This window comes from Liquorilactobacillus sicerae (assembly GCF_029916425.1).
GTDB lineage: Bacteria > Bacillota > Bacilli > Lactobacillales > Lactobacillaceae > Liquorilactobacillus > Liquorilactobacillus sicerae.
The window spans coordinates 115344-173014 of sequence record NZ_JAHAVQ010000001.1 but is presented as its reverse complement, the minus strand read 5'-3'; the positions used below and the strand labels follow the sequence as shown (position 1 = coordinate 173014).

Below are 57671 nucleotides of genomic sequence, written 5' to 3'. Positions count from 1 at the left end.
TTACTAATGTTTGGCATTAACCGCTTGATTTCTTTTAACTGTTGGTTAACGATCTTAACGACTGCTGTTAGATGTTCATCACTGCTATTACCAACGATTACATAGCTTTTACCATTGATTTGGGCCTTAAAGCGCTTTTTGCCCTCTGACATAAAACCTCCCCTTCCATTCAAAACAATTTTAGCATACCCTTTTGAATATTAGTCAATATCTGAAAACGTCTTAATAAAAATAAAAGACCGCAACAAAACTTTCGCCTTGCTACGGTCCCAAAATTTAAAACGACTATCAAAAGCTACTGCAGTTTATCATCATTTAAAAATGTGTCTAAAACCCCTTCAACCATATTCCACTCTTCATCGCTCTCAATTTCTTGCAATTCACTATTGGCATCAGCTGGATCATACGAAAATGCCAACACATCAACTTGTTCTTCTGGTTGAGCATCTGCTGGAATCAACAGGACATATGACTTTCCATAATCATCTGAATCAAAAGTAAATAAGATTTGATATAAAACCTCATTCCCCTGATCATCAACCAATGTGATCAATTCATCTTGATTTTCATTCATTTGATCAAACTCCATTCCTCAATCTTTGACAAGCGATCCGCGACGATCTAAATAACTTTGTAAGATCAAACCTGCAGCAACCTTATCAATCACCTTTTTTCTCTTTCGGCGAGAAGTATCAGCCTGCTCAATCAACATTCTTTGAGCCTCAACCGTTGTCAAACGCTCATCTTGAAAATCAATTGGCAAACCAAATTCCTTTTTTAACAATTTACTATAATTTTTAGCAGCTGCAACGCGAGGCCCTTCAGTATTGTTCATATTTTTCGGTAAACCAATGACAAAACCGCCAATTTGATATTTTTTTGCCAAAGTTTTAATTCGTTCTAAGCCAAATTGTTGATTATCTTCATCAATTGGTACAATTTCAACGCCTTGTGCCGTCCAGCCTAATAGATCACTAACTGCAACACCAACTGTTTTAGAGCCAACATCTAATCCCATTAACCGCTGGATCATTTAGTTTCACCTTTATCAAGATAATATCTAACTAATTCCTCGATGATCTCATCACGTTCATGCTTCCGAATTAAATTTCGGGCATCATTTAACCGCGGAATATATGCTGGATCACCTGATAACAAATAACCGACAATCTGATTGATCGGATTGTAGCCTTTTTCCTCCAATGCCTGGTATACCGTTTTCAAAGTATCCCGAACATCTTTTCGGTCTCCATCCGCAAAATCAAAGAACATAGTTTTATCCAATGAACTCATTACAAGCACCTCCGCCGCCTATCAGGCTTCTGCTTTTATTCTACTAAAGATAAATGCTTGTCACAATCAAAACATTGCCTTGTAACTATACCGTAACAGAAATGTTAAGTCGAATTAATTTGAAATAAAAATCATTTAATCTTTCTAAAAAAGAGGAGTGTGAAGACAAAAGTTGATCTTAAATATTCACACTCCCAAAATTATTTAGTTATTTTCTAAACATTTAGCTGCGGCTGCTAAAGCTGATTGAATTCCAGCAGCATTTTTACCACCAGCCTGAGCAAAGTCTGGCCGACCACCACCGCCACCGCCAACTAATGGGGCAATTTGTTTAATAACATCACCTGCTTTGATGCCATTTGTAATTGCTTTCTGGTTAGCTGCAACAATTAAATTAACCTTACCATCAGCCGTGGTCGTGGCTAATACCAGAACATCAGAAAACTTTTTGGCTTTCCACTGATCAGCCAGTTGCCGCAACTGCTGCATACCGTTAACTTTGACTTGACTGGCAATTAGTGTATGTTGTCCAACACTTTGTGGATGCTCGAAGATTCCACTTGTTTGTTGCTGAGCTAATTTGCCTGCCAGCTTAGCCGTCTGTTGCTTTAATTGGCGAATTTGTTCTTCCAGTTGCGACAGCCGATGCGGCAATTCTTTTAACTGGGTGATTTTAAGCTGCTGAGCTGTTTTTTGTAAAAGTTGGTTGCGCTTTTCTAAAAAGCTGAAAGCTTCTTTGGAAGTTACCGCTTCGATCCGTCGAACACCTGCACCGACGCCGGATTCGGAAACAATCTTAAACAATCCCAATTCACTTGTATTTTCAACATGATTTCCACCACAAAACTCAGTCGAATAATCACCGATTTTTACGACCCGGACTACTTTGCCATATTTTTCAGCAAATAATGCAATTGCACCCATTTTCTTGGCACTTTCAATGTCAGTCACAACCGTTTGAACTGGTAAAGCTTGCCAAATTTTTTCATTAACAATTTTTTCAACTCGCGCTAATTCTTGTGCAGTAACCGAACCCAAATTAGTAAAGTCAAACCGCAGATATGTTGGTTCAACTAAGGAACCAGCTTGATGCGTGTGGTTGCCTAAAACGTCCCGCAAAGCCTGATCCAGCAAATGAGTAGCCGTATGATTTTTACGAACCTTAGCATGAAAATCTTGATCAACTTCTAAAGAAAAGCTTTCATTGACCTTCATTGGCTGTAAAACCTTGATTGTGTGCAAGTTTTGCCCATTAGGTGCATGCTGGACATCGGTGACTTCAGCGACGACTTGGTCATCATTATTTTTGATCACGCCTTGATCAGCCACTTGACCACCCATTTCAGCATAAAATGGAGTTTGATCAAAAATCACCTTGGCGACTCCTTGGCTGACTTGATCAACTTGTTTTTCAGCAATTACAATATTTTTTAAGACGCCAATTGCTTGCAACCGCTCATAACCAAGATATTTACTAGGAGTTTTAAGATCAGTTAATAAACTCTTCTGAACTCCCATTGACTTAGCATTGCTCCGAGCTGCCCGTGCCCGTTGTTTTTGCTGTTGCATTTCTTGATCAAAACCTGCCTGGTCAACTGTCATCTTTTCTTCAGCTGCAATTTCTTTGGTCAATTCAAGTGGGAAGCCATAAGTATCGTAGAGTTTAAAAACCGCCTTGCCAGCTAATTGACGCTGTTGAGCCTTTTTTGTTTGCTCAATTGTTTCATTTAATAACTGCAAACCATCCTTCAAGGTTTCATTAAAACGGTCCTCCTCCAAATGAACAACTTTCGCAATATAGTCTGCTTGTTCCAAAATTTCTGGATAATAAGCTTTCATAATTTCACCAACGATTGGAACCAACTGATATAAGAAAGCCCGTTTAATGCCAAGCTTTTGTCCATACATCACGGCGCGGCGAATCAAGCGGCGGATTACATACCCCCGACCATCATTTGAAGGTAAAGCACCATCACCAATCGCAAAAGTCACGGCACGAATATGATCAGCAATTACTTTAAATGCAACATCTTTTTCTTCATTTTCACCATAATGATTAACTTGACTAATTTCTTCAGTTTTTTCAATAATTGGTAAAAATAAATCAGTTTCGAAGTTTGTTTTTGCGTGTTGGAAAACTGAAACGACCCGTTCCAAGCCCATGCCGGTATCAATATTTTTATGTGGCAATGGTTCATAGGTACCATCTGGTTTATGATTGAATTCAGAAAAGACGATATTCCAGATTTCCAAATAACGTTCATTTTCACCACCAGGATAGCTTTCGGGATCATCTGCTGGTAAATTATTAAACTCCTGACCACGGTCATAAAAAATTTCTGAGTCTGGGCCACTAGGACCCTCACCAATATCCCAAAAATTATCTTCAACTTCAAAAATATGCTTTTCTGGTACACCGGCTTCTTCATGCCAAATTCGTTTGGCTTCAGTATCTTTAGGATAAACTGTCACATATAACCGATCTGGATCCATACTAAACCATTTAGGACTTGTTAATAGTTCCCAAGCCCAATTGATTGCTTCTTCTTTGAAATAGTCACCAACAGAAAAATTACCAAGCATCTCAAATAATGTATGATGCCGAGCGGTATGACCCACATTTTCAATATCATTCGTCCGAATACTTTTTTGTGAACTAGTGATTCGCGGATTTTTTGGAACAACCGTGCCATCAAAATATTTTTTCATCGTCGCTACACCCGAATTAATCCACAACAAGGTTGGATCATCCTGCGGAATCAACGATGCACTGCGCATAATTTCATGACCCTTGCTCTTAAAAAAGTCCAAATACATTTGCCGAACCTGGCTACTTGTAAGTTTTTTCATTAAGCTTTCCTCTCCTTTGAAAAATAGCAACAAAAACACCGTTGCCAGCCAAGGACGCAATTCTGCGCGGTACCACCTTGCTTGCAACGATGTTTCTCGTTTACCTCTTAAAATCCCGATAATGCTGGGGGGCATTTTCATTCCAGGGAGCATCTGTCAAACACTGGGGAGCCATTTCCACCAATCAAGCCTCTCTTTACCCTCAATTATCTATCAGATATATCCTGGTGCATTTATTATTATAATTATTTCAACCGACGCTTAGTATATCACAGAATTGTCTAACAAGCCATCTTTGTCGTGTCAAGTGTATATGTCAAGTGTCAAGATTTTCTCCGCCGATCAATTTTTCGCTGACGTTGCTGTTCAGTCTTGATTGCTTGCTTGATCTTCTTCCGATACCCTGGCTTTTTCTTTTGCCGTTCCTTTTTGACCAAACCAATCATTTTAGGTGCTAGTTGTTGTTGTTTCAAACGATGATGTTTTCGACGATTTCGCTGATAAGTTGTTTTTAGCTCACCATTTTGCAATACCTTAGGAATAAATTTAATACCCAGCTTTTCAAGTTCTGTAACTTTGGTATCATCATCTGGGCCATATAAGGTAATTGCTGTTCCAGGCAAGCCATTGCGACCTGTTCTTCCAACACGATGGATAAAAAACTCCAATTCCTTTGGTAACTCATCATTGATCACTAAAGAAACACCCTGAATATCAATTCCCCTTGCTGCTAAATCAGTTGCAACAACATACTGATATTCCAAGTTTTGAATGGCCTTCATAGTCTGCTTGCGCTTGCGGGGTGGCAAATTCCCATGAACCTTGGCAACTCTTAACCCCTGTGATCGCAAATAATCAGTCAATTCATCAACACGTTCTTTGGTGTTTGCAAAAACTAAAGCCAAATAAGGTTCGCCTAAAGTCAATAATTTGTAGATCAACTGATTTCTTGTTTTGCCTTTAGTTGAAAGTAAAAAGTTATCAATCGTTGGACTAATCAGCGTGGGCTCTGTTAATTTAACCATTTCTGGAGTTGCCAAATACTTTTTTAAAAATGGTTGAAGCTTGACCGGGATAGTGGCTGAAAAAACCATCATTTGCAAATCGGTAGGCATCGCTGAAGCAATTGCATCGACATCGGCTAAAAATCCCATATCAAGTGTCATATCAGCTTCATCGATCACTAACGAGCTAACTAAGTGAATATCTAAAGCTTGTTCTTTGATCAAATCTAAAATTCTACCTGGGGTTCCAATAACTAATTGTGGCTGACGATGATTTAATTTTTCAATCTGCCGCAATTTATCTGTTCCACCAACATAGTTATGCACAACTAATTCCGGTTTAAAAGCCAAAATTTGCCGTGCAGCCTCATAAATTTGATATGCCAGTTCACGACTGGGCGTGGTAATCACAGCCTGAACTGTTTGTTGGTCAGCTCTTAGCTGATTGATGATTGGCAATAAAAAAGCATGTGTTTTCCCACTACCAGTTTCCGATTGACCGACAACACTTTTTTGAGCCATGATCAACGGAATAATTTTTTGCTGGATCGGTGTTGGCCGCTGAAAGTTGATTTCTTTTAAAGCTTGTAAAATAAACGACTGCAACCCAAATTGTTCAAATGTCTTACTCATCAATTTCTCCCACATAATTTTTGGCGATTTCGTCAAGTTCTTGGATATAAGTTGGAATTTGACTTTCTTGTTCAATTACTGCTCCGCTCGCTAAGGGGTGACCACCACCCTGATATTTTTTTGCTAATTCATTGATGACTGGTCCCTTAGAGCGAATCCGCAGCCGAAAAGTGCCATCTTTTTGCTGAACAATGATCGTCCAGCATTTAACACCAATGATTTTGCCTGGTAAAGGAACAATTGGCGAAGTTCCAGCATCTTTTAAGGCAAATTTTTCTAAGGCCTGCCGTGTTAAAACAATATACGCTGCCTGGTGATCCGTAATCTGCAAATTTTCGTAAACATAGGCTGAAAGGCGGGCAACTGGTAAAGAAATGTCATCTAATTTACGATTAACTGCCGTCTGATCAAAATCGTACTCCATCAACTGCGCCGCGATCCGCATCGTCCGTGGTGTCGTTGCATCATACATAAAACGACCGGTATCACCAATAATTCCAGCGTATAACATCCGAGCTGCATCAGCTGTTAATTGCAGCTGTGGAATTTGATTGACCAAATCAACGACCATTTCTGAACAACTTGAAGCATTAACATCGACCCAACACACATCGCCATAAGGATCCTCATTAGGATGATGGTCAATCTTAATTAACAACTTGCCTTTTTTATACCGCTGATCATCAATGCGTGGCTGATTAGCCGTATCAGTCACAATTACTAACGCATTTTGATAAGCTTCATCTGATATTTGTTGCTCTTGAGCAATCCAAGCTAAGCCATGAACGTTTTCACCAACTTGATAAACATGCTTAGTTGGAAAAGCACATCGAATAACAGCGGCTAAACCACACTGCGAACCGAAAGCATCAGGATCCGGTCGTTGATGGCGATGAATAATGATCGTCTCAGCCTTTTTAATTTGATTAAAAATATCTTCTGCCACTGACATTTTGCTACTCCTTAATTTCTATAAATTGATTTCTTCCCCTGGTTTGACTTTCAAACCAACCTGAGCTGGTAAGTCAGCTAAAAACTGATCAACATCCTGTTCGATAGCCGCAAAAGTATTATAGTGAATCGGCAAAACTTGTCTAGCCTTGACAAATTTAGCAGCAATAATTGCATCTTCAGGCCCCATCGTAAAATGATCACCAATTGGCAAGCAAGCTAAATCAACGCCTTGTCCGTGATTAATCAATTTCATATCGGAAAACAAACAAGTATCACCAGCATCGTAAATTATTTTGTCATCAACTCGCAATTCAAAGCCAGCTGCATTCCCCAATGGCAGTGAAGACCCATCAGCTTGTGGCAAACTAGAAGTATGCCAAGCCGGCACCAATTTAAAACTGCCAAAGTCAGTCCGATATTGTCCACCATAATTCAAGCCAATGGTTTTCAAACCTAACTTAGCAAAATAATTAGCCAATTCAACAATTGCAATCACCGTTGCTTGACTTTTTCGTGCTAACTTCAATGTATCACCAACATGATCCGCATGTGCATGCGTCAGTAAAATATAATCTGGATGACAATCACTTAATTTTAAATCAGTTAACGGATTACCTGTAATAAATGGATCAATTAGAATGTCTTGTTGATTAGCAGCCACCACTTCTAAAGCCGCATGTCCGTGCCAAATTATTTTCATTATTTTCACCTGCTTTACAGTCTACTTATTTTCAGTATACCGATAAACCAAAAAAATTACAAAATTACTGAGCAAAAAAAAGCCCTAGTGAATTAAATTCACTATGACTCTCATTAAGCTCCTTCAATTAAAGATCCAATGACGTCCATCAGCTGATAAAAGCTGATCAGCTTGTTTTGGTCCCATTGACCCGCAAGAATAAGTCGCCAATGCTGCTCTTTGCTGATCCCAAGCATGACGAACAGCATCTACAAATTTCCAGGAATACGCGACTTCTTCCCAGTGAGTAAAATTAGTTGCATCACCCGATAATGCATCAGCCAATAATTTTTCATAGGCTTCCGGTATCAACTGAAGCTTATCAGCTGGGAAAAGATTCAATTGCTGCTGTTGCAGTTGATAGCCTTGCCCAACCTTTTTAGTATTGACTTGCAAGCTAATCTCGCCTTCTGGTTCAACTTTAATCGTCAAAATATTATCAGCTAATTGCTGCGTAGTAAAAATGTTACCAGGAACAGCTTTAAAAATAATATCAATTCGTGTGGCTTTAGTTTGCAGACGTTTACCCGTCCGAATATAAATCGGCACGTTGCTGAAATTTTCATTTTCAACAAAAATCTTTCCAGCAACAAATGTCTCAGTCTGCGATTTTGGATCGATTTGATCTTCCTGCCGATAACCCTTTAATCCATTTGCTGCAACATATTGTGCCCGAACAAAGTTTTGTTTGACCTCTTGCGGTTGATAAATTTTCAAGGCTTTTAACGCACAAATTTTTTCGCGCCGGATGTCAGTTTCACTATAAGAAGCCGGCATATTCATCGTTAATAAAGAAACAATTTGCAAAATATGATTCTGCACCATATCCCGCAAAGCTCCTGCCGTCTCATAATAACCGGCACGTTCTTCAACGCCCAAAGCCTCGCTTAAAGTAATTTGAATATTGTCAATATAACGACTGTTCCACAATGAGCGAAAGATGTTATTGCCGAATCGCAGTGCAAAAATATTTTGCACCATCTCTTTGCCTAGATAATGGTCAATCCGAAAGACATCCTTTTCGGCAAAGTATTGACCGATTGCCCGATTAAGCTCATTGGCACTTTTGAAATCGCGGCCGAAAGGTTTTTCAACGATCATGCGATTATAACCGTCAGCTGTCACGATTTTTTGTGATTTCAAATGCCCAGCAATCGTCCCAAAAAAGCGTGGCGACATCGCTAAATAGAACAACCGATTACCACCAATTTGAAATTTTTGATCCAAACGTTCAGCCAATTTTTTCAAAGTGACATAATGCTCTGTATCATTAACATTATGTGATTGATAATAAAAATGTTTTGAAAATTCGTTGGCTTGCTGCTGATCGTCAGCCGAAACAGAATTTTGCACAACAGTTTGATAATGTACATCACTCCATGGGCGTCTTGCAGTTCCAATTACAGCAAAATGCTCACTTAAAATACCTTTGCGATAAAGTTCAAATAAGGCTGGATAAAGTTTTCGTTTTGCTAAATCACCTGTCCCGCCAAAGATAATAAAGAGTGCCTGTTGTTTTGTCCTCATCTTTAGTTGCACCACTTTCAATTTGTTATCTTTACTTCTGACTCAAGTTTACTTGTCTTAGCAAAAATTAACAAGTTTTTGCAACACAATTCGCTAAATCAAATGAACGCCCTTGTCGACATAAACTATGTCACCTACTAAACCAGTTGCCAGATCACTCATTAAAAAGGCCGCAGCATTACCAATTTCTCGGATCGTCACCGATTTTCCATCAGCCGTTCTTTCTTCTGACATTTTCAGTAGTTGACCATGATCCTTGACTCCAGTAACAGCTAATGTTTTGACTGCACCAGCAGAAATTGCATTGACTCTTACTCCAAATTTAGCCATATCTCGGGCCAAATAGCGGACATTGGCTTCCAAAGCTGCCTTGGCAACTCCCATAACATTATAATTTGGAATTGCCCGTTCAGAACCAAAATAAGTTAAAGTGACAATGCTTGCGGGATTATTTAACAAGGGTTGTGCATACTTGGCAACTGCTAATAATGAATACGACGAGATATTCTGAGCCAAAGCATAGCCTTCACGAGAGGTGTTCATGATATCACCGGCTAGTTCATCTTTATTGGCAAAAGCAATTGCATGAATCAAGCCATCAATTTTATCATATCTTGCCTGAACAGTCGTAAAGGCTTGTTGCAATGACTGATCACTGGTAACATCGCATTCGATCAACCTTTGCTCATCACTGACAAGTTTACTAATGCTCTTTTTCATTCTGGGATTTTGATAAGTATAGATGACGGTTGCACCATTTGCTTCAAGTGCTTGCGCACATCCCCAAGCAATACTACGCTTATTGGCAACTCCCATAACTAAAATCTTTTTACCTGCTAATAAATCCCCCATTGATATTCCTCCATTTGCTTTAAAACTTACGATAACGCATTCTTCTTTTTTCTAACAATTCATCAACCGTCAATCGCTGCAACTGTTCTATTTCCTGTAGCAAAACTTTTTTGATTGCTTTAACTAAACGATATTTAGAATGACTTTCAGGAATAACTCCTTCAATTATCTGTTGCCGTAGTAACTTTTCAGGTGTCAACTGCAGGATCTCAGCTGCTTGATCAGCCTTTGAACTATCTTTCCATAAAATAGCTGCAAAACCTTCCGGCGATAAAACTGAATAAGTGCTATTTTCCAGCATCCAAACCCGATCGCCACACGCTAAGGCCAAAGCCCCACCACTGCCGCCTTCGCCATAGATAATTGACACAATTGGGATTGGTAATTTGCTAAATTCGTATAGATCTTTAGCAATTGCTTCTCCTTGACCATTTTCTTCAGCTGAACGGCCAGGATAGGCCCCAGCCGTGTTAACCAAAAAAATAACCGGCCGTTTAAATTTGGCTGCTTGTTGGGCTAAACGCAATGCTTTGCGATAGCCAGCAGGTTCTGGGCAACCAAAATGAGCCGCTAGTTTTTCTTCGGTCGTCTGACCTTTATTAGTTGAAATCACCGTTACCGGCTGCTGATTCAAATAAGCTAGTCCACCAATAATTGCTGGGTCATCACCATAAACCCGATCACCATGAAACTCGGTAAAATCTTGAAAGGTTTCTGTTAGTAAAAATTTAGCAGATACTTTATCATCAGACCGCGCTAATTTAACGATTTCCGCGGCAGTTCTTTTATGATCCAATAAACCTGCCATTAGCTGTCCCTCCTTTGATGAAATTCGAGCAGCCATCTCAGTTTATTCTTTAATTCAGCGCGCAAAACGATTTGATCAATAAAGCCATGCTTCAAAACTGCTTCAGCATCCTGTAAATCATTGGGTATCTTTTGTCCGGTCGTCTGTTCGATCACACGTTTTCCCGCAAAACCGATCAAAGAGCGTGGTTCCGCCAAAGTAATATCGGCCTGCATCGCAAAACTAGCAGTCACTCCACCCGTTGTCGGATCAGTCAAGATAACAATGTATAAGAGCCCCGCATCACTATGCTGTTTAACCGCCGCTGATATTTTTGCCATTTGCATCAATGAAAAAATTCCTTCTTGCATTCGAGCCCCACCAGAAGCCGTAAATAAGACTACCGGCAGTTGTTTTTGAGTAGCTTTTTCAAATAGTCGGGTCAATTTTTCACCAGTGGTCGTGCCCATCGAACCCATAATAAAGAATGGATCCATAATGCCTAAAGCAAATTTTTCATTTTGAATCTTGGCAAAGCCGGTCAAAACAGAATCATTGAGCTTAGTTAACTGTTGCGATTTTATTAACTTCTTTTGATAATCAGGAAAACTCAGTGGATCATCAGTCAGCAAATCAGCATCAATTTCTTCAAAGTTATCAACTAACCAATTTAAGCGTTGTCGAGCCGTAATTCGAAAACCATATTGGCAATTGGGGCAAACCTTATATTGACCCAAGTCCTTATGATAAAATGACTGATGACATTTGGGACAAGCAATCCAGATTCCCGAAGGTACTTTTTGACTGGCTTGTTTATTGACCTTTATATGTTTGGCACTTAAATTTTTCAGCTCATTAAACAGCTGCATTTAAGCTTCCTCCTTTTTCCACTTTGGCAAAAAAATTTTTTCCAAATACTCAGTCGTAAATTTACCACTAATAAAACCTGGATCATTTATCAAAGCTTGTTGAAAATCCTGATTAGTTTGAACCCCATTAATGATCATTTCTCCAAGCAACCGTTTGATTTTTCTCACCGCTGAAGTTCGATTCTCACCTAAGGCAATTACTTTAGCAATCATTGAATCATAATACGGCGAGATCTTGATTCCGGCATACAAAGCCGAATCAATCCGCATACCTAAATTGCCAACTGGAAAATACAAATAATTAACCGTACCAACTGCCGGCAAAAAATTTTGTTGCGGATTTTCAGCATTAATCCGACATTCAATCGCATGCCCGTGACAAACGACATCTGTTTGTTGACAATCTAAAGGTTCGCCAGCCGCAATTTTTACTTGCTCTTTAACAATATCGATCCCGGTAACCATTTCAGAGACCGTATGCTCGACTTGAATGCGTGTGTTCATTTCCATAAAGTAAAAATGATGCTGTTGATCCATCAAGAACTCTAAGGTACCAGTATTAACATAATCAATCGCCGCCGCCGCTTTTAAAGCAATTTTTCCTAAATATTTTCGTTGCTGGAGAGTAATGAATTCACAAGGACTCTCCTCAATCACTTTTTGTTTGCCACGTTGCAATGAACAATCACGTTCAGGAAAATAAATTGCCTGGCCACTTTGATCACGCAAGATCTGAACTTCGATATGTTTGACATTTTCCATGATTTTTTCCAAATACATTCGTCCGTCGCCAAAAGCGTTTTGAGCTTCTTGTCGTGCTTCATTAAAGGCCTTTTCAATTTCTTGCCGATCGTTAACGCGGCGAATGCCTTTGCCACCGCCGCCAGCTGCTGCTTTAAGCAAAATCGGATAGCCAACTTTGTCAGCAATTTGTCGCGCCATGATTGCATCAGTCACGAAGCCTTCGCTACCAGGGATCACTGGAACCCCACTAGCTTGCATTTGCTGACGAGCATGAGCTTTATTTCCCATTAGATCAATGGTTTTTGATTTTGGACCAATAAATTTGATCCCACAATCCTCGCACATCTCAACAAAGCGACTATTCTCAGATAAAAAACCGTATCCTGGATGAATTGCCTCAGCACCGGTCCCAACTGCTGCACTTAAAATATTTTGCATATTCAAATAAGAATCCTGTGCACGATTAGGACCAACGCAAACTGCTTCATCTGCTAATTGAACATGCAGACTTTCACGATCAGCTTCAGAATAAATTGCCACTGACTTAATGCCCAATTCTTTTAATGAGCGGATAATCCGCACTGCAATTTCACCACGATTGGCAACTAGGACTTTTTTGAACATTAGATCACTCCTCAACCAATCATAAATGTTAATTCAGCAGAACACGCCTTTTTACCATCAACCGTTGCGACAGCTTTGCCTAAACCGACATTATTTCTAATCTTTTCCAAAACAACTTCTAACTTCATCGTATCCCCGGGACGAACTACTTGACGAAATTTAGCGTTCTTAATTCCACCAAAATAAGCCGTTTTATGTTTAAACTCGGGCATTGACAACAGTGCAACCGCCCCAGTTTGCGCTAACGCCTCAATAATCAAGACTCCCGGCATGACTGGATTTCCCGGGAAATGCCCCATAAAAATTTCCTCATGGGCCGTGACATTCCGAATGCCAACCGCCTTTGCTCCTGGTTCTAATGAAATAATCTTATCAATTAAGAGCATTGGATAACGATGAGGAATGATTGCTTGAATTTGAGTAATATCAAGTTCCATTTTATAACTCCTCGATTTCAAATAAAGGTTGCCCATATTCAACAAGTTCCTCATTTTTGACTAAAACTTGCTTAATTTTTCCTTCGCGTTCACTTTTGATCTCTGTCATAACCTTCATTGCTTCAATTACGCAAACTACATCGCCTTGATGCACCAGATCACCAGCTTTTACATAGGCTGGTTTCGTTGGAGCAGGCTGTAAATAAACGCTACCAACCTGCGGTGCTTTGATGAAGGCCTTAGCTGTTTTTTTAACAGCTGGTGTCTTTGCAGTTACTAATTTATCTGCTGTAGATGGATTCGCTGGCGGTGTTGGCCGCAATAATTGTTTTAATAATTTTGTTGATAATTCATTTTTGCTAAGATGCAGCTGAAAATCTTTGGTTTTGATTTCCAATTCACGACAAGGCGATTGATTAAAATCACTGATCAGCCTTTGAATTTCTTTTAAATTCAAAACTCTTCACTCCATTTTTTAAATGCTAAGACGGCATTATGTCCACCAAAGCCTAACGAATTACTGATTGCATAACGCAATTCAGTGGCCGGTTCGCTTTGTTGCGGATTAACCAAATTCACCTGGCAAGCAGGATCCTGCTGAGTTAGACCAACATTGGGTGGCAACTGACCACGTTGCAAAGCCCCAACAGTTGCTACCGCTTCAATTGCTCCAGCTGCGCCCAGCAAATGGCCGGTCATGCTTTTAGTGCTGCTGACTTTTACTTGACTATCATTGCCAAATACCCGATTAATTGCTTTAGCTTCACCAACATCATTTGCCTGAGTTGCTGTGCCATGAGCATTGATATAACCAACCTCTGCTGGTTTAATGCCAGCTTCGGTGATTGCTTGCTCCATAGCCCGAGCAGCACCTTCACCTGTTGGATCTGGAGCAGTGATATGGTAAGCATCACATGTACTGCCATACCCAACAACTTCGGCTAAGACTTGGGCTCCCCGCTTTTTTGCGTGTTCTAAACTTTCTAAAACTAATGTTGCAGCACCTTCACCCATTACAAAACCATTCCGATTTTGATCAAATGGCAGCGAAGCCTTGGTTGGGTTAGTAGCTTTTGAAAGAGCCGTTAAAGCTGCAAAACCGGCAATTCCGATTTCGTTGACGGACGCTTCAGCACCACCAGTCAGCATCACTTGCGCACGACCCTCTTTAATCTGTCGATAGGCCTCGCCAATTGCATTAGTTGCTGAAGAGCAAGCCGTCACAATTGCTGTACAAATGTTTTTAGCCTTAAAACGCAAAGCTAAATTTCCAGCTGCCATATTAACAATCGAAGTCGGCACAAATAGGGGTGAAACACGTTGCGGACCTTTGGTGTACATTTTAATGACCTGATTTTGGATAGTTGTCAAACCACCAATTCCAGAACCATAAATTACGCCAAAATCATAAGCATCAGTGTTAGCTTCATTTATTCCTGCTTGATCAACAGCTGCAACTGCGCTGTCAACTGCATATTGAGAAAATAAGTCCATTCTTCTGGCAGCTTTTTTACCAACACGTTTTTGCGAATCAAAATTTTTAACTTCCGCTGCGACTGTAATTCCGGTTTCTTTAGCATCAAACTTGGTTATTAGATCAATTCCAAGTTTACCAGAAAAAATTCCATTTAAAAATTCATCTGCAGTATTCCCTAGTGGTGTAACAGCACCCATTCCGGTGATTACTACTCTACTCATAAAAAACCTCCTAAATCGTCATACCGCCATCAATTGTTAAAACTTCCCCAGTAATATAATCATTTTCCGCTAAAAAGACTGCTGCATCAGCAACCTCAGCAGGTTGACCAAAACGTCCTAAGGGAATTTCTTCCAGCATTTTTTGCTGAACCTTCTCACTTAAAACTTCAGTCATACTACTTTTGATCATACCTGGAGCAAGCGCATTACAACGAATATTTCGTAAAGCGCCCTCTTTGGCAATTGTCTTAGTTAGCCCAATCAATCCGGCTTTGCTAGCAGCGTAGTTTGCCTGTCCCAGATTGCCATGCAATCCAACCACACTGGCTAAATTAATGATGACACCACTTCTTTGCCGATACATTTTTTTTAAAACTTGGCGTGTTAAATCAAACGCTCCAATCAAGTTGGTCTTAAGAACCTGTTCAAAATCATCGGTTGACATACCAATGATTAACTTGTCTTTAGTAATACCTGCATTATTAACTAAAATATCAAGTTGCTGATTTGACTGATAGATTTCCGTCAAGATTCGTGCTACATCAGCTGATTTGGCAATATCTCCTAAGATTATTTGACATTTAACACCGGTCTTTTTTATTTGTTCAGTCAAATCCTCAGATATTTCATGACGCGCATTTAAAATGATGTCACTGCCATGTCGAGCAAAAGCTAAGGCAATCTGAGCACCAATCCCCCGCGAACTACCAGTTATAAAAACTGTTTTACCTGTTAAATCCATTTTTTGCCTCACTTTAGTGTTGTTAGAAACTTTTGATAGGTTTCCCATTTGCCAATCGCAACAACTGGAACATCAGGCAAAGTTCGTTTAGCAAATTTAGCTAATGTTTTCCCCGGACCAACCTCGATTAGTAAATCAGGTTGATAATCTTTCTGCATATTTTTTAAACAATCAACAAAATGGGTTGGAGAAATAACTTGCTTTGCTAATGTTGCTTTTAATTTATTTGGAACAAATTTCTCAGTTGTCGTATTGCTAATTACTGGAGTTTGCCAATCTTTAACTGGCACATTAGTTAAATAATCTGCTAGTTTCTGACTAGTATTTTTGAAAAGCAATGTATGGAAAGCACCACTGACTTTTAAGGGAATCACTTTTTTGATTCCTTGATTTTTCATTGCCTTGACGGCCTGCTGCACTGCCTCACTTTGGCCCCCAACAACAACTTGTTGCTCAGTATTATAATTAGCAATCCCAACAAAATGATTAGTCTCACTGGTTACTTGCTGGCAAATTTCGGCAACTTTTTGTACATCAGCTTTCAAAACAGCAACCATTGAACCATCCGCTTGCTCTGAGTCAGCTTGCATATAATTAGCCCTTGCTTGCAGCAAACGAATACCGGTTTTCTCATCAAAAGCACCTGCAGCCATTAACGCCGTGTATTCTCCCAAACTCAGGCCCAACATGGCTACTGTTTCAACTGCTGGTAAATCCTGTTGTAATTGATAAAAAACACCTAATCCAAAAGCCGTGATCGCCGTTTGAACATTTTGCGTCCGTGACAATTCGTTATTCTGATTTTTGCACAGGGTCAAGAGATCTTTTTGCAAATAATCGCTCAGTCTTCTTAATGTCTGCTGATAAACTTTGCTGTTTTGGTAGAAATCCAACCCCATGTTGCTAAACTGAGCTCCTTGTCCGCTAAACAAAACTCCAATTTTCATAGAATTATTCCTTCGCTGCTAATTGTTTTTTGACATACTCAACTACATCTTTGATGGTTTTAACATTTTCATCAGCTTCCAATTTAATATCAAGATCATCTTCCAATTCATTCATGATTTCAAAAACATCCAAACTATCTGCATCAAGATCATCCTTAATATCTGATTCTAATTTAATTTTGTCTTGATCAACATCTAATTGTTCAGCCACGATTTCTTTTACCTTGTTAAAAATTTCTTCTTCTGTCATAATTAATCCACTCCTGTGATTTTAATATTTAATAATCTGTGTTCCGACCGTTAAGCCACCGCCAAAACCAGTCAGTGCTAAAATTTGGCCACGTTTAATCTTCTTTTTATCAATTAGTTCATCTAATAAAATTGGCACACTGGCAGCTGAGGTGTTGCCATATGCTGCAATATTCATTGGAAACTTTTTCAATGGTTGCTGCAATCTTTTGGCAATCTGAGTGATAATTCTTGAATTGGCTTGATGAACAATAAACCAGTCAATTTGATCTAGCTGCAAATTGCTCTTTTTGGTTGCTGTAATAATTGATTCTGGAACTCGATGCGTTGCAAAAGTATAAACGTCGCGTCCCGCCATTTCAAAGGCTCCATAACTATGGGGACTATTAGCTGGAAAGCTTGCTAATGGCAATGTTTTACCTGCTTGCAAACTGGTCGCTAATTCACCAAAAGTTTGCAAATGATTGCCCAAAAAGCTTGAAGTGCTTGCCTGCTGATTTTCAAGCAACACTCCAGCGGCCCCATCGCCAAATAAAACAGCTGAGGTCCGGTCATGCCAGTTGATTACTTTAGATAAGACTTCACCACCAATTATCATTACGCGGTGATAATTCATATTACCCATAAACCCTTGAGCAACAACTAATGAATAAACGAATCCTGAACAAGCAGCACTAAGGTCAAAAGCAACTGCTCGTTTTGCATTAATTTTGCCTTGAACAATTGCAGCTGTTGCTGGTGTATAATAATCTGGCGACATTGTAGCAACAATGATCAAGTCAATTGATTCTGGCGACCAACCACTTTTTTTCAACAATTCAGCCGCAACTTCTGTACATAAATCAGAAGTATTTTCTCCTTCACTGATTCTTCTTTGCTCAATACCAGTTCGGGTTTTGATCCATTCGTCAGACGTATCCATCAAATGGCTCAAATCCTCATTTGATACTTGATGTTTTGGCAGATAATGACTGCTAGTAATAATTTTGATTGCTGCCAAATCAATTCTCCTTGTCTTATGAACGCTCGCGCAAGAAAAGTTCTAAATTTCGTAATGCCTTTTCAATTGTCTTAATTTCATCTTGATCTAGATCCTTCAAGAAATTTCGAACCATCATTCGATGAAAAGCAGCATGCGCACGAAACATCAAACGCCCTTTTTTGGTTAAACCTAAGCGAATTACACGACGATCATCATTACTTCGAATTCGCGTAACATAATTCTTTTTAGTTAACCGATCAATGGTTGCCGTCAAAGTTCCCGGCGTCAAATGTAATTCCTTAGCGACTTGTGAAACTGTTTTGTGCTCGTACATCGTAATTGCATTGATTGCATGCATTTCTTTAATAGATAGATCATTAAATTGACTTTTCTTAAGTTCTTTTTCCTCGATCCACAAAATGTCATTATAGATTCTGACTAATGAATCGTTGATTATTTTTGTCCGATTTTCCATTGCGTAACGTCCATCCCTTTTTCTAATATAATTTGATTATCAAAGTATTCACGAAAAAAAACAATCTTTTTGCTAGATTTTTTGATTACGTTCCGCAACAACAAACATCAATTCGGCTGCACAGGCTACTTTTTCATCAACCAATGCCTTGGCAGTAACGATTCCCATATTCTCTCTTTTTTTGGTTAGTTCGATTTTAAGCTTAAGCACATCGCCCGGACGGACAACCTGACGAAACTTAGCTCGGTGGATCGCTCCTAAATAAGCAGTTTTCCCTAAAAATTCGGGAGATTTTAAAATCAAAATCGACGCAGCTTGCGCTAAAGTTTCAATAATCAAAACTCCAGGCATAACTGGATTTCCTGGAAAGTGTCCCCGAAAAAATGATTCATTAATTGTTACATTTTTCGTTGCTGTGATGCTCTTGCCTGCTTCAATTTCATCAACATAGTCAATATAACAAATTGGAAAACGATTAGGGATCAAATTCATAATTTCCTGTGCGTCCATAATTGCCATGCTTGTCACCTCACTCAAATTTATTTCGAACATCAAAATATTCGATACTCAAATAATATTGCATTCAAAATAAAAAGTCAAATTAAACTTAAGAAACCTCCCATTTTTATAATCTCTTATTAAATAATTAAGACAAAAAAATAAAGATCAGCGCGTTGACTGATCTTTATCTGCAATTAAGCAAGTTGTTGAACTAAAAAGTTAATGAGAAGTAATTTAATTTTCCGAATCCTCTTGCTTTTTATCCTCTATTGCCTGTTGCTTAGTTTCTTTTGCTTGTTCATTCACTGACTTATCAGTTGCTTTCACTGTAGCTGAATTCTTGACTTGCATAATTGCTGAAGCCTCAAAGGTCAGATAAATTCCATCACAATCTAAAACTACTGTATGGTTTGCTGTATCAAGACTATCAATGGTACCATGCAAACGTCCTAGAGTTATTACTTCATCACCCTTTTTTAAACTTCCCAACATTTGCTGACGCTTCTGCTGCTGCTTTTTTTGCGGTCTGATCATCATAAAATACATCAGGGCAATCAAAGCGGCAAACATAATGATTGTTGATATTGTACTACTATTCATGATATTCACTCCTAATTATTTAATCAGTTTTAACTTTAACAGAGATTCGTGATGAGTGCTAGGCTTTTTATTGAATTTTGTGATTTTGTTAAAAATTACGATGATTTCTGCGATTAAAACCATATTCTTCAAAGAAACGTTCGCGAAATTCTAACAAATTATCCGCTAAAATTGCTTGGCGAATACTTTGCATCAAGTGTAATAAGAAATATAAATTATGATAACTTGCTAAACGCAAGCCAAGTGTTTCCCCAGCTTTGAATAAATGGCGCAGATAGGCTCGCGAATAATTTTGGCAGACATAACAATCACAACGATCATCTAGCGGACCAAAATCATGTGCATAACTGGCATTTTTGATTACAACACGGCCATGCGAAGTCATGCAGCTGCCATTACGGGCAATCCTAGTTGGCAACACACAATCAAACATATCGATACCGCGAATCACACCATCGATCAAAGAATCAGCTGAACCAACGCCCATCAAATAACGCGGTTTATTGGTTGGCAAAAACGGAGTCGTAAAGTCAAGGACATGATTCATCTCAGCCTTGCTTTCACCGACTGAAAGACCGCCGATCGAATAACCAGGGAAATCCATGGCTACTAAATCACGAGCACTTTGCTGCCGTAACGCCCGGTGACCACCGCCTTGAACAATCCCAAACAAAGCCTGTCGATCAGGATGCTGATGGGCTCTCAAACCCCGTTCAGCCCAGCGGCTAGTCCGTTCAACCGAATGTTTGATATACGAATAACTCTCAAAAAAAGGTGGGCATTCATCAAAACTCATGATAATATCTGCCCCTAAAGCATTTTGAATCTGGATTGATTTTTCTGGTGATAGAAAAAGTTTTTCACCACTTAAATGGCTACGAAAATGAACTCCTTCTTCGGTAATATCCCGAATTTTGGCCAAAGAAAAAACTTGAAAACCACCAGAATCTGTCAAGATACCTCGTGGCCAGTTCATGAACTGATGCAAACCACCAGCTTCTTGAACGATTTTTTCTCCCGGACGCAACCATAAATGATAAGTATTTGAAAGAATTACGCCGGCACCCATTGCTTTTAATTCTTCAGGCGTCAACGTTTTAACAGTTGCCTGAGTTCCAACTGGCATAAACATTGGTGTTGGAAACGTCCCATGTGGCGTAATTAATTCGCCCAATCTTGCACCAGTGTGTTTTTCTTCTTTGATCAGCCGATATTTTACAGCTGGTTGTGACATACAAATTCTCCTATCTTTGTTATTTAATAAACATTGCATCGCCAAAGCTGAAGAAGCGATATTTTTGTGAAACAGCATGTCGATAAGCATTCAAAATATTTTCTCTGCCAGTAAATGAAGCAACTAGCATAACCAACGTTGATTTTGGCAAATGGAAGTTGGTGATAAAGGCCTGAACAACCTGCCATTGATAGCCTGGATAAATAAAAATGTCTGTCCAACCACTATCAGCTTTGATTTCACCGTTAAATTTTGTACCAATTGTTTCCAAGGTCCGAATCACGGTTGTCCCTGTTGCAACGATCCGCCCACCATTTTTACGAACATCATTCAAAGTTTGGGCAGCGTCTTCACTCAAACGGTAAAATTCACTATGCATCTGATGATCCTCAATATTTTTTTCAGAAACCGGACGAAAAGTTCCTAGTCCCACATGCAAGGTTAGATAAACCAACTGAACTCCTTTATCAGCGATTTTTTGCAATAATTCTTTGGTAAAATGCAATCCAGCTGTTGGAGCAGCCGCTGAACCAATTTCCCGGGAATAAACTGTTTGATACATTTCTGGATCTTCAAGTTTTTGTTTAATATACGGCGGCAGTGGCATTTCACCTAAACGATCTAGGATTTCCATAAAAATACCGTCATATTCAAACCTAATCATTCTACCACCATGTTCAAGTTCTTTAGTGACAACTGCCCTGAGTTCACCATTGCCAAACGTGATCTTGGTTCCAATCTTTGCCCGACGCGCTGGCTTGATTAGCGTTTCCCAATTATCACCGTCAGTGTTATTCAACAATAAAACCTCTAAATGGCCACCAGTATCTGGCTTTTCACCATAAAGACGTGCCGGCATGACCCGTGAATCATTCATTACCAAGGCATCACCAGGATTTAATTGATCAATGACATTATAAAAAACATCATCCTGATACTTTCCGGTTTGACTGTCCAAAATCAATAAGCGGGAATGATCACGCTGTTTTAGCGGTGTTTGAGCGATCAATTCTTTTGGTAGCTCATAATCGAAATCTTCTGTTGTTAAATGTTCCTCTGTCAAAATTTCCATCCTCTTCTTTTAATCTTTTTTATGATATGGCAAATTTAAATGTTGATAAGCATTGAACGTGGCTACGCGACCGCGCGGAGTCCGTTTGATCAAACCTAATTGCAGTAAAAATGGCTCAACCATTTCAGTGAGCGTTTCAACTTCCTCGCCAATATTGGCTGCCAAGGTGTTAATGCCGACTGGACCACCATTATAAAATTGAATCATAACTTTTAATAATTGTCGATCGGTGTCATCCAAGCCTAATTTATCAACATGTAACATTTTTAAAGCTGCATCAGCTGTTGATTGGTCAATTACCTGATCATGCTGCACTTCAGCAAAGTCACGAACTCTTTTTAATAACCGATTAGCAATTCGTGGCGTCCCGCGAGAACGACCAGCAATCGTTTGAGCCCCAGAATCACTAATTTGGGTCTGCAACAACTTAGCAGTTCGTTTAACGATCTTGGTCAGTTCTATCTGATCATAAAACTTCATGTGAGCAACAATTCCAAACCGATCACGTAATGGCCCTGATAATAATCCAGCCCGCGTTGTGGCCCCAATTAAAGTAAACGGCGGTAAAGTGAAATGAACTGGATGTGCAGTTGGTCCTTGCCCAATCACAATATCAACATAAAAATCCTCCATTGCTGAATACAAAACTTCTTCAACCACTTTTGGCAACCGATGGATCTCATCAATAAATAAAACATCCCCCGCTTCGAGTTCATTCAAAAGCGCTACTAAATCACCCGGTCTTTCAATCGCTGGTCCGCTAGTTGTCCGTAAATTGACTTGCATCTCATTAGCAATGACAATTGCTAAGGTTGTCTTACCCAATCCAGGTGGTCCATATAATAGGACATGATCTAAGGCTTCTTGACGACTCCTAGCAGCTTGAATATAGACTTTCAATTCATGTTTGATCGCTGTTTGCCCAATATATTGATCAAAAGATCTGGGACGTAATGAAAAATCATTTGCTTCATCGCCAACTGGCTGATTAGATACCAGCCGGTCTTTATCTGACATTCAATCACCTCCTAGTTTTTCATTAAAAGCTTCAAACCTAAGCGCAAATATTCATCCGTTGTTTGTGCTGCAGCCTGCTCCAATTTAGGAGTAATTTTTTTAATCTCGTTTCTAGTATAGCCTAACGCTGCTAAAGCTGCTAAAGCCTCCTGCAATATGCCTGAATCAATTTCTGTTGCAGGAGTTAAGGTCGTCTGGACTGTGTTTGCTACTAGCTTCCCTTTCAAATCCAAAACAATCTGCTGAGCTGTCTTTTTACCAACACCAGGAAATTTTGTTAAATAAGAAATGTTATTGCTGCTAATAGCTGTTATTAAGCCATTAAGATCGTCAGTTGCCAAAATTGCTAAAGCACTCTTAGGACCAATCCCTGAAACATTCAGTAACTTAACAAATAACTTTTTTTCGGCTTGGGTCTGAAAGCCATAGAGTGAAATATCATTTTCTCTGACTGCCTGATAAACAAAAACTTTTTGTTCTTGACCAATTTTAAATTTAAAAGGATTAGCTGCATAAACCAGAAAGCCAATTCCACCTACCTCAATAACAATATACGCCGGATCGATCTTAGCTATCTTGCCAACTAGATAATCATACATTTTATTCCTCCGTTAATTATAGCTGATTTCTTTGACTTTGATGCGGATCTTGAATGCGTTTAAACATTTTTTCCAAAGCACTTTTGGAAAAATGGATCAGAACTGGACGGCCATGCGGACAGTTAAATGGATTCTCACACTCTGCCAACTGACTGAGCAATGCTCGGGCTTGCCGATCATCAAGATGGTGATGGGCCTTAATCGATAGCCGACAACTCATATTAATTGCTGTCTGTTCCCGAAAAGCCGCAATTGAGATCTTGCCATCACGCAAAAGGCAGTCGATCATTTCTCGGATCATTGTTTCTTCCTTACCATCTTCAAACCAAGTTGGATGTTGATGAATAATAAAACTATTTTGACCAAATTCTTCCAGTTGCACACCAACCTCAGCCAATTTAGCTATGTTTTTTTGAATGATCAAGGCATCACTGGTTGAATAATCGAGGACTAAGGGCACTAATAAAGATTGCTGATCTTTGGCAACTTCCCCCATCGCTACTCTAAAGTACTCATATTTGCAACGTTCCTGAGCGGCGTGCTGATCGATCAAATAAAAACCATCTTCTGCTTCTGCCAGAAGATACGTATCATGAATTTGTGCTAAATAACGCAAATCTGGAAATCTTTTTTTTATTGGTTCTGATTGTTCGCTAGCCGTAACCATTGTCGTCTTTGAATTAACAGCTACTTGAGGCTCTTCAAGTACTCGCTTGTTTTGATACTTTTGGTCCCAATTTTTAAGTTTCTCTGTCAAATCTTGACGTTTTTCAATAATTATTGCTTTTTTAGCTGCTGACATGCTGGCTGCTGTGACCGACGTCTTGGTTGCCATTTCTTTGGTTGGTTGTTGAGATTTCAAAGCCTGATTAGTCACAACTATCGGCTGATCTTGATGATGATACTGTTGTGAAGTCTCATTGAGCTTTGCATCTAAGTCTGCAAAATCCAGACTAGTTGGTGCAGATTTAAAATTATCCAAGGCATCTGGAATTAGATTTTCAGTAGCTAACCGCTGATAAATCGCGGTTTTAATCAATTCACACAGCTGTTTTTCTTTACTGATCCTAACTTCTTGCTTTGTCGGATGAACGTTAACATCAACAAGGACTGGATCTAATTTCAAAGCAACAACTGCCAATGGGTAACGGCCAACCATCAGTTTCGAACCATATCCCTTGATCACAGCATTAGCCAACTGATAGTTACGAATGTAACGGCCATTCAACAACAACGTAATATAATTTTTAGTTGCCCGCGTTAACTTTGGCAAAGATACAAAACCGTCAATTGTAAAGTCAAGATCATTGGCATGAACTGACAACATCTGTTGGGCATTTTTCACTCCATAAATTGCACTGATCGTCTGCTGAAGATTACTATTCCCAGCAGTTTGTAATAAAGCCCGTTCATTATTGTGCAAAGAAAAAGCAATTTCAGGGTGACCAAGTGCTAAACGGTCAACTATATCGCTAATCACTGCTAACTCCGTCTGTGGACTTTTTAAATATTTTAACCGCGCTGGCGTATTATAAAACAATGCCTTCACTATGACCTCAGTTCCTTGTGGCCGCGCAATTATCTTTTTATCCACTTGCTGACCACCGCGAATCTCAATTTCCATCCCTTGCCCGTCAGTCATTGCCGTTTTCAGAGTCACATCGGCAACTGAAGCGATACTCGGCAGCGCTTCACCACGAAAGCCTAAGGTTTTAATTTTAAATAAACCACTTTTGTCATGCAATTTACTGGTCGAATGCCGTCTGAACGCCAATTCAAGCTCATCAGCAGCTATTCCCTGTCCATTGTCAATAACTTTGATCAATGAAAGTCCAGAATCAGCGACATAAACATCAATTTGTGTACTTTGAGCATCAATTGCATTTTCAATTAGCTCTTTAACAACTGAAGCTGGTCGTTCAACTACTTCACCAGCAGCTATTTGATCAGCTAAAATTGCTGGCAACTCTTTGATCCTAGTCATCTAATTCCTCCAATCACTTTTGTTTTAATTCCTTTTGCCATTTGAATAATTGATTTAAAGCAGCTAGTGGAGTCATTGAAACTAAATCTGCTTGTTTGATCTCAGCAATTAGCTGTTGTTGTTGGCTGGAAAGTGGAACTTGCTCGGGGACAAATAATGAAAGCTGTTGATCCTTTGACTTTTTTGGGAAACTTGTAGAAAGTGAAGATTTAGTCCGTGAATCGCTTTGAGCCTGAGTTTCCAAGTCTGCAAGTAATTTGGCTGCCCGCCGCAATAATTTTTCCGGCATGCCAGCTAATTTGGCAACGTGAATTCCATAAGATTTATCTGCTGGGCCTGCTTCGACCCGATGTAAAAATGTTAACGTACCATTTTTTTCGACCGCACCAACGTGGACATTTGCTAACTGTTTCAAATTCTGATCTAGGAATGTTAATTCATGATAATGCGTTGAAAATAAAGTTTTAGCATGAATCACATTATGAACATATTCAATAATTGCTTGAGCCAAGGCCATTCCATCATAGGTTGCTGTCCCACGGCCAATCTCATCAAATAAAATCAAACTATTTTGGGTAGCATGTTCCAAAGCTTGATTAGCTTCCTGCATTTCGACCATAAACGTTGATTGACCGCCAATCAAATCATCAGCTGCACCAATGCGGGTAAAAATTTGATCAAAAATTGGTAATTTGGCTTTTTTGGCAGGTACAAAGCAACCAATTTGAGTCAAAACTACGGTCTGTGCCAGTTGCCGCATATAGGTGCTTTTACCAGACATATTTGGTCCAGTAATCAACAAAATATTTAAATTTTCAGGCATCCTAATGTCATTTGGCACGTAACTCTGCTGACCCATAACTTCCTGCACAACAGGATGCCAACCAGCTGAAATTGCAATTTCATGTTTTTTGGTCAACTGCGGTAGCACGAAATGCTGCTGTTCGCTGACAACTGCAAAACTTTGCAAAACATCCAGTGCCGCAACACTAGCTGCCAGCTGCTGAAGACGTTTAATATAATCTTTGATTTGTTCACGCAAATCAACAAATAAACGGTATTCCAAATCAACAGCTTTGTTCTCAGCTCCGAGAATCAAATCTTCTTTTTCTTTTAACTCTGGGGTAATAAAACGCTCGGCATTCGTTAAAGTCTGTTTTCGCTGGTAGCGATCCGGCGGGAGTTTATTCAAATTGGTTTTGGAAACTTCAATGTAATAACCAAAAATCCGATTAAAACCAATTTTTAGATTATTAATGCCAGTTGCCTGCCGTTCATCTGCTTCTAATTTAGCTAGCCAGCGTTTACCATTTTTCATCGCATCTTTATACTTATCAAGCTCTTGATCAAAACCTTCTTTGATCAAATTACCATCAGTAACTGACATTGGCGGATCATCAACGATTGCCCGATCGATCAAATCAACAACCTCGGCTACTGGGTCAATCTTGGTTAACAAGCCTTTAAAACTGCCATCATCAATTGTTGTCAGCAAATAGCGAATCTTTGGCACCTGCTGTAATGATTGCTTGAGCTGTAATAAATCACGCCCATTGACGGTTCCCAGAGCAACTTTACCAGCAAGTCTTTCCAAGTCATACACTCGGGTTAATTCATCGCGCAATTCGCTACGCTCAAAATAGTGATCAAGCAAGTTTTTGACACGTGTTTGCCGCAATTTTATTTTTTTAACTGACAGTAATGGCCGCTCTAACCACTGTTTAAGCATTCGACCACCCATCGCTGTTTTGGTTTGATCAAGCAGCCATAACAAAGTTCCTTGCTTCTTGCCAGTCCGATTATTTTGCAAGAGTTCCAGATTCCTGCTAGAAGCATGATCAATCTTTAAAAAATCTGAAGGTTCATAATGTACAGCTTTTTGTAAATGACTTAAACTGCGCTTTTGTGTCCGAACTAAATATGTTAATAAATGACTCAAAACAGTTTGTTCTAAACCATTTTGAATATCTTGCAAAGCATAACTAACTTCGGCACTAGTTTGTTCTTTGGCTTGGTGCGAAATCATAATTCTTAAAGGATCGATCACTGTTAAAGTCTTTTCAGTGACTGAATCATCAATAACTACTTCTTTGGTCCGCAAGCTTATTAATTCATTCAACAAAACTTGTGGGCTCTCAAGTACAGCAGATTTTAATTCACCGGTTGATAAATCAGCATAAGCAAAGCCAAAATGATCAGCTTGCTGATGAATTGCCGTTAAGTAATTATTTTCTTTAGCTTCTTTTGCTCCGTTGTCAGTGATTGTTCCCGGAGTGACAACCTGAATAACCTCGCGTTTGACCATTCCCTTAGCCAACTTAGGGTCTTCCATTTGCTCACAAATAGCAACTTTATACCCCTGATCCACCAAGGTATCAATATAGCTTTGCGCAGCGTGGTGCGGAACCCCGCACATTGGAATTTTCTCAGCCGCATTTTTATTCCTAGTCGTTAAAGTTAACTCTAAAATTTGCGCACCTTTGATTGCATCATCATAAAACATTTCATAAAAATCACCTAGACGATAAAACAAGAAGGCATCTGGATATTGTTGCTTAACCTGCAAATACTGTTCCATCATTGGCGTTTTTTTAGTTTTTTGTGGCATTAGAATTCTCCTTTAAAACATGAATGGATGATCTGGATTAATTTGAATCGTTTGAATTTGTTTTGCTTTGCCGGACACATCATCCAAGTCTACATAGCAAGCTCCCAAACAGCGTCGGCCTTGTTCATCAACTTCAAAGCGGGTCGGCATTTGGTTGACAAAACGCTTAATGACTTCAGGCCTTTGCATTCCTAAGATGCCATCATAAGGTCCGGTCATACCGACATCACTCAAAAAGGCCGTTCCTTGTGGCAAAATGCGAGCATCATTCGTCTGCACATGAGTATGAGTCCCGATTACTGCTGAAACTCTACCATCAAAACACCAAGAAAAAGCTTCCTTTTCACTGGTTGTTTCCGCATGAAAATCGACTACGATCAATTTTGTTTGTTTGAGCAAACGCTCAATTAACCGCTCAGCAATTGCAAAGGGATCATCAGACGGTGACATGAAAACCCGACCCTGTAAATTTACGACTGCCAGCTTTAACTGATTGATTTGGATTAACGTGTAACCTTTGCCTGGTACTTGACCAGCTGAAAAATTAGCTGGTCTGATCAACTTATTGGCTTCACCAATAAATTCTTCAATTGCTGGATTATCCCAAGTATGGTTTCCCATCGTGATGACATCCGCACCAGCAGACAATAACCTCTTGTATGCGTGACGATCGATTCCCTTGCCATGAGTTGCATTTTCACCGTTAACAACCGTTACTTGTGGATGATACTTTTGTTTCAACTGCGACAAATATGTTTCGAGCATTTCCTGCCCTGCATTCCCCATAATATCGCCGACGAATAAAATTCGCATTTTTTTCCCCTTTTCTAAGTAACCTATTTATATATTTTAGCATTTTTATTTCCTAGGTGCGAAAAGTAGTTCATTTAAAATTCCAGATAGAAAAAACTACAATAAAACTAATGCTTTATTGTAGTTTCACCAAGATTTTTTAATCAATTTATTATGTCTTTTTGAAAAAGTCGATTATTTTGCATATTCAATTGCTCGCGTCTCTCGAATAACTGTAACTTTGATATGACCTGGGTATTCTAATTCATTTTCGATCTTATTTTTAATGTCACGCGCTAAAACTACTGATTCTAAATCATTAACCTCATCTGGTTTAACGATTACTCGAACTTCCCGACCTGCTTGAATCGCATAACTCTTCTTAACACCGTCAAAACTGTTAGTAATTTTCTCAAGTTTTTCCAACCGATGAATATAATTCTCCAGCGATTCACTTCGAGCTCCAGGCCGAGCAGCCGAAATTGCATCTGAAGCTGCAACCAAAACTGCAATTGTATATTTTGGTTCAACATCTCCGTGATGTGAGGCAATTGTGTTAATGACTACATCACTTTCATGATACTTTTTAGTCAACTCAACTCCAATTTGAACGTGAGAGCCATCGACTTCATGATCAATGGCCTTGCCAATGTCATGCAGTAGACCTGCTCGTTTAGCCAAATTAGGATCTTCCCCTAATTCAGCTGCTAGGACCCCAGCAATTTTAGCCACTTCAATAGAATGATCTAAAACATTTTGACCATAGCTGGTCCGATATTTCAACCGGCCAATTGTTTTAATCAAATCAGGGTGAACTGAATGCAGTCCCAATTCAAAAATAGCTTCTTCACCAGTTTCACGAATTTTAGCATCCATTGCCTTAGTGGCTTTTTCAACCATTTCTTCAATCCTTGCTGGATGAATTCTGCCATCTTGAATCAATTTTTCGAGGGCCATCTTAGCTATTTCACGCCGGATTGGATCAAATCCACTTAAGACAACAGCTTCAGGAGTATCATCAATTATCAGATCTATGCCAGTTAATGTTTCTAACGTCCGAATATTTCGACCTTCACGCCCAATTATTCGACCCTTCATTTCATCATTTGGTAACGACACGACCGAAACAGTTGTTTCCGAAACTGTGTCAGCAGCACTCCGTTCGATTGCTTGCGCGATCAGATCCCTTGCAGTTCGATCGGCTTCTGCTTGCGCTTGTGCTTCTTTTTCTTTGATCATAACTGCTAATTCATGATTCATAGCATTTTTAGTTGTTGTCATGATCTCTTTTTTTGCCTGTTCCTGAGTCAAAGCGGCAACGCGTTCTAGTTCAGTTTGTTGTTGTTTGACCAAAGAGTCTGCTTCTTGCTGACGTTTTTCCAAATCCTTTTTTGACTTTTCAATTCGATTCTCTTTTTGAACTAATCCTTGCTCACGTTGCTCTAAGGAAGAATCCTTACGATCAAGATTCTCTTCCCGCTGCAATAATCGATTTTCCTGTCTTTGAATCTCCGAACGTCTTTCTTTCAACTCTTTTTCTATCTCGCTGCGATAACGATGACTTTCGTCCTTAGCTTCTAAAATAGCCTCTCTTTTTTTAGCAGCTGCTTCCTTCCTAGCGTTTTCGATAATTCCCTTCGAAGTTTGCGTTGCTGCATCAAGTTTTTTTTCATAATTTTGCTTACGAAAAACTATACCAAAAGCAAATCCAATACCCAAAGTTACAAGAGCGATGACGAGGTAAAGCAATATTGCATTCAAAATTTCACCTCCACATCGTTATAAATGATTAAAAAGCAAACATAATCATTGATTTGATGTTTAATTATGCATACATTGTTATTTTACGGTTTAAACTAGGTCAATGTCAACATAAACTAATTTCCAATTATTTAAAATGGTTCTGAGGACAGTTAATCTCTCAGAACCATTTTCACAAAATTATTTAATCTGTCGATATTCAAATTTTATCCTTCAGGCAAATTTTCATCTACTTTAGTATCTTCACTATCTGCCTCAGTTGGATCAATTCCGTAAGCTTGGCGAACCTTTCTAGTCAATTCTGCCATCAAATCCGGATGACCCTTAAGATATTGTTTAGCATTTTCTCTCCCTTGACCAATTCGTTCATCACCGTAAGAATACCAAGAGCCACTTTTATTTAATAAGTCTTTTTCAACTGCCATATCAACTAATTCACCGGTTTTAGAAATACCTTCTCCATACATAATATCAACTTCAGCCCGTTTAAATGGCGGAGCAACTTTGTTTTTAACTACTTTGATTCTTACACGATTACCAATAATGTCAGTCCCATTTTTAATTTGTTCTGCTCGTCTGACTTCTAACCGAATCGTTGAATAAAACTTCAAAGCTCGGCCACCAGGTGTTGTTTCTGGATTACCAAACATAACCCCCACCTTTTCGCGAATCTGATTAATAAAAATTGCGATCGTTTTAGTTTTATTGATCGAACCCGACAACTTACGCAGAGCTTGTGACATTAATCTAGCTTGCAAACCGACATGTGAGTCGCCCATTTCCCCTTCGATTTCAGCCCTTGGAACCAATGCCGCAACTGAATCAACAACTACAATATCAATTGCCCCTGATGAAACCAAGGCATCGGTTATTTCAAGTCCTTGTTCACCTGTATCTGGCTGTGAAAGCAACAGTTCATCAATATTAACGCCTAAGTTAGTTGCATAAGCTGGATCAAGGGCATTTTCAGCATCAATATAAGCCGCTACGCCGCCTTGTTTTTGAATTTCAGCCACTGCATGCAAAGCGACCGTTGTTTTACCAGAACTTTCAGGTCCATAAATTTCAACAATTCTTCCTCTTGGATAACCACCGACTCCCAAAGCTTCATCCAAAGCTAATGAGCCACTTGAAACAGTTGAAATTTTAGTATCAGCTTTTTCACCCATTCGCATAATTGAACCTTTGCCAAAGTTCTTTTCAATTTTTTTTAAAGCTGCATCTAAGGCTGCCTTTCTTTCATCGGCCAAAATCAATTCCTCCTTCAGTAAACATAATTGTCTATTAAGATTCTTTCAAAAAATTAATCGAACAACCGTTCGCCCTATTTTACCAGTTTTCTTCTGATCCAGTCAAGTCCGGTTAAAACTGTTCTTTCGCGAATAAATGGTCGCGTTTTTGAAAAATGAAAGACTTGGCTCTCAACTGGCTGATCCTTAAAACTTAGCCCGATCCAAACCGTTCCAGCCGGCTGACCTTCTAATTTAGCTGGTCCTGCTACACCGGTAAACGAAACTCCGATATCCGTCTGTAATAGAGCTTGTGCCCGTTTAGCCATCCATTCAGCCGTTTGTGAACTGACCACTCCATAACGATCAACAATTTCAGTTGGAATCCCTAATAAGCTCTTTTTAGCTGCTTTAGAATAGGTCACAAAGCCACCTGGAAAAACTTGTGAAACTCCCGGAACATCAGCTAAAGTCGCTTGAAATTTTCCAGCCGTCAAACTTTCAGCTGCTGTTATGCTCAACCCTTGCTGTTTCAATAAATTGACAACTACTTTTGCCAAGCTATTATCATCACCATACCCATAAAAATAATCGCCAATCCGATTGTTAACTGCTTTCTCAAGTTGATCAAGTAATTTGGTCGCTGCTAAATCGGACTGACCTGTAGCTGTTAATCGCAAGGTTACCTCATTTTCTTTGGCATAAGTCGCTAAAGTCGGATTAGTTTGCTGGTCAATTAAATCTGCCAATTTTGCCGCAATCATTGATTCACCAATACCAAAGAAACGCATAACCCTTGAAGCCAGCACGTGTTGATTCAAATAAGTCTTTTGCAGTTGAGGAATTGCTTGTTTAACAAACATTGGTTGCATCTCACTTGGCGGTCCCGGAAGCAACAAGAAATCAGTTTTGGCAGGATCACGGTAAAAATCACCAACAGCAAAACCAGTTTCATTTTTTAGTGGGAGCGAATCCGCAATATACAATGCTTGCAAACGATTATTTGCGGTCATTGTTTTATGAGTTTCAGCAAAATAGCTTTCAATTTTTTTCAAAGCTACCGGTTCACTCTGTAACTTTTTACCTAAAAATGCTGCGACCGTCTGTTTAGTCAAATCATCTTTAGTCGGACCCAAGCCACCAATTAAAATTACTAAGTTGCTACGAGTAGTTGCTAATTTGATTGCAGCTGTTAAACGTTGCTGATTATCACCGACAACGGATTGATAGTAAACATCAATTCCTAAATCTGCTAAGCGTTTAGCAACAAATGGTGCATTGGTATTGACAATTTGTCCAAGTAATATTTCTGTTCCAACTGCTATGATTTCAGCATTCACAATTATCCCTCCGTCTTAATATACGCTAAGAAGTCAAAAAAGTCTTTAAAAAAACCCGCGGCAAATCACCCGGGTTTAATATAATTTAAATTTTATTTGCCAAATGAATCTGCAAAAATTTCACGGCTATGCACAAAATAATCAATTCCAGAATAAACCGTAAAAAATAGACAAATATACAACAAGATTTCACCAATTGGAAAATTAATTGCTGCAAAGAAAATATTATTTAAAAATAAGAAAATAATTGCCAGCATTTGGGTTGTTGTCTTAATTTTTCCAGGCATAGCGGCAGCAATTACCTCACCATCATTTTCGACTACAATCAATCGTAATCCAGTTACTGCTAGTTCGCGACAAACAATAATTGCAGCAACCCAAGCAGGAACTTTTTGCAGCGAAACTAAAATAATAAAAGCTGTCATAACCAACATTTTATCGGCTAATGGATCAGCAAACTTCCCAAAATTTGTTACTAAATGATGTCGCCGGGCAATTTGCCCATCAGCGAAATCAGTAATCGAAGCAGTTGCAAAAATCACAGCTCCCCAAATCTGAGCAACTGGAATCACCGTGCCACCAACCGCAACACCACCCCAATTCCAGGGAACTAATAAGACGATCATGAAAACCGGAATCAAGAAAATCCGAATGACCGTTAATTTATTCGGCAAGTTCATCAAAAACATCCTTTCAATCAATCTTGGCTTTGGACATTAACAGTCAACGTTCTAACCGTCAATGTACTGTTATCTTTCAAAAAGTTAAATTTTTTCCCGTTGATCGTAATTGAAGTTGCCTTAGAATTCCCCAAATTGAATGAAAGTTTGGTAGCATCTGCTGGAAGCGACACTTCATGCGATTGTCCAGCAGTTAATGTTCCTTGCCATTGCTGACTGCCATCAATTGAAATCGCACTCCAAGCTTTGGCACTTGCCGTTAATTTAATTTTACTTGTTTGTTTTTTAGCAGTTGTCAGTTCATAAACAAAAGACTGGCCTGAATTGCTGGTAAGCTTAATTTTTTGGCTAGTTTTTTGTTTAGTTGATTTCTTTTTAGTCGAATTCTGCTTTGCTGAACTTGAACTAGCTTGCGAACTCTTCTTAGTGGTAGAATTTTCTGATTTTTTCTGACTTTTAGTACTGGAAGAAGAAACCGAAACCTTGCTGCTTTGAATCTCCTGAGAACTGGAATTCTTTTGATGATTATTCCAAGCCACAAAGTAAATCGACCCTAAAATGACCACAACTACTGCCACAATAATAATCGTTGGTAATAGATTCAAAAAATGATTGAAACGATCCGTTCGTTGCAAATCTTTTTTTGTAGCCGCTGTTCTGGTTGTTGGTTCTTCAACTGTTTCTACTTGCTGTTTTGGAGACTGTAATTGGTTTAATAACTCAGCTGGATTTAAGCCGACCGTCTCAGCATATTGTTTAATAAATGCCCGAACATAAAAGACACCTGGTAAAGCCGCAAAATTTTCCTCTTCAATTGCAATCAAATACTTTTTTTGAATTTTGGTGATTTGTTGCAAGTCATCTAAAGTATAGCCCTTTTCAATTCGTGCTGATTTTAAAGTTTTTCCTATTTCACTCATTTAAACAACTCTCCATTTAAATAATCCCGATATCATTTTTAATTAAAAACCTAATTTAAGTATAGCATAGGCTTGGATAAATATTAATTAAGAATTGGTTATTTCAGCCAACCTCCAGTTACATAAATTGTTTGACCAGTCAAATAATCAGCTTCTGTAGCTAGAATCACTTTGACCCAGTAAGCTATTTCCTGACTGCTGGCAAAATGTCCGGCAGGAATCTCAGCTGCCACAGCTTGACGAACCGTTGGAGAAAACATATTGTTCATGCGAGTCGCAACCGCTCCAGGTGCAATTACATTTACGGTCACTCCTAATGATGCCACTTCTTTACTGTAAGCATTGGCAAAAGCACTTAAAGCTCCTTTGACCGTACTATAACCGACTTCCATTGCACTGCCAACTCCGCCATAAATCGAACCAATGAAAATGATTCGGCCAAAATGATTAATGGCTAATTTGTCCGCCGTAACTTGAATCAAGTGCAACGGCGACAGAAGCTGCATTTGCACCATTTTAGCCATTTCTCTAGCTGGCAGTTTTTGAAAAAGCCCATAGTTCGTCGTTCCTTGTGCAAAGATGAGTGCATCTAAACTAAACAACTGCTGGCTAAGTTCATCCACCGCCTGGTCAGTTGTCAAATCAGCTTGGACCAGCAAAAAATCTTGTCTTGCAAATTTCATTGTCAATTTTTTTTGCAATTGGTGAGCACGCTCACTTGATTTAAAATAATGTAAATATAACGACCAGCCATCAGCTGCCAGCTCCTCAGCGATTTGTGTTCCAATATCGCCTGAAGCACCAATGATCAAAGCCCATTTTATCACTGATTTTCACCTCTTGGATCAATTTCAAATTTGCTAAAACTCGCAGTTTGCAAAAAACATTGCCAAGCATTTACAACTGTTATCAAATCTAACTCTTCAATGACTTTGATCTGGTCAAAAATAGTTGCTTGATCAAACAATAATCCCTGATCTTGATTTAAAATACTGCTAACTGAATCCAAAGCAGCAATTTCGCCACCTAAAAGATCTCGCTTGGCCATCTCAAATTGATTAGCTGTGATTGGAGAACTTGTTGCGGTTTGTGAAAAGATTTGTTCCAAGTTGGTAAATAATTTTGCAGCTGATTCAGTTTCTCCGGTCAAGACTAAATAATGAAACCCACGATCGACCTGAATTTCAAAACTGAAACTGTCATCAATTAAGCCTTGCTGATAAAGGCGCTGGTAATTATCGGAAAGTTCGCCAAAGTACAAACTGCTGGCCATCTCCAACGCTAAGGAATATTTTAAACCGGACTTGGAAGTGATTTCCACTGAATCAGTACCTTTAACTCCAAAGGCTACCTTGACTCGTTGAGTCGGTAAAATAATTGTTCTGTTTTTAATTGTCGGGCCTTGAATTTCTTGAGCAGTTAAATTCGCCCGAAAAGTTTTTTTAGCTGGAGGAAATTTTTTTTGCGCTTGATTGGTCACAATCCAGTCAAGAACTTCATTGGGATCAACAGCGCCGGCTACCATTAAGGTCATTTTTGTTGGATGATAAAAAGCCTGATAGCATTCCAAAAGATCCGTTGCCGTGATTTGTTGGATCGAAGTTAAGGTCCCCGCAATATCTTTTGCCAATGGATGTTTGGGATATAAATTAGCTAAAATTCCTGCATATAATTGCCAACTAGGATCATCGGCATACATTTTGATTTCTTGACCGATAATTTTTTTTTCACGTTCAATTGCTGCTGGTTGAAAATAAGGTTCCTGTACAAAATCCAACAGTGTTTCCAAATTTTCACGGACATTAAAAACCGTCGTAAACAAATAATTGGTATTAGTGTAAGTTGTAAAAGCATTTGCGTCTGCTCCCAAGTGACTGAAAGTTTCAAAGGCATCATGATCCGGCTGCTCAAACATTTTATGCTCTAAAAAATGAGCTACTCCTGCTGGAAAAGTCCGCTGAGCCTTTGCTTGACCAACCGCAAAGGTCTCATCAATTGAACCAAATTCAACGCGCAGCATTGCAGCTGTTTTGTGGAAGCCTTTCTTAGGAAAAATTTTAACCGTTAAGCCATTCGTCAGTTGCGTGATGCATTCATGCTCCCGAAATTCAGGATAATCAATAATTTTCATTTGATTTTTCCCCTTCTAAAAATGTAACTGCTTGCAGCTGTGCCTTTTGAGCAACTTGGGCGATCTCTGCTGAATCGACGGCTAACAGCTGTTTTTTCCATTCAACTGCTGTCCAGCTTTTATGCGTCAAGCTACCAAATAAAGCTCGATTTAAGCCACTGCTTTGGCTGTCTAACTGGCTATAATAATTGTTCAGAAGCGTCTGTTTGGCATCCGTTAACTCAGAATCGGTAATTCTACCAGCTCTCAAATGAGCTAATTGTTCCAAAATAATTTCAATGACTTGAGCACGATTTTTTGCGTCGATTCCCGTTTGAATCATTAGCCAGCCGCGAAAACTGTCATATGAACTGCTGGCGTAATACGCTAGGCCAGCTGCCTCACGAACCTTTAAAAACAAACGGGACATCGGCAATCCACCAAAAATTGCGTTAAAAAGCAAAGCAGCACTAAATTGCTGGTCTCCGTAATAAACTGGTAAAGCAAATCCTAAATCAAGTTTACTTTGACTAACTGGCTGATGCAACTGACTGTGCTTGGCTTTTTTTACTAGTTCTTGCTGATAGAAAACAGGCAAATTTCTTTGATTTTTGGCAAGAAATTCAAAAGTCTGCACTGCTGCTTGCGCTTTAGCAAAGTCAACATCGCCTAAGACAATGATTTCAACTTGATCATGTTCTAACATCTGCCGATAAGCTTGCCACAAACTGTGAGCAGTAATCTTTTCTAACTGAGTTAACGTGCCAAATGAAGGTTCCTGCTGTGCCGCAGAGCTAAAGAAAGTTTGTTGCAATTTCAGATATGTCAGCAGCTGTTTATTATCACCCACTGACAACAACATTTTTTTTAAATTTAATTTTTCTCGTTCAAAATTTTTAACTTCAAACCCATTACCAGTCACTAATGGATGAAAAATAATTTGATTTAAAAAATCAATTCCAGCTTGCAGACTGTTTTTTTGTGGATTATATGGTTCTGCCAAGCTTTCAAACATAAAGCTTAAAACCTGCAGCTGACCCTTTCGTCCACTGGAAACACTAAATTCAGCCCCATATAAAGCAGCTAGCTGACGAGCAATTGCTTGTTGAGTTGGATATTGGTTTGAGCAAGTTTCTAAAAAGTTAGCCAGTAATAGCCGGCTAGTCTGCATCTGTGGTTTTAATTCAGTTAAAAAATCAACCGCTATTCTGACTGTCTTAAACTGTTTCATCGGGATGACGGTTAAAAAAACTCCTGGTTTGATTTGTTTACGCAAAACTTTTCCTCCTAAGATCAAATCTTAAAATTTATTGATCATCTTTGGGCTGTTGATCGATAAACACCTTGCGCGGCTTGCTGCCTTCCGCAGGACCAACGATTCCTTTAGTTTCTAGTTCATCGACCAAACGTGCCGCTCGATTATAGCCGATTCGAAAGCGCCGTTGCAACATTGAAATGCTGCATGCCTGTTCATGCGCAATTAATTTGAGGACCTCAGGAAATAACTCGTCTTCCGGTTGTTCGTCTGTTGCATCTGCTTGAGCTTCTTCATCCGAAACAATTAGTTTTTCATCATAATCAGCTGTCTGCTCTTGTTTGATAAAGTCAACCACATTAGCAACATCTTGATCAGAAATAAAAGCGCCTTGAACCCGGATCGGTTTATTTAATCCCATCGGCAAAAAAAGCATATCCCCACGACCTAACAGTTTTTCTGCTCCATTGGTATCAATGATTGTTCGCGAATCAGTTCCGCTGGAAACGGCAAAGGCCATCCTCGAAGGGACATTAGCTTTGATCAACCCCGTGATGACATCAACCGATGGACGCTGAGTTGCTAAGATCATGTGGATCCCAGCCGCCCGGGCCATTTGGGCTAAACGAATAATTGCTGCTTCAACCTCGTTAGAAGCAACCATCATTAAATCGGATAACTCATCAACAACGATCACAATATACGGCATCAATGGTTCATGACTGCCAGTTTCTTGATTTTGTCTGGCGATCATTTGATTATATCCCTTTAAATTACGCTGACCAGTATTAGCAAATAATTCATAACGATGCTCCATTTCGGCAACTAATTTGTGCAGTGCCCTCGAAGCTTTCCGGGCATCAGTGACGACTGGTGTTAATAAATGTGGCACCCCATTGTAAACTCCTAATTCGACCTTTTTGGGATCGATCAACATTAACTTTACCGTATCTGGACGACAATTCATTAACAAACTGGTAATAATACAATTAATAGCAACTGATTTGCCACTACCGGTTGAACCGGCGATCAATAAATGCGGCATTTTCTGCAAATCAACTGGAACAACTTTGCCAGAGATATCACGACCAATTGGGACTAGCAAAGGATGCGACGGATCAGCTGGTTGTTCCTCCATAATACTGCGGAAAGAAACGGTTGAGATTTGTTGATTAGGCACTTCAATGCCAACTAATGGTTTACCAGGAATCGGTGCTTCAATGCGAATATCCTTGGCCGCCAAAGCTAAAGCTAAGTCGTCTGCCAAATTGACAATTTTGCTGACTTTAACTCCGACTGCAGGATGAAGCTCATACTTCGTAACGGATGGTCCCAAAATTGCACGTTTAATTTCAACAGCCACACCGAAGCTTTTAAAAGTCTGCTGTAAAATTTGGGTGTTATGTTCAATTTTTTTATATTCTAAGCTTTGATCAGCTGCTTTTACTTCTTGCAACAATGAAATTGGTGGTAACTGATAATCATCTTTAACTTGGGTTTTAGTTGCTAAAAGCTCATTCTTGGCCGGTATTTGAGTTTCAGTTGCTGGAATTTGTGCAGAATCATTTTGCCAACTTCCAGTTTGAATAACTGTCTGTGTCAAACCCGGTGTATCTTCATCAATGGCTTGCTCAGTTGTAGACGTAACCTTTTTTTTAACTGCTAAATCGGCTTGACCGGCTTGGCGGGTAATCGCTAATTGCTGCCGCTTATTATGCCAAGTTTTGAGCTTAACATCCAGCCAGTTACTAGCAAGCTTCAGACCAGTTATCAGCTGTCTAATTAACCAAATGACCGCCTTTGAAAATTGATGCAGCGTTTTAGTAAAGGACAGTCCCGTCAAAAGGCAAAAGCCAGCCGCGATAATTAAAGCAGCCGCCAGATAAGAACCAAACTGGCCGACCAAAAAATAGGTCAGTGAATAAATCAGACTGCCTAAGAGACCACCGCCAACATGACCGCCAGAACTGTTAGTACTTAAATCTGCCCAAAGATATTGCCAAGTAATATTAATAAAATGCGTATGCAGATCTAATTTAGAAAAAAACCAAACTGTCAGCCATGAGCAAAGACCTAAAAGAATCGCCAAGCCACCCCAAAGTTTCAATGGAGCAAATGTTGGTTCTTTGCCAAGCGCTAGCAAATAAATTCCCCAGACAAGTAAAACAACTAAACCCAGCCAGCCCAAATCACCAATCAGCAGCCGAAAAACATTTAAACAAGCAACACCTAAAAAGCCAGCTTGAAACATTCCTAACAGACTCCAAGCTATAAAAATCAAACCGACGATTTGCGGTGATAAGGTGAAATTTTTTTTTCTTTTTTTCCGAGTTGCTTTTCGTCTGGCCACATCGCTGCCCCCTTAAACTAAATCTTGACTGTCTTTTATTTTAGCATTAGTCCTTCAGTTTATCATGTGAATAATGATGACTGATTTCTAAGTTAGGAAAATTCTGCTGGCGCATAACTTCATAAATAATGATAGCTGCTGAATTAGACAGATTTAAAGCCCGAATATGTTGATCGTTTTGCGGGATCCGTAAACAATGTTCATAATATTGCCGCATAAATTGTTCCGGCAATCCGGTCGTTTCTTTGCCAAAAATAAAATAATAATCGTGATCACAAGGTTGAAAGTCCTCTTGAGTGTAAGCTTTCGGAGCAAATTTAGAAATCAAGAAAAATTTAGCATTAGTTTGCAAAGCTTTCATAAAAGTCGGTAAATTTTCATGATAACGAATATCAACGCTTTCCCAATAGTCCAAGCCCGCACGTTTCAAATGTTTATCATCAGTTGAAAATCCTAATGGTTCGATCAAGTCTAAAACAGTGTTGGTTCCGGCACAGGTTCGAGCAATATTTCCAGTATTTGCTGGCATCAACGGTTCAAATAAAACAATATGGTTTGTCATTTTAAAAACCTCGATTTGTAAATTTTTGGACAAAAAAAGCGTAGCCATTCGGTGTGGGCACGGCGAACGGCTACGTTAAATGAAGTACAATCATTCAGCAACTAACGACAGTTCCGTTAATTACTAACAACCGATTTCTTAAGGAAATTTAAACACCTAATTTTTTGTTTTTCAAGCTTTTTTCACGAAAAAGTTTATTTTCAATTAAAATTTGTAATTAAAAGGTCAACATCAATAGTTATTTGCGGCAAGTCTTGCCCAGCTGCCCATAATAATTGTTTTTGAGAGGCTCCCCATTGTAAAGGGGTCATTTGCAACAAATCTTGAAAATCAGTATTTTTTAAAGGAAATTGATAATTTATTCGAATTTGACGAGCTCGTGGATAATGTTGCAAAAACAAATCCCGAACTTTTTCATTACTGTACTGATAATGCACTGAATTCTTTTCATATAATAAATGCCGCAGTTCGATTAAATAATCATTAGCTGGAATAACTTTGATCAACAGTCCCTTGGTACGCAAGACACGTTGAAACTCTGCATAAGCTGAAGGAGTAAAAATATCTAACAAAACATCGAAACTTTGGTTAGTAAATGGCAAAGCTGCCAAGTCTGCCACACAAAAAAAGGCCGGCCGATTAATTTGAGTAGCCAAGTTGATTGCCTTCTTTGAAAGATCAAAGCCAACCAATTGATCACTAAAATTTCGCTGCTGTGCTAAATAATTTAAAGCTGCTCCCTGACCGCAGCCAGCATCCAAAATATTTAAAGGCTTTTTTGGAAGCAAGGTCCCGATTCTTGCATAAATTTTATCAAATAAGCCATGCTGCAATAAACGCTGACGTGCCTGCCAAAATTTATTATCATCATAATTGTTGGCTGAATGATGCCTAGTCAAAAAAAGGGTTCCTTTGCGTGATAAGTCAAAGACGTGACCTTGCTGACAAGCGACACTGTAACCTTTGATCTGACAGAGTGGCTGTTGACAATCCGGACAACGAAAAAGGTCTAAATTATTTTCTAGCCAAACTGTCGCTAACTCAATTTTTTTCATCTATTGGACCTCAAGATACTTTCCTTTGACTAACTGAACTAAAGCCCGCTGATCAACGCGAACTGAGCGTCCAACCTTCCCAGCTGAAACTGAAATTTGTGCAAAGGATTTGATCCGCTGATCAAAATAAATTGGAAAGTCTTTTGCAAAACTAATGCCGATCGGTGTATTAGCACCATGGACATAGCCAGTAATGTTGATCAGCTTTTTGTTATCTGCTAAATGAACTTGCTTTTTTCCCAGCTGCGCGGCAATTTTTTTCAAATCAATTTCATACTCCAGCGGCAGACAAACAACTAAATAATCGTGATCATCACCGTTAGCTTCCAACACGATCGTTTTTAAAATGCTTTTAGGATCAACACCGGCTGCCTGAGCTTCTGCTAAAGCGGTCATTCCTTGATTCAACCAATCAAAAGACACTTCTTGATATTCAATGTGATGTTGATCTAAAATCCTTTCTTCATTAGTTTTTTTGATTTTTTTCTTTTTTGCCATAATGATTTTCCTTTCAATATAATCTCTAAGCTAATTATAGCCATAAAAACTTAATCAGTCATATCAACATTTTTTGGCAATAACCGAATATTATTTAAAAATCCAGTTTTTTTATTTGACTTTTGCTTAGCTATGAAGTAAATTATACAAGGCTTGTGGAAAATTTCTAGCTTATCCAGAATGTGAGGTCTTATTATGCAAGTATTTGATTACGAAGATATCCAATTAGTTCCCAATAAATGTATCGTTAAAAGTCGCTCAGAAATTGATACCAAAATAAAATTTGGTCCAATGACCTTTAAAATTCCTGTCGTTCCAGCAAATATGCAGACGATTATCGATGAAGCTTTAGCCGTTTGGTTGGCGCAAAACGACTATTTTTACATTATGCATCGTTTTAATGAAGAAGAGCGTTTGCCTTTTGTTAAGCGGATGCATCAACGAGGTCTGTTTGCCTCAATCTCTGTTGGCGTCAAGTCCAAAGAATATCAGCTAGTCGATGCTTTAGCTAAGTCTCATCTTGTTCCAGAATATATCACGATTGATATCGCTCATGGTCATGCTGATACTGTGATCGAGATGATCCACTATCTCAAAAAAAAGCTGCCGGGTACTTTCGTGATTGCGGGAAATGTTGGCACCCCTGAAGGAGTTCGCGAATTAGAAAATGCCGGTGCCGATGCTACCAAAGTTGGCATTGGGCCTGGCAAAGCTTGCATTACTAAATTGAAAACTGGTTTTGGAACTGGTGGCTGGCAGCTCGCAGCTGTTCGCCTTTGCAGCAAAGCAGCCAGCAAGCCAATTATCGCTGATGGGGGAATTCGCTACAATGGCGACATTGCTAAATCGATTCGTTTTGGTGCTTCAATGTGTATGATTGGATCTTTATTTGCTGGTCATGAAGAAACTCCTGGCGATGTAATCGAAAAAGACGGTCAAAAATATAAAGTCTATTACGGTTCAGCTTCACAATATCAAAAGGGCCAATATAAAAATGTTGAAGGGAAAAAATTATTAGTCCCTTATCGCGGAAAAATTGCTGATACCTTAAAAGAAATGCGTGAAGATTTACAGTCATCAATCTCTTACGCTGGGGGAAAAGAACTTTCTGCATTACGAAAAGTTGATTATGTAATCGTAAAGAACTCAATTTTTAATGGTGATCAAATTTAATTTTTAAGTCAAAACCAGCTAAGGAAATAACTCCCTAACTGGTTTTTTAATAAAATTCTTTTTAATGAGTTTGTGGCACATAACGGATCAAACTACCAACCTTAATTTGAGGTAACTGGTAAGGAGTCAAATAAATCCCATTATGTTGCGGTTGTTTCGGAACCGGTTCAAAGAAAAGCGTTGCATGACCAATAGCATCCATATTATTTTCAACCAACTTGCCCACGTGAATGACTTGATAGCCTTGGTCATCGATCAACAGCTGATCACCAGCTTGAAGATGAAATCCGTTGTCGTTTGCCGAAATAAAACGCTGAACGATTGAAACTCTTCTTAATTGTTGTGATGCAGTCTCATCAAAAAGAATCAATAACGGATCACCAGGTGAGACAGCCTCTGGTCCAATTTCAACAACTTTTGCTTCTAACATAGCCATCAAGGCTCCTTTACACTTGTTTTAAATACAATATTATTGTAACATATGGCCGGTAGAATCTGTATTGATTAATTTGATTACTTATTTCTATACAACTCTGATTATGGAGGTTTGCTTAATTATGTTAGAACAAATTTTCTTTGGAACTTACACTAAAAGGACTTCTCAAGGGATTTATCAAGCAGTCCTAGATACCAGTCAAGGCCAGTGTTCTGAACCTAAATTATTAACTAAAATTGCTAACCCGACTTATTTACAACTTTCAGCAGAGCAGCAATTATTTTCAGTTGTCCAACAAGCAAACCAAGGCGGCATTGCCCAGTTCTCTTTGCAAACGCCATCAGTTCCTCTGATTGCCAAAGATTTAGCTTTTGGTGCCCCCCCTTGTTATATTGGACTTGATCCGCAGCGACATTTAGTCTTTACGGCCAATTATCATACTGCTATGGTCAAAGTTTTCCGAGCTAGTGCCACTGAACCATTAAAGTTGCTAGCTCAAAAGAAATTTACTGGTCATGGACCACGACCTGAGCAAGAGGCGGCTCATATTCATTACGCAGATCTAACACCTGATCAACGCTTAGCAGTCTGTGACTTAGGTGCCGATCGAGTCTATACCTATTCTGTTACCGCTGATGGGCAGTTGCTCAATGAACAAATCTTGCAGTTGCCAGCTGGTTTTGGCCCCCGTCATCTTGTTTTTCATCCCACAGCTCAGATTGCCTTTTTAGTTGGTGAATTAAGCAGTCAAATAGCAGCCTTACAATACGACCCAGCGACTGGAAAATTTAAGTTGCTCCAGCAATTAGCAACCATTCCTAGTAACTGGCAACAGCATAATGGTGCTGCTGCTGTCAAGATCTCGGTTGACGGCAAATTCGTTTATGTTTCTAACCGTGGTCATGACTCACTAGCAGTCTTTGCTTGGAAAAAACAGCAATTAGAATTGCAGCAATTAATTTCAACTGAGGGCAAGTTCCCTCGTGATTTTGAAATTGATCCGACTGGTCAATTTCTTTTAGCTGCTAATCAAAATAGCAATAACGCTACCTTATTTGAACGTTCCGTCTTAAATGGCGAACTGATCTGCCGGCAAAAGGATCTTCCATTGCCTGAAGGAGTTTGCGTCAAATTTGCTATTAAAAATTAACTTTGTTAAAAATTAAGTGGTAAGAGGCAATTTTTCTCTTACTGCTTTTTTAAGCCACTAAAATACTTGAAAACTATTTAAATTGACCATTTTTCCACCCAAAACAAAACTTTGAGCAATTAGTTTTTCAGCTGCTTTAAAAAAAAATTGATTTTCGTTGAGATCTGAACTGGACTTAAATCATCAGTAGCAACTACCAAATCGGCACAAGCATAGTACCTTGAATTTCGCTGTTGCTTAAGCGCAGCTAATTGCTGAAAACTAAGCTGATTGACTAGCGGCCGCGCCTGGTTGTTACTAACTCGTTTAAAAATTGTTTCGATGGATGCCTCTAGTAAAACTACCGGCACTTGACTTTGCTTTAATGAGGTCAGGTTGTCACTCATGACTGGGGTCCCGCCACCCGTTGATAAAATTCCATCTTTATTTAAATGATTCAGCAATAATTGATGTTCTAAGTTCCGGAAAGTCTTTTCACCAAAACGTTCAAATAGCTGATTAATAGTCAAGCCAGTATGTTCGACGATCACTTGATCCAAATCAAAATGTGGCACTTGCAGATTTTGGGCTAACAACTTGCCAATCGTTGTTTTGCCAGTTCCCATAAATCCAACTAAAATTGCCTTCATTTTTTCACTTCCTTTGAATTACCTGATAATTATTACCTATTAAGATCTCTTTAGCCTGATATTGATCCATTTGACTCATAAAGATCAACTGCAAGATACCGTCAATTTCTTCGCGAATCTCTAAAATATGCAAATTAACTAAATTTATCTCGGCTTGAGCTAAAATTTTAGTAATTTGCGCGATTGCACCGACTTGATCAGGAATATTGACAAATAAATCATAAAAATCTGGGACGCGGCCCACTTTTTCGGGTCCTAACTGATCTCGACTGGTTTTAGCCGCTGCAAAGAAATTATAAATTGCTGTTTGATCCGCTGCTAAAAGCTGTTGCTTGATCATTGTTAGTTCTTGCAGATACTCTGTTAACTGAGCTGCCACAACTGCTCGATTAGTTTTTAAAATCGCCGTCCACATTTGCGGATCAGAAGAAGCAATGCGCGTGATCGATTTAAAGCCTCCTGCCGCCATGCGCATCCCTAAAGCTGAGTGATCAAAAGCACGTTGCGTTTGATTAACCAAAGCGGCAGCAATTATATGTGGCAAATGACTGATTTGTCCAACCAGATAATCATGTTCTACAGCCGAAAGCTCGAGCCATTTGACTTTAGTTGCCCGCAACAGTTCCTTTAGACGATTGATTTGACATGAATCAACTGCTGGTGCAATCAAAAAGTAAAATGCATTTTCAAATAAATCCGTCCGTCCAGCAGTTACTCCAGATTTATGAGATCCAGCCATTGGATGACCACCGATAAAAGTTGTGTTGGCTGACAAGGATTTGGCTGCTGTCATGACTTGGGTTTTGGTGCTGCCAACATCTGTAATAATTACTCCTGGCTTTAATTTCATCTTAGCCAACTGCTTTAAAGTTTGGATAATGATAGTAACCGGTGTAGCTAAAATTATAAAATCAGCAGTTTGAGCAGCCGTCAGCTTGTTAGTAGCTCGATCGATAATTTGTTTTTTTAAAGCAAATTCTAAGGTGGTTGAATCTTGGTCTGCAGCAATAATTTTAATCGTCGGATCAGCTGTTTTGATCGCACGTGCTAATGAACTGCCAATTAGGCCTAAACCATTGATAAAAACTGTTTTCATCCTTTCACCTACTTTGAATTTTGAAGCAATGTTTGCAAATCACTGAAAAATTCTGGATAAGAAACTGCTACTGCTTCAGCATGATTCAAGAAAAACTGCTGTTTAGATCGCAGCGCTGCAATCGCCAGCATCATTCCGATTCGATGATCACCGTAACTTTCTAATTGGTTCGTTTGCTGCTGCCAGTTGGAGATGCCTTGGATGATCATCCCATCTGGCAATTCCGTAACTTGAACCCCAAGTTTTTTAAGTTCAGCTGTAACCGTCGCGATCCGATCAGTTTCTTTGACCCGCAGTTCAGCTGCTCCAGTAATTTTACTTGTTCCAGCGGCACAAGCTGCCAATAAAGCCACTAGTGGTAATTCATCAATAATCGCTGGAATCTCGGCAGCATGAATTTTAACTGGCTGCAATTGTGCTGAACGAACTTCAATACTTCCAAGCGGTTCGCCATCATTTGGTAAGCGGTCAATATCAATTGCTGCTCCCATCCTTTGCAGAACACGTAGAATTCCTGTCCTAGTTGGATTCAAGTTAACATTTTTAATAATCAAATCGGAATGCGGGACAATCGTAGCAGCCACTAAGAAAAAAGCCGCTGACGAAATATCACCAGGAACCCTAATCTCTTGGCCGGATAATTTTGCCCCTGGTTCAACCTTGATCGTCAAATTGTCTGCCGCTGTAGTGACCCTGGCCCCAAACTTTTGCAACATGATTTCCGTATGATTTCGCGTTGGGAGTTTTTCAATAATAGTGCTTGGTGCTGATGCCTGCAAGGCAGCAAAAATCAATGCACTTTTGACTTGGGCACTTGCAACTGCTAATTTAACCGTACTCCCATGCAAAGAAGCTCCCTTAATTTTTAGGGGCAAAGTTCCAGCTGGTGAAGGAGTAATTTTAGCTCCCAGCTGGCGAAGCGGCTGACTGACCCGTTTCATTGGTCGTCGACTTAAAGATGCATCTCCACGTAAATAACTGGTGAAATCTCTTCCAGCCAAAATTCCCATCAAAAGCCGGGTTGTCGTACCAGAATTCCCCATTTCCAACCAGTCCGCAGCCGCTTTTAGACCTGAGAAACCTTGACCATTGACAATTATTTGCTGTTGATCAACTTTCAGCTCGACTCCTAAAGCTTGCAGAGCTTTTAGTGTTTGTTGACAATCCTTTGACCACAAAAAATGATCGACGACTGTTTTACCATGACTGATTGCACCAATCATCAATGCTCGATGAGAAATACTTTTATCCCCGGGCATTGTCAATTCACCATGTAAACCAGTTTCCGGCAATCCAGCTAATTTAATTTTTGACATTTGCTAGTTCTCCTTTAATTTGATAAACTGCCCAAATCATTTGCGGTTCAAATTCCTTAATTATTCTTTCAAACGGCCGGATTTGAACCAATTGTTGGTTAGTTAGGACATAACGGCTATCAGTTGAACGATACTTCTGATAGGCTAAGTACTTGCTGGCTGAGCAGTTGATTTGAGCTGATGGAATGATCTGTGATACCAAATCAGCTAAGGCAGCATGTGTATCAGCTAAATTATTTGAGCTTTGAGTATTTTCCAATAAAACTAAAGGTGACAGCTGAAATATAAAGGCATTTTTCAAAGTTAGCTGATCTAAATTACGATAATGCCATTGTCCCCAAGACAAATTCAGCTGACTCGATCTAAAAGCTGTTGGGATCAATAAATAATCATCTGTCAAATTGGAAAGTTCGATAAACAACTGTTCGAAACTGGGATGAAGAATTATCTCACAAGCTTCTTGAACAAAATTTGCTGCAAAATACTGTGCAGCTTGATTGCTATCGGTTTCTGCTGGCCCAAGCGTATGGATTTTCAAACGGTCACCTTCTTAATATTCACGAATTTCTTGCCGATAAGCAGTTAACTGTTGCTTGAGTCGGGTTAAATTGCTGCCATCAAAAGTCGCCGTAACCACTTTGGCTAATTCAATAGCAACAACACTTTCAACCACAAGTGAAGCCGGTACAATTGCCGTCGTGTCAGAACGCTCAACATTAGCTTTTTGTACCTGATGAGTAGTCAAATTGACACTCGGCAAAGCTTTGTACAAAGTTGGAATGGGTTTCATAGCAGCTTTAATAATGATTGGCATACCATTAGTCATTCCACCTTCAAAGCCACCTAAATGGTCTGATGTCCGCGACCAGCCGTTAGCTTCATCCCAACAAATTGGATCCATTACCTGGCTGCCAAATCTAGCAGCAGCTTTGAAACCATCACCAATTTCCACTCCTTTAATTGCATTGACTCCCATAACTGCCGCTGCCAGTTTAGCATCTAGTTTAGTGTTCCAACTAGTATAACTTCCCAGACCTGCTGGTAAATTTTCAACAACTACACGAATTATTCCTCCTAAGGTATCACCAGCTTTTTTAGTTTGATCGATCAATTGATGAATCCGCTCAATTTGTGCTTGATCGATAATTCTTAAATCATTAAGTTTGATTTGTTTTTCAATTTGCTTAACATCAGTAGGATAGTTGCTAGCCGCTTCAATCTTGCCAACTTGTTCAACATAGCCGACTAAATTAATTCCCAACTGAGCTAGCAATTGTTTACAAATAGACCCGATAGCCACACGCATTGCTGTTTCCCTAGCGGAAGAACGTTCTAAAACATTTCGCAGATCTCGTTGCCGATATTTCATCCCACCAACCAAATCAGCGTGACCTGGACGGGGACGTTCAACCTTGCGCAAAGTATTTTTTTCATTGGCTGGACTTAACGGATCCATGATCTTGGACCAATGAGAATGATCAATGTTTTTAATTACTAAAGCTAAGGGCGAACCAAGTGTTTCTTGATGACGAACACCGCCAACCAGTTCAACTTGATCATGTTCGATCTTTTGACGATTGCCGCGACCATAACCACCTTGGCGGGCTGCGAGCTGTTGATTAAGTTGTTTAAGATCCAAATGCACTCCGGCTGGAAAACCTTCAATGATCCCGGTAAGTTGTGAACCATGTGATTCACCTGCTGTTAAATAATTCATTTAAAAAACCTCCTGAATTTAATGATTTTTTTCTTCAAATTTTAACTTTTTTTCTTTTTGATTGGCTGCTTGATAGTTTCGCGAATTTTTCATGATCTGACGATAAATATCTTGCAAATAGGGCACTAACTGCTGATCTGAATTTTGAGCAGCAATTTTTTGGAGAATCATTTGTTCACGAGCCTGATCTAAAATTGGCTGATGTTCTTGTGACTTAATTTGGCCGACTTGATCAACTGCTTGAAAACGTCGCTTCAACAAAATAACGATGCCTCGATCAATCAAGGATATCCTTTGACGAACTTTTTTTAAAGTCGTTATTGTTCTAAGCAATCTCCAGATTACCAGCACCAAACCCAGACCAATCAAACAAATAATCATGTTAGACCTCAAAGCTAGAGCAACATTCGTTTTAGAAAGCCAGCCAGTTAAGATTGGAACTGAAAAAAGTGCCAAACTGCCAAAAGTAAAAAAGATCCCTGTCAAAAGGCCCTTGATTCGCGGAAATAGCTTTAAAAACAGGTTTAAGCCAGTTTGCATCACCCCGCCTGCCGCAGTCACACCAAAAGCAAACGAGGCAACTGCCAGCAAGCTGAAACTTTGTCCCCAGCAAACTAAAGTCAAACTTACAAGTGCCAACAGATTCAAAACTAAAAGCAGTGTTGTTTCGCTAACCTTTTTCCTTAAAAGCGCAAAGACAATCAATACTCCAGTAATTGAGCCAATACTATAAATTGACAACAGAAAATGGGACTGCCAATTTGAAAAATTTAGTTCTACTTGAGCATATAAACTGATCCATTGGGTATACAAAATCATAATTGCCATCGATGTGTAGCCATAAAGAGCTAAGCAAACGGCCAGCCAATTTTTTTTCACCGCCGCCAGCTGCAAACTATCTTGCTGCGAAACTTGAGTTATCGTATTAGCTAATGGAAACTTAACGGGAATAAATAGTCCTAAATTTATTATTAAAATGACCGTTGGCAGAACAAATGACCAACCAAACCAAAGTTCTCGATTTTCTAGAAAGGCAACTAGCAATGGTAAAATAAATTCACCGGCAGACATAAAAGCTTTAATCAAAATATTGGCTGAACCATTATTCCCGCCTAATTCAATAAAAGTCGGATAAGTTCCTGTATCAAGGGCTGAATTAGCAATTCCGGCTAAAATAGCTAATAAATAGGCAATTTGAATTGTTGGTGCAATCAACATTCCACTGAAAAAAATCAAGTAGCAAACCATTCCAAAATATATAAATTTTTTGCGACCGAAGCGATCAGCTAAAACTCCTAGCACTAAGTAAGCAAATAATTTTCCAATGCCAACTCCTGAGATTACATAGGAAACTGTCGCTAATGGTTGATTCCATAAATTACCCAGCTCCTTCATATTCTGAGCTAGAATGATCAACCCGATTCCATGAACAAAATAATTTAAATATAAACAGGTCACCAATCTAGTGCGATTGCTTAATCTCATCTAAAAAACCTCCTATAAAAAAAGGCCAACTAGATTTTTACATCTAGTTGGTCCTTGCCTAACTCCGTTTACCAACTAGATTTTTTAGTCTAGCTGGCAAAAATGTCTTTGCACATCTAGACACGAACCTCCCAGTCCGTGTCTAGTACACAAACACGGACTTTACTTAAAGTAAGTAAAGCCATAATAGTAATAAAATTGTGTTTGTGTAAAATTTGACATTTAAAATTCCTTCTTTAAAAATTATGATATTTTTATTAAAACATGATTAAAAATCAAAGTCAAGCCCTAATTTTAATTTCAAAAAAAAAACGTTATTGTTTAAGAATGAAACGTAAAAACATTTGCGCAATATTAAAATATATCAAAACTGAGGTCAAGTCACTAAGTGTCGAGATAAATGGACCTGAAGCTACTGCCGGATCGACGCCTAGTCTATTCATTAACATTGGGATCAACGCTCCAGCTAAATTAGCAACAATAATTGCACACATCATTGCTAAACCGATCACTATACCTAAAATGAAATTCTGTTTCCAAATTCCAACAATAATCATAATCGTTGTGCCAGTGATCAAACCAATTAACAATCCGGTCAACAATTCTGAAAAAATAATTCTTAACAAACCTCGATGATCAGCATCCTTATCCGCTAAACGTCTAACAGCAACTGCTAAGCTTTGGGTACCAGCATTCCCAGCCGTTCCAGTGATTGAAGAGATAAAGACCGCTAAAATACTGGCTTCACTAACTAAACTTTCATAATGTGAAATTAAGGAGGCAGTAGACATCCCCAAAAAAAGCAAAGTTATCAACCATGGCAGACGCTTGATTGCTGCCATAACAGGATTATCTGGATTTTCATCAATATCGACACCAGCTAAGCCAGAGTAATCTTCTGCAGATTCCTCATCAATCACATCAATCACATCATCAACCGTAATGATTCCAATTAATTTATTATCAAAATCAACTACTGGTAATGCCAAAAAGTTATAGTCACGAATGGTTTGCGCTACTTCTTCTTGGTCAGTGTCAACCCGAGTCGAGATCACTTGTGAACTCATGATTTCACTGATCAAAGCATTATCTGAAGCAGTCAACAGATCTCTTAAAGTCACGATTCCAATCAACTGTTCCGCTTGATCAACTACATAAACATAATAAATTGTTTCTGCTTGTTTTGCTTGGATCTTTAAGACATGCATGGCTGACTTAACTGTCTGATTACCTAAAATCGACACAAACTCAGTTGCCATGATCGCACCAGCAGTTTTATCTTGATAATGAAGCATTTCCCTGATCTCAGCAGCTTTTTGTGGTGGCAAAAAATGAAGATACCGCCCCAAATCTTCTTGTTGGGCATTTGCCAAAATGTCGACCACATTATCAGTATACATGGATGAAATCACTTTAGCCGCATACTTAGGCGTCATTTCAGCCATATATTTCGCACCAGCAGCTTTATCTTCAAGTTCGTTAAATGCCTCAGCTACTTCATGAGCTGTTAGATAACGATATAAACGCTGCCGTTGCCGCAAATCTAGTTCAGTAATTATTTGTGCCTGCTGATAAACGTGTAATTTTAAAAAAATCTGCTGAAAACGAGTAGCTGATTGGCTATCAAGTAATTTAGCAAATTTATTTTGTTTAATTTGATTGTTATTTTTTACTTCCGTCATTTTTAATCCTTCTAACCCTGCTCCAGCAAATATTTTTTCATGTCTTTCGGAAGTTGACAAGTTATTTCAATCAGCTTATTACTTAATGGCTGTCGAAATTTTAAATGATAACAGTGTAAAGCTTGCCGTTGCACTACTTGATTAATTTTTCCGCCATACAAAGTATCACCGATTAACGGGTGGCCTAAATAAGCACAATGAACTCTAATTTGATGCGTTCGGCCAGTATGTAACCGCAAATGACAAAAAGCAACTTGTGCAAAGTTTTGTTCCAACCACAATTCCGTCACTGCCGTTTGACCATCGTTTTCAGCTACTTGACGTTTGATCAACGAATTAGGATCCCTGGTCAAGGGAAGAGCAATCAACAAATGAGAACGGTGAATCTTGCCCATCAAAATAGCAGCATAATCTTTTTGAACTTTAACTTTCAACGAATCATTTAACAACGCATGCGCAAAACGATGCTTAGCAATCAACACCAACCCAGATGTATCACGATCAAGCCTGGTAACAATATGCGGGATAATATTTTGGTATTGACGAATCTGATAATACCCCCAAATCCGATTGACTAATGAATCATTTGGATGAAGCGGTGAAGGAATCGAGGCTACTCGAGCTGGTTTATTGATGACTAAATAATCACGATCCTCGTAACAAACCTCAATTGGAACAAATGATGGCTGGAGATTCGGTGAATGTTCCGCTGGCAATCCAAGCGTCAACTGATCTCCCGGAGAAATGCAGTCGATTTTTCGACAATTTCGACCATTTAATAATAATCGTCCACCGTGATGTCTGACAGCCGTCAACAAACGCCGCGAAACACCGTGATGCTTAAGAAAACTTTTAATTTTAAATTTTTGTGGCTGTTGGTTGGTCCAATTAATTTCCAAATTCATTGCCGATAAATGCATCCTGAACTCGTCTCCAAAATTGCATATGCCGATATTTAGCAAAATGAATACTCTTTTTAGAAATTTTATATCTAATCTGTTCAATCTGTTTTCCATGAAAAGTATCCTGATCAACAGTTAAGATATAATCGGACTGGCGATCTGGGACCAAGGTTATCCAATCACTAGGAGCAATGATCATTGGTGAGCTTAATGTCCGAAATATTCGATTATTGATTGAGCTGATCTCAGTAACTTGCAAGACTTTCAAATTAGGATGAATCACTGCACCTCCTAGTGATTTGTTATAAGCTGTCGACCCAGTCGGGGTTGAAATGCAAAGCCCGTCTCCACGAAACTTTTCAAAAAATTCACCGCCAATGTAAACATCTGTGACCATTGTGGCACTGTTTCTCTTTAAAGTGGATTCATTTAAAGCCAAATAATTAACAGCTTTAACTGACCCTTGATACTTAACTCGAATATCTAGTAATGGATAACTGACAGCTTGACCATTATCCGATTGTAAACTGATAACTAAATCATCGATTTCATCTTCGCGCCAATCAGTATAAAAGCCTAAATGACCAGTATGGACACTCACAAAACGGACTGTGTCAATAATTGCTGCATACTTATGAAAAGCAGAAAGCAACGTTCCATCGCCACCAACTGTAACGACAATATCTGGATTTTTTTCGTCATAAACAAAATGAGTATCGGCAAACTTTTTTTTAAGACGTTGACTAATTACCGTCGAACGGCAGCCCTCATTTGCATAAATTGCGACTTTCATAAATAACCTCTTCTAATTCAAACTAACTACTTGAAGTCTGTTTTACATTGCACCCATAGTTTACCATACTGTTTTAAATAATGCCCCTTTTAGAAATGAAAAGAAATTGTAAATCAGAATCATTGAAAAATTTTTTTTATTTGTTAAGCTATAAGTAGCTCAAAAAAATCATCGCATTTAATCTTAATGGGGGAAAAACGGTGTTAGAATTATATCTCTTTATCAATCCAATTGGCACCAGCTGTTTTAATTCAGAACAAAATATCTTAAGGTTAGCTGAGGCTCTAAAAGATCGACTTAAATTTTGCTTCATACCCTTTATCAATCTTGAAACGATTTCCTCAATGATGGTGGAAAATTCTTTACCGTTGAATAATTTAAATTTGCGGAATCGACTTTTTCAAAAAGCTTATCAAGCATCGCTAGATTACAAAGCTGCTTTATTTCAAGGAAAAAAACACGGTCGTGAGTTTTTGTTAAGCCTACAGCAAGAAATATTTGAAAATAACGTTTCTTACTGCGATAAACTTGTTCAACAAATTGCCGCCAATAGTCACCTTGATTGGGAAATGTTCACTAATGATCGTCGTTCAAATTTTACAGCTAATTCATTTCGCCAAGATCTGCAAATGGCCGCTGAAATGAAAGTTCGCAATTATCCGACAATTGTAATTTACAATCTGAAGGGAATTGATTGCGGTGTTTCTTTAACGGAGTGCAATTCCTATCAGTTATTAGAAGATTTATGCAACGGAAGATTTAACGATCTTTTAATCAACCAGAGCAATTCTAAAAATCAAAACATTCCTCATTTGCATACTTTATGATTATGAAGCTTTTCATTTATTAGAGATGTTTAATAAATGAAAAGCTTTTTATATTGTGTATTTTGTTAGTCTAAGCTGCCGAGCTTTCAAAAAAAAAATAATTTTGGCTTTGCTTTACAAAAGGCCAGGCATCTAGCAAGGGTAGTTGATAAATCTGCCAAGTAATCAACTTCAAAGCTTCCGGCTGTTTGGGGCTTTGATAGTTATTTCGCAAAAACTGGCTTTGCCAAATAAGTTGTTTGCTGATAAAAAGTGGATAGTTAAGGGAAAACAGTAACAACTTTGCTCCCAAATTTCTAAAAATTATCTTTTGTTGATACCAAGCCATCTGTTCCTGAAACAAGTTTCCTTGGCAATATGAACAAGCTTTTAAAAAATTTTTTTGTTGACGTTGGCGCGCTTGCGATGATAGTTTTAATGGTTTCGACAGTGTCCTCATAAACTTTTGTAATTTTAGAAGACTAGCTGTCTGGAAGCAACGGTACTGTAAATTCAAAAAATCAGGTTGTTTGATTTGATAAATAAGTACAAAAACTCCTTGATCGAAAAGATAGTAAATTAAGTAAAAGCCCAGATTTGAATGCCATTTCATAAATTGAGCAATTTGTTGCGTCATTCTTTTCTTGGGAAAATGGCGCTTGCCAAGGATCCACCAGTATCTTAGTCCCTGATTTACATAACCGAGCGTTCGTTGTTTAAAGGTTGCTAGTTTAAGTGGTGCACACTGAAATTCAACAGCTAATAATTTGCCGTTCAAATCCACTAACAAGTCAGGTCGTTGCTTTATTTTTGACAAATAAACTTCTAACTTACAATAATAACCGGCTTGCGAAAAATTTGCTAATAACTTTATTTTTCCCGCTAAATGCTCAACTGTCTCTCCTTCTTCATGCAGAGGACATTGATGATAGTGCGCAAAATGTGGGATTCTCAATTCACCTTTTTTTAAAATCACCATTCCATGGCAGATTGGGCAAGAAAATTGTTGATTAGCTGAATTTAAAGCTTCAAAAGCAGTTACCTTGTTACCGGCTGAATTTTCTGCAATTAACATATGACCACCTCATTATTAATTACGTCAATTACTTTCCACGAGACTAAAAAGCAGCTGCAAATTTATTGCAACTACTTACCTGCTTCAAAAGCTTATTCAGTTTACCTATTTAAAATAGTAACGCGCCAGTTCAAATGCTGAAGACTTAAGCAAACATTTTCCACGTTCTTCCAAAACATCATGTTCAAGACTGACATGTTTTCCAAATTCCTCTAAAACTGCTAAAATATCGTAAATTTCAGCTTCTTCAATTTGTTCAGTAAAGAAAACAACGTCTAAATAAAGAGTCTGATTCAATAAATACAAACTGGAGCCAAGTTCATCGGTTTTTAAAGCTTTAGCCAACTGAACAAAATCTTCAAAATCTGCAAACGCAAAGACATAATGCTGACGTTTAAAGTTTTGGTCATCTATATATCCAGAAACTCCATCCCCATCATCCTTAATTGCTGTTTCATGCTCATTTTTTAAAATATTTAAACCACCATTTTTAAGATAATCTGACAAAGTCTGGTCATTAACTAATGAGAAACTAACATCGTCATCACCACTAGCCTGTGAATCCTTCTTTTTATTTTCTTTAGTTGTTGCTTTACTGATAAATAACTCAAGCCCATTACGACTTGGCAATAACTGAAAAGTAACTGCTTCATTTTCTCGAAACTCATGATCCACATCAACCTCTTCTAAAATACTATAAAAGAAGTTTTCAATTTCTTTATGGTTCCCCAGCAAATCAAGAACAGTAATTCCGCGCTCGTTCAAATCTTCATTTTCAAGTAAAACACGAATGGTATTGTCATTGATTTTTTCCATTTCCATTTCCGGTCAACCACCT

General features: G+C 38.9%; 57 protein-coding genes (1 of these 57 only partly in view). 3 read left to right on the top strand and 54 right to left on the bottom strand.

The window, feature by feature from the left end; all coding sequences use genetic code 11:
- From KH893_RS00880 to KH893_RS00675, 42 genes are all read right to left on the bottom strand, one after another.
- On the bottom strand, nucleotides 1-152 hold the 5' portion of the coding sequence (locus KH893_RS00880; protein ID WP_281164282.1) for a cell division protein ZapA. The gene continues 124 nt to the left of window position 1, outside the view; 152 of the gene's 276 nt are visible here — the first part of the coding sequence; it begins with the start codon at nucleotides 150-152; the stop codon falls past the left edge of the window.
- A gap of 143 nt (nucleotides 153-295) precedes the next feature.
- Entirely contained in the window at nucleotides 296-574 is a 279-nt protein-coding gene (locus tag KH893_RS00875; protein ID WP_281164281.1) for a DUF1292 domain-containing protein, read from the bottom strand.
- A gap of 18 nt (nucleotides 575-592) precedes the next feature.
- Nucleotides 593-1033, bottom strand: a complete 441-nt coding sequence (gene ruvX, locus KH893_RS00870) for a Holliday junction resolvase RuvX (RefSeq protein WP_281164280.1) — start codon at nucleotides 1031-1033, stop codon at nucleotides 593-595.
- On the bottom strand, nucleotides 1030-1293 hold the full coding sequence (locus KH893_RS00865; protein WP_281164279.1) for an IreB family regulatory phosphoprotein: 264 nt from the start codon (nucleotides 1291-1293) through the stop codon (nucleotides 1030-1032). The genes ruvX and KH893_RS00865 overlap by 4 nt, the downstream gene beginning before the upstream one ends.
- 204 nt (nucleotides 1294-1497) lie before the next feature.
- Nucleotides 1498-4143 carry an alanine--tRNA ligase gene (gene alaS, locus KH893_RS00860; protein ID WP_281164278.1) on the bottom strand — a complete coding sequence of 882 codons (2646 nt, stop codon included), beginning with the start codon at nucleotides 4141-4143 and terminating at the stop codon, nucleotides 1498-1500.
- Between the two features lie 323 nt (nucleotides 4144-4466).
- Nucleotides 4467-5780: a DEAD/DEAH box helicase gene (locus KH893_RS00855; protein WP_281164277.1), complete on the bottom strand. Its 1314-nt coding sequence runs from the start codon at nucleotides 5778-5780 to the stop codon at nucleotides 4467-4469.
- Nucleotides 5773-6732 carry a DHH family phosphoesterase gene (locus KH893_RS00850; protein WP_281164276.1) on the bottom strand — a complete coding sequence of 320 codons (960 nt, stop codon included), beginning with the start codon at nucleotides 6730-6732 and terminating at the stop codon, nucleotides 5773-5775. The genes KH893_RS00855 and KH893_RS00850 overlap by 8 nt, the downstream gene beginning before the upstream one ends.
- A gap of 18 nt (nucleotides 6733-6750) precedes the next feature.
- On the bottom strand, nucleotides 6751-7434 hold the full coding sequence (locus tag KH893_RS00845) for a metal-dependent hydrolase (protein ID WP_281164275.1): 684 nt from the start codon (nucleotides 7432-7434) through the stop codon (nucleotides 6751-6753).
- A gap of 123 nt (nucleotides 7435-7557) precedes the next feature.
- Entirely contained in the window at nucleotides 7558-9000 is a 1443-nt protein-coding gene (zwf, locus tag KH893_RS00840; protein ID WP_281164274.1) for a glucose-6-phosphate dehydrogenase, read from the bottom strand.
- 93 nt (nucleotides 9001-9093) lie between these two features.
- Complete coding sequence (gene fabI / locus KH893_RS00835) at nucleotides 9094-9852, bottom strand: enoyl-ACP reductase FabI (RefSeq protein ID WP_281164273.1); 759 nt, start codon at nucleotides 9850-9852, stop codon at nucleotides 9094-9096.
- 19 nt (nucleotides 9853-9871) lie between these two features.
- Nucleotides 9872-10660, bottom strand: coding sequence for a carboxyltransferase subunit alpha (gene accA, locus KH893_RS00830; protein ID WP_281164272.1), 789 nt, complete (start codon nucleotides 10658-10660; stop codon nucleotides 9872-9874).
- Nucleotides 10660-11508, bottom strand: a complete 849-nt coding sequence (gene accD / locus KH893_RS00825; RefSeq protein WP_281164271.1) for an acetyl-CoA carboxylase, carboxyltransferase subunit beta — start codon at nucleotides 11506-11508, stop codon at nucleotides 10660-10662. Before accD ends, accA begins: the two co-directional genes overlap by 1 nt.
- Nucleotides 11509-12876, bottom strand: coding sequence for an acetyl-CoA carboxylase biotin carboxylase subunit (gene accC, locus KH893_RS00820; protein WP_281164270.1), 1368 nt, complete (start codon nucleotides 12874-12876; stop codon nucleotides 11509-11511). It abuts the gene before it with no gap.
- A gap of 11 nt (nucleotides 12877-12887) precedes the next feature.
- Nucleotides 12888-13313, bottom strand: coding sequence for a 3-hydroxyacyl-ACP dehydratase FabZ (fabZ, locus tag KH893_RS00815; protein ID WP_281164269.1), 426 nt, complete (start codon nucleotides 13311-13313; stop codon nucleotides 12888-12890).
- A gap of 1 nt (nucleotide 13314) precedes the next feature.
- Nucleotides 13315-13770: an acetyl-CoA carboxylase biotin carboxyl carrier protein gene (gene accB, locus KH893_RS00810; protein WP_281164268.1), complete on the bottom strand. Its 456-nt coding sequence runs from the start codon at nucleotides 13768-13770 to the stop codon at nucleotides 13315-13317.
- The gene (fabF, locus tag KH893_RS00805) at nucleotides 13767-15011 is read right to left on the bottom strand and encodes a beta-ketoacyl-ACP synthase II (RefSeq protein WP_281164267.1); all 1245 of its coding nucleotides are present in this window, start codon (nucleotides 15009-15011) and stop codon (nucleotides 13767-13769) included. The genes accB and fabF overlap by 4 nt, the downstream gene beginning before the upstream one ends.
- 10 nt (nucleotides 15012-15021) lie before the next feature.
- Nucleotides 15022-15753: a 3-oxoacyl-[acyl-carrier-protein] reductase gene (gene fabG, locus KH893_RS00800; RefSeq protein WP_281164266.1), complete on the bottom strand. Its 732-nt coding sequence runs from the start codon at nucleotides 15751-15753 to the stop codon at nucleotides 15022-15024.
- Nucleotides 15754-15761: 8 nt separating this feature from the next.
- Nucleotides 15762-16700, bottom strand: a complete 939-nt coding sequence (locus KH893_RS00795; RefSeq protein ID WP_281164265.1) for an ACP S-malonyltransferase — start codon at nucleotides 16698-16700, stop codon at nucleotides 15762-15764.
- 4 nt (nucleotides 16701-16704) lie between these two features.
- A complete protein-coding gene (locus KH893_RS00790; protein ID WP_281164264.1) occupies nucleotides 16705-16950 on the bottom strand; it encodes an acyl carrier protein in 246 nt (81 codons plus the stop codon).
- Between the two features lie 21 nt (nucleotides 16951-16971).
- The gene (locus KH893_RS00785) at nucleotides 16972-17949 is read right to left on the bottom strand and encodes a beta-ketoacyl-ACP synthase III (protein WP_281164263.1); all 978 of its coding nucleotides are present in this window, start codon (nucleotides 17947-17949) and stop codon (nucleotides 16972-16974) included.
- Between the two features lie 16 nt (nucleotides 17950-17965).
- Nucleotides 17966-18406, bottom strand: a complete 441-nt coding sequence (locus KH893_RS00780) for a MarR family winged helix-turn-helix transcriptional regulator (protein ID WP_281164262.1) — start codon at nucleotides 18404-18406, stop codon at nucleotides 17966-17968.
- Nucleotides 18407-18478: 72 nt separating this feature from the next.
- Nucleotides 18479-18925, bottom strand: coding sequence for a 3-hydroxyacyl-ACP dehydratase FabZ (fabZ, locus tag KH893_RS00775; RefSeq protein WP_281164261.1), 447 nt, complete (start codon nucleotides 18923-18925; stop codon nucleotides 18479-18481).
- Between the two features lie 216 nt (nucleotides 18926-19141).
- On the bottom strand, nucleotides 19142-19507 hold the full coding sequence (gene yajC, locus KH893_RS00770; protein WP_281164260.1) for a preprotein translocase subunit YajC: 366 nt from the start codon (nucleotides 19505-19507) through the stop codon (nucleotides 19142-19144).
- 88 nt (nucleotides 19508-19595) lie between these two features.
- The gene (tgt, locus tag KH893_RS00765; protein ID WP_281164259.1) at nucleotides 19596-20741 is read right to left on the bottom strand and encodes a tRNA guanosine(34) transglycosylase Tgt; all 1146 of its coding nucleotides are present in this window, start codon (nucleotides 20739-20741) and stop codon (nucleotides 19596-19598) included.
- A 19-nt stretch (nucleotides 20742-20760) separates the two neighbouring features.
- Entirely contained in the window at nucleotides 20761-21804 is a 1044-nt protein-coding gene (gene queA / locus KH893_RS00760; RefSeq protein ID WP_281164258.1) for a tRNA preQ1(34) S-adenosylmethionine ribosyltransferase-isomerase QueA, read from the bottom strand.
- A gap of 18 nt (nucleotides 21805-21822) precedes the next feature.
- Nucleotides 21823-22830: a Holliday junction branch migration DNA helicase RuvB gene (gene ruvB, locus KH893_RS00755; protein ID WP_281164257.1), complete on the bottom strand. Its 1008-nt coding sequence runs from the start codon at nucleotides 22828-22830 to the stop codon at nucleotides 21823-21825.
- Between the two features lie 11 nt (nucleotides 22831-22841).
- A complete protein-coding gene (gene ruvA, locus KH893_RS00750) occupies nucleotides 22842-23429 on the bottom strand; it encodes a Holliday junction branch migration protein RuvA (protein ID WP_281164256.1) in 588 nt (195 codons plus the stop codon).
- Between the two features lie 16 nt (nucleotides 23430-23445).
- Nucleotides 23446-25413: a DNA mismatch repair endonuclease MutL gene (gene mutL, locus KH893_RS00745; RefSeq protein ID WP_281164255.1), complete on the bottom strand. Its 1968-nt coding sequence runs from the start codon at nucleotides 25411-25413 to the stop codon at nucleotides 23446-23448.
- Nucleotides 25414-25426: 13 nt separating this feature from the next.
- Complete coding sequence (gene mutS / locus KH893_RS00740) at nucleotides 25427-28021, bottom strand: DNA mismatch repair protein MutS (protein WP_281164254.1); 2595 nt, start codon at nucleotides 28019-28021, stop codon at nucleotides 25427-25429.
- A 12-nt stretch (nucleotides 28022-28033) separates the two neighbouring features.
- Entirely contained in the window at nucleotides 28034-28834 is an 801-nt protein-coding gene (locus tag KH893_RS00735; protein ID WP_281164253.1) for a TIGR00282 family metallophosphoesterase, read from the bottom strand.
- Nucleotides 28835-29008: 174 nt separating this feature from the next.
- A complete protein-coding gene (gene rny, locus KH893_RS00730; RefSeq protein WP_427859742.1) occupies nucleotides 29009-30547 on the bottom strand; it encodes a ribonuclease Y in 1539 nt (512 codons plus the stop codon).
- A gap of 233 nt (nucleotides 30548-30780) precedes the next feature.
- Entirely contained in the window at nucleotides 30781-31824 is a 1044-nt protein-coding gene (recA, locus tag KH893_RS00725) for a recombinase RecA (protein ID WP_281164252.1), read from the bottom strand.
- A gap of 74 nt (nucleotides 31825-31898) precedes the next feature.
- The gene (locus KH893_RS00720; protein WP_281164251.1) at nucleotides 31899-33143 is read right to left on the bottom strand and encodes a competence/damage-inducible protein A; all 1245 of its coding nucleotides are present in this window, start codon (nucleotides 33141-33143) and stop codon (nucleotides 31899-31901) included.
- Between the two features lie 92 nt (nucleotides 33144-33235).
- A complete protein-coding gene (gene pgsA, locus KH893_RS00715) occupies nucleotides 33236-33823 on the bottom strand; it encodes a CDP-diacylglycerol--glycerol-3-phosphate 3-phosphatidyltransferase (RefSeq protein WP_281164250.1) in 588 nt (195 codons plus the stop codon).
- Between the two features lie 17 nt (nucleotides 33824-33840).
- Nucleotides 33841-34743 (bottom strand): helix-turn-helix domain-containing protein, encoded by a 903-nt coding sequence (locus tag KH893_RS00710; protein ID WP_281164249.1) that lies wholly within the window; start codon nucleotides 34741-34743, stop codon nucleotides 33841-33843.
- Nucleotides 34744-34841: 98 nt separating this feature from the next.
- Nucleotides 34842-35567 (bottom strand): elongation factor P 5-aminopentanone reductase, encoded by a 726-nt coding sequence (ymfI, locus tag KH893_RS00705; RefSeq protein WP_281164349.1) that lies wholly within the window; start codon nucleotides 35565-35567, stop codon nucleotides 34842-34844.
- Complete coding sequence (gene yfmH, locus KH893_RS00700) at nucleotides 35567-36874, bottom strand: EF-P 5-aminopentanol modification-associated protein YfmH (RefSeq protein ID WP_281164248.1); 1308 nt, start codon at nucleotides 36872-36874, stop codon at nucleotides 35567-35569. The genes ymfI and yfmH overlap by 1 nt, the downstream gene beginning before the upstream one ends.
- Entirely contained in the window at nucleotides 36861-38129 is a 1269-nt protein-coding gene (yfmF, locus tag KH893_RS00695) for an EF-P 5-aminopentanol modification-associated protein YfmF (RefSeq protein ID WP_281164247.1), read from the bottom strand. The genes yfmH and yfmF overlap by 14 nt, the downstream gene beginning before the upstream one ends.
- Before the next feature lie 31 nt (nucleotides 38130-38160).
- A complete protein-coding gene (locus tag KH893_RS00690; protein WP_281164246.1) occupies nucleotides 38161-40458 on the bottom strand; it encodes a DNA translocase FtsK in 2298 nt (765 codons plus the stop codon).
- 46 nt (nucleotides 40459-40504) lie between these two features.
- Nucleotides 40505-41020, bottom strand: a complete 516-nt coding sequence (locus KH893_RS00685; protein ID WP_281164245.1) for a tRNA (cytidine(34)-2'-O)-methyltransferase — start codon at nucleotides 41018-41020, stop codon at nucleotides 40505-40507.
- Nucleotides 41021-41220: 200 nt separating this feature from the next.
- A complete protein-coding gene (locus KH893_RS00680) occupies nucleotides 41221-42075 on the bottom strand; it encodes a methyltransferase domain-containing protein (protein ID WP_281164244.1) in 855 nt (284 codons plus the stop codon).
- Entirely contained in the window at nucleotides 42076-42573 is a 498-nt protein-coding gene (locus KH893_RS00675) for an aminoacyl-tRNA deacylase (RefSeq protein ID WP_281164243.1), read from the bottom strand.
- A gap of 195 nt (nucleotides 42574-42768) precedes the next feature.
- Between KH893_RS00675 and KH893_RS00670 the strand changes: the two genes are divergently transcribed.
- Nucleotides 42769-43746, top strand: a complete 978-nt coding sequence (locus tag KH893_RS00670; protein WP_281164242.1) for a GMP reductase — start codon at nucleotides 42769-42771, stop codon at nucleotides 43744-43746.
- A gap of 61 nt (nucleotides 43747-43807) precedes the next feature.
- Here the strand turns inward: KH893_RS00670 and KH893_RS00665 are convergent, their stop codons facing one another.
- The gene (locus tag KH893_RS00665; RefSeq protein ID WP_281164241.1) at nucleotides 43808-44176 is read right to left on the bottom strand and encodes a PTS glucitol/sorbitol transporter subunit IIA; all 369 of its coding nucleotides are present in this window, start codon (nucleotides 44174-44176) and stop codon (nucleotides 43808-43810) included.
- Between the two features lie 127 nt (nucleotides 44177-44303).
- Between KH893_RS00665 and KH893_RS00660 the strand changes: the two genes are divergently transcribed.
- Entirely contained in the window at nucleotides 44304-45332 is a 1029-nt protein-coding gene (locus KH893_RS00660) for a lactonase family protein (RefSeq protein ID WP_281164239.1), read from the top strand.
- Nucleotides 45333-45451: 119 nt separating this feature from the next.
- On the opposite strand, the gene KH893_RS00655 is transcribed toward KH893_RS00660, so the two are convergent.
- The 9 genes from KH893_RS00655 to KH893_RS00615 all read right to left on the bottom strand — a co-directional run bounded on the left by KH893_RS00655 (nucleotide 45452) and on the right by KH893_RS00615 (nucleotide 54952).
- Nucleotides 45452-45961 carry a shikimate kinase gene (locus tag KH893_RS00655; RefSeq protein WP_281164238.1) on the bottom strand — a complete coding sequence of 170 codons (510 nt, stop codon included), beginning with the start codon at nucleotides 45959-45961 and terminating at the stop codon, nucleotides 45452-45454.
- Nucleotides 45962-45965: 4 nt separating this feature from the next.
- Complete coding sequence (locus tag KH893_RS00650) at nucleotides 45966-47057, bottom strand: prephenate dehydrogenase (RefSeq protein WP_281164237.1); 1092 nt, start codon at nucleotides 47055-47057, stop codon at nucleotides 45966-45968.
- A gap of 8 nt (nucleotides 47058-47065) precedes the next feature.
- The gene (gene aroA, locus KH893_RS00645; protein ID WP_281164236.1) at nucleotides 47066-48373 is read right to left on the bottom strand and encodes a 3-phosphoshikimate 1-carboxyvinyltransferase; all 1308 of its coding nucleotides are present in this window, start codon (nucleotides 48371-48373) and stop codon (nucleotides 47066-47068) included.
- On the bottom strand, nucleotides 48360-48911 hold the full coding sequence (locus KH893_RS00640) for a hypothetical protein (protein ID WP_281164234.1): 552 nt from the start codon (nucleotides 48909-48911) through the stop codon (nucleotides 48360-48362). Before KH893_RS00640 ends, aroA begins: the two co-directional genes overlap by 14 nt.
- A gap of 12 nt (nucleotides 48912-48923) precedes the next feature.
- Nucleotides 48924-50090 (bottom strand): chorismate synthase, encoded by a 1167-nt coding sequence (gene aroC / locus KH893_RS00635; RefSeq protein ID WP_281164233.1) that lies wholly within the window; start codon nucleotides 50088-50090, stop codon nucleotides 48924-48926.
- A gap of 18 nt (nucleotides 50091-50108) precedes the next feature.
- On the bottom strand, nucleotides 50109-51575 hold the full coding sequence (locus KH893_RS00630) for an MFS transporter (RefSeq protein ID WP_281164232.1): 1467 nt from the start codon (nucleotides 51573-51575) through the stop codon (nucleotides 50109-50111).
- 314 nt (nucleotides 51576-51889) lie between these two features.
- Complete coding sequence (mgtE, locus tag KH893_RS00625; RefSeq protein ID WP_281164231.1) at nucleotides 51890-53257, bottom strand: magnesium transporter; 1368 nt, start codon at nucleotides 53255-53257, stop codon at nucleotides 51890-51892.
- A gap of 11 nt (nucleotides 53258-53268) precedes the next feature.
- Nucleotides 53269-54156, bottom strand: a complete 888-nt coding sequence (locus KH893_RS00620; RefSeq protein WP_427859741.1) for an RluA family pseudouridine synthase — start codon at nucleotides 54154-54156, stop codon at nucleotides 53269-53271.
- The gene (locus KH893_RS00615; protein ID WP_281164229.1) at nucleotides 54146-54952 is read right to left on the bottom strand and encodes an NAD kinase; all 807 of its coding nucleotides are present in this window, start codon (nucleotides 54950-54952) and stop codon (nucleotides 54146-54148) included. Before KH893_RS00615 ends, KH893_RS00620 begins: the two co-directional genes overlap by 11 nt.
- Before the next feature lie 200 nt (nucleotides 54953-55152).
- On the opposite strand from KH893_RS00615, the gene KH893_RS00610 reads away from it, so the two are divergent.
- Nucleotides 55153-55779 carry a DsbA family protein gene (locus KH893_RS00610; RefSeq protein ID WP_281164227.1) on the top strand — a complete coding sequence of 209 codons (627 nt, stop codon included), beginning with the start codon at nucleotides 55153-55155 and terminating at the stop codon, nucleotides 55777-55779.
- A 70-nt stretch (nucleotides 55780-55849) separates the two neighbouring features.
- On the opposite strand, the gene KH893_RS00605 is transcribed toward KH893_RS00610, so the two are convergent.
- Together KH893_RS00605 and KH893_RS00600 are read right to left on the bottom strand one after the other, a co-directional pair.
- Complete coding sequence (locus tag KH893_RS00605) at nucleotides 55850-56833, bottom strand: competence protein CoiA (protein WP_281164226.1); 984 nt, start codon at nucleotides 56831-56833, stop codon at nucleotides 55850-55852.
- A gap of 105 nt (nucleotides 56834-56938) precedes the next feature.
- Nucleotides 56939-57655, bottom strand: a complete 717-nt coding sequence (locus KH893_RS00600; RefSeq protein ID WP_281164225.1) for an adaptor protein MecA — start codon at nucleotides 57653-57655, stop codon at nucleotides 56939-56941.
- Between the last annotated feature and the right edge of the window lie 16 nt (nucleotides 57656-57671).

Coding starts and splice junctions, on each gene's coding strand:
- KH893_RS00795 (WP_281164265.1), bottom strand. CDS start 16,700: ATGAAAATTGGAGTTTTGTTTAGCGGACAAGGAGCTCAGTTTAGCAAC.
- KH893_RS00600 (WP_281164225.1), bottom strand. CDS start 57,655: ATGGAAATGGAAAAAATCAATGACAATACCATTCGTGTTTTACTTGAA.
- ruvB (WP_281164257.1), bottom strand. CDS start 22,830: ATGTCAGATAAAGACCGGCTGGTATCTAATCAGCCAGTTGGCGATGAA.
- KH893_RS00865 (WP_281164279.1), bottom strand. CDS start 1,293: ATGAGTTCATTGGATAAAACTATGTTCTTTGATTTTGCGGATGGAGAC.
- KH893_RS00615 (WP_281164229.1), bottom strand. CDS start 54,952: ATGAAAGTCGCAATTTATGCAAATGAGGGCTGCCGTTCGACGGTAATT.
- accD (WP_281164271.1), bottom strand. CDS start 11,508: ATGCAGCTGTTTAATGAGCTGAAAAATTTAAGTGCCAAACATATAAAG.
- mgtE (WP_281164231.1), bottom strand. CDS start 53,257: ATGACGGAAGTAAAAAATAACAATCAAATTAAACAAAATAAATTTGCT.
- ruvX (WP_281164280.1), bottom strand. CDS start 1,033: ATGATCCAGCGGTTAATGGGATTAGATGTTGGCTCTAAAACAGTTGGT.
- accA (WP_281164272.1), bottom strand. CDS start 10,660: ATGGCAGGTTTATTGGATCATAAAAGAACTGCCGCGGAAATCGTTAAA.
- KH893_RS00665 (WP_281164241.1), bottom strand. CDS start 44,176: ATGTTAGAAGCAAAAGTTGTTGAAATTGGACCAGAGGCTGTCTCACCT.
- KH893_RS00780 (WP_281164262.1), bottom strand. CDS start 18,406: ATGGAAAATCGGACAAAAATAATCAACGATTCATTAGTCAGAATCTAT.
- yfmH (WP_281164248.1), bottom strand. CDS start 36,874: ATGAAAATTATTGATTATCCTGAATTTCGGGAGCATGAATGCATCACG.
- KH893_RS00605 (WP_281164226.1), bottom strand. CDS start 56,833: ATGTTAATTGCAGAAAATTCAGCCGGTAACAAGGTAACTGCTTTTGAA.
- tgt (WP_281164259.1), bottom strand. CDS start 20,741: ATGTCACAACCAGCTGTAAAATATCGGCTGATCAAAGAAGAAAAACAC.
- KH893_RS00790 (WP_281164264.1), bottom strand. CDS start 16,950: ATGACAGAAGAAGAAATTTTTAACAAGGTAAAAGAAATCGTGGCTGAA.
- aroA (WP_281164236.1), bottom strand. CDS start 48,373: ATGTCAAAAATTAAATTAGCTGGATTGCCGGAAACTGGTTTACATGGT.
- KH893_RS00630 (WP_281164232.1), bottom strand. CDS start 51,575: ATGAGATTAAGCAATCGCACTAGATTGGTGACCTGTTTATATTTAAAT.
- mutS (WP_281164254.1), bottom strand. CDS start 28,021: ATGCCACAAAAAACTAAAAAAACGCCAATGATGGAACAGTATTTGCAG.
- KH893_RS00655 (WP_281164238.1), bottom strand. CDS start 45,961: ATGAAGGCAATTTTAGTTGGATTTATGGGAACTGGCAAAACAACGATT.
- fabI (WP_281164273.1), bottom strand. CDS start 9,852: ATGGGGGATTTATTAGCAGGTAAAAAGATTTTAGTTATGGGAGTTGCC.
- KH893_RS00650 (WP_281164237.1), bottom strand. CDS start 47,057: ATGAAAACAGTTTTTATCAATGGTTTAGGCCTAATTGGCAGTTCATTA.
- fabG (WP_281164266.1), bottom strand. CDS start 15,753: ATGGATTTAACAGGTAAAACAGTTTTTATAACTGGTAGTTCGCGGGGG.
- KH893_RS00850 (WP_281164276.1), bottom strand. CDS start 6,732: ATGTCAGTGGCAGAAGATATTTTTAATCAAATTAAAAAGGCTGAGACG.
- KH893_RS00670 (WP_281164242.1), top strand. CDS start 42,769: ATGCAAGTATTTGATTACGAAGATATCCAATTAGTTCCCAATAAATGT.
- pgsA (WP_281164250.1), bottom strand. CDS start 33,823: ATGAACTTGCCGAATAAATTAACGGTCATTCGGATTTTCTTGATTCCG.
- ruvA (WP_281164256.1), bottom strand. CDS start 23,429: ATGTATGATTATCTAGTTGGCAAGATAGCTAAGATCGATCCGGCGTAT.
- fabZ (WP_281164269.1), bottom strand. CDS start 13,313: ATGGAACTTGATATTACTCAAATTCAAGCAATCATTCCTCATCGTTAT.
- KH893_RS00735 (WP_281164253.1), bottom strand. CDS start 28,834: ATGCGAATTTTATTCGTCGGCGATATTATGGGGAATGCAGGGCAGGAA.
- alaS (WP_281164278.1), bottom strand. CDS start 4,143: ATGAAAAAACTTACAAGTAGCCAGGTTCGGCAAATGTATTTGGACTTT.
- KH893_RS00660 (WP_281164239.1), top strand. CDS start 44,304: ATGTTAGAACAAATTTTCTTTGGAACTTACACTAAAAGGACTTCTCAA.
- yajC (WP_281164260.1), bottom strand. CDS start 19,507: ATGAATAGTAGTACAATATCAACAATCATTATGTTTGCCGCTTTGATT.
- KH893_RS00710 (WP_281164249.1), bottom strand. CDS start 34,743: ATGAGTGAAATAGGAAAAACTTTAAAATCAGCACGAATTGAAAAGGGC.
- fabF (WP_281164267.1), bottom strand. CDS start 15,011: ATGAGTAGAGTAGTAATCACCGGAATGGGTGCTGTTACACCACTAGGG.
- KH893_RS00845 (WP_281164275.1), bottom strand. CDS start 7,434: ATGAAAATAATTTGGCACGGACATGCGGCTTTAGAAGTGGTGGCTGCT.
- KH893_RS00855 (WP_281164277.1), bottom strand. CDS start 5,780: ATGAGTAAGACATTTGAACAATTTGGGTTGCAGTCGTTTATTTTACAA.
- fabZ (WP_281164261.1), bottom strand. CDS start 18,925: ATGGCAATTATGGACGCACAGGAAATTATGAATTTGATCCCTAATCGT.
- accC (WP_281164270.1), bottom strand. CDS start 12,876: ATGTTCAAAAAAGTCCTAGTTGCCAATCGTGGTGAAATTGCAGTGCGG.
- KH893_RS00685 (WP_281164245.1), bottom strand. CDS start 41,020: ATGACAAACCATATTGTTTTATTTGAACCGTTGATGCCAGCAAATACT.
- KH893_RS00680 (WP_281164244.1), bottom strand. CDS start 42,075: ATGAAAAAAATTGAGTTAGCGACAGTTTGGCTAGAAAATAATTTAGAC.
- KH893_RS00875 (WP_281164281.1), bottom strand. CDS start 574: ATGAATGAAAATCAAGATGAATTGATCACATTGGTTGATGATCAGGGG.
- mutL (WP_281164255.1), bottom strand. CDS start 25,413: ATGACTAGGATCAAAGAGTTGCCAGCAATTTTAGCTGATCAAATAGCT.
- KH893_RS00675 (WP_281164243.1), bottom strand. CDS start 42,573: ATGGCAAAAAAGAAAAAAATCAAAAAAACTAATGAAGAAAGGATTTTA.
- zwf (WP_281164274.1), bottom strand. CDS start 9,000: ATGAGGACAAAACAACAGGCACTCTTTATTATCTTTGGCGGGACAGGT.
- aroC (WP_281164233.1), bottom strand. CDS start 50,090: ATGAATTATTTAACAGCAGGTGAATCACATGGTTCACAACTTACCGGG.